Consider the following 47988-nt stretch of genomic DNA (forward strand, 5'->3'; position numbering starts at 1 on the left):
CACTCGATCGGCGTGTCGATGATGCCGAGCTGCATCAGGGATGCGTTGAGCAGGCCGGAGCGTCCGTTGAGGGCCCACCGCCAGACGACGGCGGTCATCGTCAGGGAAATCGCCCACGGCAGCATGATGATTACCCGGGCAAGGCCGCGGCCGTAAAAATCGTCGTTGAGGATGATGGCGACCGGAACCGAGATGAGGAGCGTTCCGCCGACCACGACTACGGTCCAGATCAGGGTGCGCCACAGAGAGGAATAGAACAACGGGTCGGCGAAGACCTCGGCGAAGTTGGCTATTCCGTTGAAGCCGCGCAGCTGGCCGAAGCGGCTGACTTCCTGCGTCGATGTCCAGGCGAGATCGAGGATCGGATACCCGATGATCGTCACGGCCAGAAGCAACCCCGGAAGGATCATGTAGAGAGGGGCTGATCGCAGGAAGGCTTTCATGGGTGGGTCCGAACGCAGAAGGTCATTTCACTTTCAAAAGACTACAGGAGAGCGGCCGTGGCCGCTCTCCGATTGTTTTATTCCACGCCGCGGATCTTGTTGATCGATGCGGCCGCCGAACCGAGGGCTTCTTCGGGAGTTGCCTGATCCAGGTAGATCTGCTGCATCGCACGCACCGTCGTGTCGGCGATTTCTTCCCAGTTCGCGATGGTCGGCGCGAACTTGGCGTAAGGCAGGCCGGCGGCAAAACCGGAGATGTCCGGATCGGTGGTGTAGTACTCTTCCTTGGCCACGTTCTTGGTGACCGGCAGGAAGCCTTCGCCGCGGTCGAACTTGGAGCGCCATTCATCGGCATATGCGAATTCGATGAACTTCCAGGCCGCGTCCTTCACGTCGGAATCGGCGAACATCATCAGCGTGTCGGTCACGCCATAGGTCGCATTCGCGCGTTTTTCCGGGAACGGCATGATCTTGTAGTTCAGGTCAGGCGCTTCCGCCTTGATCTGCGGGATCAGCATCGGGAAGGTGAAGATGGTGCCGACCTTGCCCTGTTTGAACAGGTTGAACACGTCTTCGCGGCTGTAGTTGGTCGGAGACGGCTGGGTCAGGCCCTCGTCGATCATCTGCTTGTAGAAGGTCGCCGCTTCGATCGCCTCCGGGGAGTCGATGCCGCTGGAGCCGTCGGCATTCAGGATGTTGCCGCCGAAGGTCCACAGCGCATAGTAGAAATAGGCGTCGGTCTCGATTTCCTTGCCCTGAAGGCCAAAGGCATAGGTATCCGGCAATGCCGCGATCTTCTGGGAAGACGCATAGAGCTCGTCCCAGTTCGTCGGCGGTGCCACACCAGCCTTTTCATAAAGGTCCATGTTCACCATCATGGCGCGCGCCGAGGCGGCGACCGGAAGACCCATGATCTGACCGTCGATCACCGACGGGGCCATGAAGGTGTCGATGAAGGTGCCCTTGAATTCGGGAGTGAGGTAACCGTCGATCGGCTCGGCGATGCCCTGCGAAGCAAAGTCGAGCAGCCAGCGTGTGCCGATGATCGAGATGTCCGGGGCGCTGCCACCGGCGATATCCGTCGTCAGGCGCTGCAACAGCGTATCCCAGGGCACGACCTCGATGTTGATCGTGATATCCGGATTCTGCTTCTGGAAGGCATCGGCGACTTCCTGGAAGAAGGGGCCGGTCTTCGAGCTGTATTCGGCGACCGTGAAGTCCACGACCGTTTCCGCGGAGGCCGCCGGCGCGAAAGCACCGATCGCGAGTGCCGCCAGAGATGTTGCCATCAAGCTTGGGCGTTTCATCAAGCATACTCCTATAGGCATTACGTCATTTGTGTCAGGTGTGACGCGATCTCTAAGTCTCGGCGTCGGCGAGGTGACGTCCTCTGGAGATGATGTTGCGCATAGATGTCGTTTCCTAGAAATCAATAATTCGCATGGTGGTATGAGTGCGCGGCATAGCGGTCATGCCGTTGTTCAGGCTCAGGTTTTTGGTGCGCTTTCAATGCGCGCCCTCATCTAGGGCAATTAAAAAAAACGCGGCAGGCCTGGTTGGCGTGCCGCGTCAAGTTAACCAGAAAGATCAGTGACTAATCTTTCTCGGGCTTCCAGTCATGCTGTGGCTCGTAGCCCAGAACCCGGCGTGCCTTTTCGATCGACAGCAAAGTCTGCCGGCCTTCAAGCGAACCGCGGATCGGCACTCCTGGAAACACTTCACGCATCAGGTCCGCGCTTCGCGTTTCCATGACGGTATCCGAGTTGGCGATGATGAAATGGTCGGCCCCGACGAGATCGGCATGAAGGGCCTTTTCGACGGCCTGCGCGCAATCCCGCGCGTCGATATAACCCCACAGGTTCCATTCACGGAAGTGCGGGGTGTCCTGCCACGTCGCGAAGCGGTCGTAGTCCGCGGGCTCCATCACGTTCGACAGGCGAAGGCCGATGAAAGTGCTGTCCGGGTTCCATCGCTGCATCTGCCGCGCCATCTCTTCGCCGAGGTCCTTCGACAGCGAATAGGCGCTTTCCGGACGCATCGGGTGATCTTCGTCGATGGGGGCGTACGCGGGAGGATTGTCGGGACTGAACGGCAGGCCGAGCGTGGTTTCGCTCGAGGCCCAGACGATGCGCCTGACGCCGACCCTTAGGGCGGCATCGAACACGTTATAGGTCGACATCATGTTGTTGCGGAAGGTCGCGTCCTCGGGCATGAGGTCGGGTGCGGGCACGGCCGCAAGATGCACGACCGCGTCCGGGGTGCTGAACTTGCGGAAGGGATGGTCTTTCCCGCCGGTCCACTGGAGAGCGTCCATTACCTGCCCGCGATCGTTCAGGTCGACGCGATAAAAGGGGCAGATCGGATCGGACGAAGGCTGCATGTCGAGGTTCAGCACCTCGTATCCGTTTTCGACGAGATAGCGGCAGACCGCCCTGCCAGCCTTCCCGCTCCCTCCGGTAACAACGATATTCTTCATGTCTGGCCCTTGTATTCCGAACGCTCGCACCCGGTCCGGGGCCTTTTTGGGCCGCGTTGCCGGGAGCCGTTGAATTCAAGCTACACTCGCTCACATACGCGTGCGAATACAGAATACGAATGCCGTCATAACCGTTTGGCATTGGCCAAGCTTCAGAGGAAGCGGCGACAGTGTCCGCAGACAAGACAATGGCCCGTACCGTAGCACCATGCGCGGTCATGAAAACAACCCGGCAGACGGAGAGACCGCCCGATGTCCCGCGGGATGTACCTTTATCCATGGGATCTGCATGAGGAGGGCGTGGAGACCGTCACGGACCGGTTGCGTGCAGCCGCGATCGATACCGTCTTTCTGGCCACGGCCTATCATGCGGGCAAGTTCCTCAGGCCGCACGCGCCCTCGGGGAAAGTCTATTTTCCACACGACGGGACGGTCTATTTCCGCCCGCGCGATGGAATGTACGGCCGTCTGAAACCACAGGCCGCGCCGCTTGTCGACACTTTCGACGCCATCGGCTCCCTTGCTCAAAAGGCGCCGGACCTCAAGCTTACAAGCTGGACGGTCGGGCTTCACAACACCCGTCTCGGACTGCTGCACGACGATCTCGTTTGCCGGACGGCTTATGGCGACCCGCTCTTCAACGCGCTCTGCCCGTCTCATCCGGAAGTGCGGGACTTTCTCGTTTCACTGTGTGTCGACATCGGCAAGGAGCGCGGCGTGTCGGAAATCGCGCTCGAAACGCCCGGGTTCCAGGCCTATCGTCACGGCCATCATCACGAATTCGAGCTGGTCGAGCTCTCGCCAACCGCCGAGTCGCTGCTCGGGCTCTGCTTCTGCAACGCCTGTTGCGGCCGCGCCAGGGAAAGCGGGATTGATGTTGCGGGGCTTGCCCGGTCTGCCAGGACGGCCCTCGACCGGTTCTTTGAAACCGGGGAAACGCTTGCCGGCGAGCTGCAGGACGATCCGGACTGGGCCGCTTTCATCGACTGGCGCGCCGAAGTGGTGACGAGCCTCGTTCGCCGTATCCGCCAATCCCTCGACGCTTCCGCGTCGCTGGCCGTTATTCCGACAGTACAGTCGCCGAATGATCTGTGCTGGCGCGAAGGCAGCGATCTCGCCAGCCTGGCCAGGGCCGCGGACCGGCTCGAAGTGCCTGCCTACCAGGTCGGACCCGACGATATTGCCGCCGACATGGCGAAAGTCCGGCAGGCCGCGGGGTCATCGGCTCAGATCGGTTTCATTCTGCGGCCGAGCTGGCCCCACCTGCGGAACGTCCGGGACCTGCGGGTGTGCGTTGGCGCGGCGCATCGCCACGAGGCGGAATCCATCTCCTTTTACAACTACGGGCACATGCGGCTTCAGTCCCTGGACTGGATTGCCGCCGCCAACGGTGTCCACGACTGAAACAGGTAAAAAAAGACAATGGCAAGATACAGCGACACCACTGCAATCGTCACCGGTGCTGCACATGGAATAGGACGCGCTATCGCTGCGAGGCTGGCTGCGGAAGGCGCTGCGGTCGCGGTTCTGGACATCGACGGTGCCGGCGTCGAAGAGACCGCCGGACTTTTGCGGGACGCGGGGCACGACGCACGGGCCTATCGGGCCGACATCACGGATTTCCCGTCGCTCGACGCAGTTGTTTCGCAGATCGAACAGGAGATGGGGCCGGTCGGGCTCCTGGTAAACAATGCTGCTTACACCGATGCGGGCGATCTTGAGGGAATGGCGCTCGACGCCTGGCACCGGGAAGTGGAGATCAACCTGCATGGCACATACCACTGCTTGCGGTCCGTTCTGCCGCGGATGACGGAAAGGCGTGCGGGTGCGATCGTGAACATCGCGTCTGTCAACGGTGTCCGGTATTTCGGCAACCCGAGTTACAGCGCCGCCAAGGCGGGCATCATCAACCTGACGCAGTCGGTTGCCAGCGAATACGGCAAGCACAACATACGCTGCAACGCCATCCTGCCGGGCTCGGTCCGCACCGATAACGCAAGCTGGAAGATCCGCCAGCAGAAAGATCCCGGGATCTTTCAGAAACTGGGCCGGTGGTATCCGCTCGGCCGGGTCGGCGAGCCTGAGGACATCGCAAAGGCGGTCGCGTTTCTCGGGTCGCAGGATGCCGACTACATCACCGGTGTCGCCCTGCCCGTCGATGGTGGTCTGCTTTCCGGCATGAACGTGATGATCGGCGAATTCGTTTTCGAGTCCGACAAAGAAACTGCGGAGGCCTGATCCATGCTGGTGATTTCGGAAAACCTGGCCCAGGAACTGGTGAGCGTGGAAGATGCCATTGCCGCGGTTGAAACCTGCTTTGCGGCCATGGCGCGCGGCGACGCACGCAACTACCCGGTGGTGCGCGAGCTCGTCGGCTATGCGGACGCGGTCTACGGCGTGAAAGCGGGCGGGGACACTTCCGTTCCCTTCCTGGGGCTCAAAGCCGGTGGGTACTGGCCGAACAACCTCCCCAAGGGCCTGACCAACCACCAGTCTTCAACGCTGCTGTTCGATCCGGAAACCGGCCGCGCCTCTGCGCTGGTGAGCGCGAACTATCTGACCGGCGTGCGGACCGGCGCCTCCAGTGCAATCGCAACCAAATGGCTATCCCGGCGGGATGCGTCTGTGCTCGGGATCCTCGGTACGGGTGGCCAGTCCGCCTATCAGCTTCTGGCAACAGCGGCGGTGCGCGAGCTTCGCCGGGTCCATGCCTGGGATCCGTCGGCCGACAACCTGGAGCGGTTCCGTGCGGTTGTCGAAAGCCTTGGCCTGGAGTTCGTGGCGGAGACCGAGCGGCGTGCCGTCGCGGCGTCGGCGGACATTCTGATCACGGTTACGCCGTCGCAATCCCCCCTTCTTGAGAAGGATTGGATCAGGCCCGGAACCCATATCAGCGCCATGGGCGCGGATACGAAGGGCAAACAGGAACTCGATCCGGCCCTGGTGGCCTCGTCGGCTCTGTTTTATGACGAAGCGGCCCAGGCGCTCACCATCGGCGAATGCCAGCATGCTTTTGCCGAGGGGATGATCGCCGAGGCGGACCTGCGCGCATCGATCGGATCGGTCATCGATGGATCCGGCGAAGGCCGCCGGTCCGATCAGGAGATCACGCTCTTTGACGGCACCGGAGTGGCGCTTCAGGATCTGGTGGTAGCCCACCTTGCGGTGCAGCGTGCCCGGGAGCGAGGCCTCGGGCAGACCGTTGACTACTGAGGTGCTTCTTTCTAGCGCAGCAGCTCGGGAAGAAACGACGACAGGCCCGGGAACAGGATCAACAGGACGACCACACCGATCTCCGCAATGAGAAACGGCAGGACAGCCCGCACGATCGGAGTAACCGGGCTGTCCGCGATCCGGCAGGCGACGAAGAGGCAGACGCCGACCGGCGGCGTGATCAATCCGAGTGTCAGCGTCAGGATGACGATCATCGCAAGCTGAAGCGGATCGATTGCCATCCCGGAGGTTACCGGCATGAGCATGGGAACCAGCAGCACGATCGCCGCCCCCGGTTCCAGGAAGGTGCCCACGACGAGCAGGATCGCCATCAGCGCCAGCAGGAACAGGGTCGGGTCGCCCTGGAAGACCTGGGCGAAGGCATTGACCCAGCTTGCGATGCCGCCGACCGTCAGCACATAGGACATGACCGTCGCCGCGGCGATGATGAGGTAGATCGAGGCCGTGATCCGGGCACTGCGCTTCAGGGCGTCCCAGAAACTAGCCAGATCGATGCTTCTGAATACGAAGACGGAAATCAGAAGCGCATAAAGAACTGCGACCCCGCCGGCTTCGGTTGCGGTGAAGACGCCCAGAAGCGTTCCCAGCACAATCAGGACCGGCAGCCCCAGCACCAGCAATCCGTCGCGGACCAGGGTTCCGAGTTCACCAGGCTCGATCCGCGATTCCGACTTCGGGAGCCGTCCGCCGCGGGCCTGAAACCGGATCACGGTCCACATCGAGCCGGCCATCAAGAGGCCCGGCACGATACCGGCGACGAAGAGATCGATCACGGATTGGCGTGTCACTGCCGCGTAGATGATCATGATGACCGAAGGTGGAATGATTGGCCCGATGATCGAAGAGGCGATGGTGACGGCGGCCGCGTAATGCTTGCTGTAGCCCTCTTCCGGCATGCCCTTGATGAAGATCTGCCCGAGGGCCGCGGTGTCGGCCACGGCGGCCCCCGAGATTCCGGCAAACAGCACCGAGGAGGAGACGTTGGCATAGGCCGTTGCTCCGGGCACGCCGCGTGTCAGCAGACCGGCCAGCCGGATGAGGCGCGTCGTGATTCCGCCCCGGTTCATGATCTCGCCTGCAAGTATGTAGAACGGCGCGGCCAGCAGAACGAAGTTGTCCATGCCGGTGAAAAGCCGGGTCGGCACGGTCACAAGGTTGAGGTCGAGCGCCCACAGGCCGAACGCACCGGATATGCCGAGGGCAAAAACGATGGGAACGCCGGCAAGCAGCAGCAGAACGAAGGCGATGGACATGACGATCATGCGAGGGGATCCCTGGTCTCGATTTCGTCGGTCAGGTTCTCAGGCAAGAGCATCAGGATGATCGACTTGATGAACATCAGTGCCGCTCCCACCGGAATGGCGAGATAGGGAAAGGTCATGGGGATGCGCACTGATGGAGAGACTTGCCGGAAGTTCTTGATTGCGGCGGGAATTCCTTCCCACATCAACAGAAAGCAGAAGGCCGCTATACAACCCAGGACGAGCAGCCGCCGAAACCGTTTGAGCTTGGCGGGCGCACGCTCGCCGAGCAGGTCGATAGCCATGTGTTCGTTGCGCAGAAGTGCGGCGCTGCCTGCCAGCATGACCATCCACGTCGTGGCGTAGCGCATCGTTTCCTCGGTCCAGGACAGCGGATCAACGAGGACATAGCGGAAGAATACCTGTGCCAGGTTCATTGCGATCACGGCCAGCAGCAGCAAGGCGGAGACAACCTCCACGCCATGCATCAGGCCCAGGCCGAAGCGGAACAGTTTTGGTTTCAAGGTTTCATCCTGCCGATGCCGACCGTCCGGCGGTCATTTGATTTGGGAGGGCCGCCCCGAACCGTGTTCGGGGCGGCCGTTGGCGCAGGATTGGCGGCTGTTGTGCCAAGGGGCAGCACATACGCCAATTACGGGGATGGGTGACCCGCCTGTGCCGATCAGAGGCCGTAAAGAGACGCTTCGTGCTCTTTTGCGGTATCGAGAAGTCCCTGAACCAGCTCGGCGCCGACCTGTTCACGCAGGTATTCCAGAACGGGTTCCTGCGAAACGGCGGCAAAGCCTTCCTTCTCGGCCATCGTCGTCATGTGCACTTCGACGCCCTTCTCGCGGATGAGGTCGATGTACTTCTTCGCACCCGCAAGCTTCTGGGTATTCTCGATCCGGGCCGCCAGCGTGGCGGCTTCCAGAACGATGGCTTTCTGGTCGTCGGTCAGACCTTCAAAGAAGGCATCGCTGATGATGTAGGCATGCACTCCGAGGATATGCTCGTCGGTGGACATGTATTTCTGCACGTCCATCAGGTTGTAGTCGTAGTTGACCTGCGCCGGGTTTTCCTGCCCGTCGATGACACCCTGCTTCGCGGCCATGATGATTTCGGACCCCGGCATCGGCGTTGCCGCCGCACCGAAGGATTCTACAAAGCGAATGAAGACCGGGCTTTCCATGACCCGCATCTTGAGACCCTTGAGGTCCTCCGGAGTCCGGATTGGACGAACGTTGTTGGTGAAGTCGCGGAAGCCGTTTTCGCCCCATGACATCACGCGGATCCCGGTATCCTTGCGCATGTTCTCGGCAAGGTCGCCAAAGAACGGGCTGTCGAAGACCGACCAGGCATGCGCCGACGACTTGAACAGGTAGGGGATCGATAGAACCTGGATATTCTTGTAGAAGCCGGCTAGCGCGCCCGTGTCGACGAGGCAGACCTCCACGGTGCCTTGCTGGACCTGTTCCGCGCAGGCGCGCTCGGCCCCGAGCTGGGCACTCGGAAACAGGTCGACGGTGATTTCACCTTCGGTCTTGTATTCGACATGGTTCTTGAACGCGACGAGGGCGTTCCACTCCGGGTTATCCCCCTGCGGAGCGTTCATGCCAAACTTGATTTTCTCGGCGGCAACCGCGCTTCCGGCGGCCAGCGTGGCCGCGAACGCGAGAGCTGATATCGCGCCTTTCAACATCCGTTTCATGGTTTTTCCCTTCTCTGGTGCTCACTCTGGATCAGTGATTTTGGTTTGTTGAGGGTGGGCCCACCGGTCATCGTCCATGGCGGTGAAATCGGTGAACCCCACCCTTTTGGGGCCACGTGCGCGTGTCTTTGCACGCGTCACAGGGTTTCCGGCACATGCCAATTCACCTCTGCATCCAGAGGAAAGATCGGCCGTGGGAAATTCTTGAAATCGAACCGGTTGAGGATCGGAGAAGTCAGGCCGGGCACATCCACTTCGATGACCTGGTCGGGACCGAAGAACTCGTCGAAACCGGCCCGGAAATGGCCACGGGACTTGACGACAGCGGCACGAGCCGCGCCGATGTCCACGCCCATCATTTCGAAGAAGATCGGATCGGCGCATTGGGTCCGGATCGAGATCACGACGACCTGTAAACCCTCCAGGTCCAGCAGGACCGACCTTCCGAGGTTCATGCGGCGGCCGGCGTAGAAGCCCCTGCGGCCGACGCAATCGCCGTCGCGAATGCAGAGCACGCGCGCGTCGGCTTCGAACCGTCTTGAGAAAGAATCCGGCTCGACCCGGTTGAAGACCGCCTTGAAACGCGCGCCCTCTCCGAGGTCTGCCGCTTCTTCGGCCAGGGCCGGATCGTTGATCACGCCGACGATGACCCCCGTCGCCCTGGCGGTATGCAGCGCTTCCAGGATCCACATGGTGTTGCCGTTGCCGCCACCGCCGGGATTGTCTGCAACATCGGCAAGGGCAACAGCGGGAAGACCTGGATCGCGGGCCACTTCCAGCACGCGGTCTACCGCGTCTTCAAGCGGTGTCAGCACCGGCACGAAGCGTTTGTGCTGCTCCCAGGCCATCGCCGCGATTTCCCGGGCAACGCCCTGAGCTCTGCCGTTGGCCCTTCGGGCCGTCACGATGATTGCCAATCCGTTCTTTGCGGTATCGGAATAGGCGAACCCGCCCAGGATCGAGACATTGAAGATGTCGTCGTCGAGGAAACTCTGTCCATAATTAATGATGTCGGCATAGGGGCCGCGGTCCGTCAGAAGCGTGACGGTCGGCGGCGTTACTGGAAGACGGATGAAAGCGACATCCGGCTTCATTCCGCGAAGCAGTTCCTGAAGGATCTCAGCGGCGTCCTTGCCGCGCGCCAGCATGTCGACATGCGGGTTGGTCTGGTAGGATACGATCGCATCAACCGAGCGGACCATCTTTTCCGAAACGTTTCCATGAAGGTCGAGCGTGGCGACGACCGGCACGTCAGGGCCGACGATGGAGCGGACCATCGCGAAAATTTCACCATCGGGGTCATTCGATTCCGTGGTGATCATCGCGCCATGGTTCGAGATGTAGACCCCGTCCAGCGGTCCCGCGGCCTCCAGACGGTCCCGCATTTCCTTGATGGTGGTTTCGAAGAACGCATGGTCCATCGGCCCACCGGCTTCGACGAGTCCCACCAGGATCGGAACCGGCGTCCACCCGCCCCTTATGTCCATCTGCGAAGCGAAGCCGCGGATTTCGGTCGGAATTTCCGGGTCGTTGCTGTGCAGGTCTTCGATGATTTCGTCACCAGCCAGAAAGACCCGGTTGAGGAAATCCTCCTCCGTGGTCACGGGGGCGAACCGGTTGCTTTCCAGCATCAGGCCCAGGATCGCAATTCGCAGCTGGGATGGGTCTTGCATGTCTTATATTCCTGTGCACTCCGTTCTCTCCAGTTAGCCCCGACGAGGCACGCCCGGCTAATGCAAGGTCCTACTAGTGCGATGCACAGGAAGCATCGGCTGCAAATCACGGCCCCGAAGACATGCAAATGCGGCATGGGCCGATTGGTAAAAAACATTCGTCACGTGACGCGCGCGCCTGATACCCCGATGGAAACTCTCCGGAGCAGAGACATCCCGGAGGCATCAAGGCGAGGCAGCTATGACACGGGAAATCCGCCCCTACTGGCAGAACTTCATTGATGGGACCTGGGTGGACGGCGCCGACGGCAGCCGCATCACGGTGACCGATCCGGCGACCGGTGAGCCGGTGAGCGAAGTTGCCAGGGCGATGCCCGCGGATGTGGACAGGGCCGTTGCGGCGGCACGCAAGCGTTTTGAAAGCCGGACCCTTCAGGACATGCGCCCGAACCTTCGCGGCGATCTGATGCTGGAAGTGGCGGATCAGCTCGAACACCTCGCCGACGAAATCGCCACTCTCGAGTGCTTCGACAACGGCAAGACCCTGGCAGCAGGCCGGGCCGAAGTGGCACTGACCCAGCGGTATCTGAGGTACTACGGCGGCATGGCCGACAAGCTAGAGGGCCGCCAGATTCCGTTGGGCGACGGGCTTCTCGATTATACGATGCATGTGCCCTACGGCGTTTCGGCCCAGATCGTGCCCTGGAACGGACCACTGCCTGTCGGCGCGCGGTCGGTGGCCTGCGCCCTCGTGACGGGCAACACCGTTGTCCTGAAATCGCCCGAGGATTCACCGCTCAGCCTGTTTCTGTTCGCCGAGGCCTGCGAGCGGGCCGGAGTGCCGAGCGGTGCCGTGAACATCATCTGCGGCTACGGCCATGATGCCGGCGCGGCGCTGGCGGCCCACCGGGACATCGACCACATCGTTTTCACCGGATCGGTCGAAACCGGAAAAAGCGTCCTTCGTTCCGCAGCCGAACGTGTCATTCCCTGCGTCATGGAGCTTGGCGGCAAATCCGGCGGCATCGTCTATTCCGACGCCGATCTCGACCGGACGGCGGCGAGTGCCGTGCGTGGCATTTTCCATCACTCCGGCCAGATCTGCTCTGCCGGCTCCCGGCTGATCGTTCACCGCTCGATCCATGACGAACTGATGGAGCGGATTGCCGCTCTCGCCACCAAACGTACCGTCGGTCCGGGGGTCGACGGCTGCGACATGGGCCCGCTCATCTCCGCCCGGCAACTGGAAAAGGTCGAGGACCTGTGCCTCGCGGGTGTCGCCGAAGGCGCCACGCTTCTGATGGGCGGAAGCCGCGTTCCCGGACTGGCGGGCCACTTCATGAGCCCGACGATCTTCACCGGAGTGCGGCCCGGCATGCGGATCGCCCGGGAAGAATTCTTCGGCCCCGTTCTCGTGGTCTTGCCGTTCGACACGCCGGAAGAAGCGATTGCCATCGCCAACGGTACCGACTACGGGCTGGCCGCCGGGGTCTACACACGGGATCTCAGGCTGGCGCACTGGACCGCGGATCGTCTCATCGCCGGACAGGTTTACGTCAACGAATGGTGGGCCGGCGGCGTCGAGACGCCCTTCGGCGGGATGAAACGTTCGGGCTACGGGCGCGAGAAGGGCCAGGAAGCCCTGTTGGGATACGTCCAGACCAAGAACGTCGGCATTCGTCTCTGACCGTGCCGCGCATCGTCGACTATCTTGTCATCGGAGCGGGAACCGCAGGATCGGTCGTGGCGGGCCGGCTTTCCGAGCAGAACCCCGGAACGATTTGTGTCCTGGAGGCGGGCCCGCGCGACCGGCACCCGTCGATCCATGTTCCGGCAGCGGTCGTCCATGCCCTCGGCAACCCGAAGATCAACTGGATGTATCCGACCTTGCCGCACTGGGGAACGGCGGGGCGGGAGTTGATCCAGTCTCGCGGGAAAACGCTCGGCGGTTCGGGGTCCATCAACGGTCACATTTATACCCGCGGGCACCGGAGCGACTTCGACAATTGGGCCGCCAAGGGAAATCCGGGCTGGAGCTATGCCGAGGTCCTGCCCTATTTCCGCAGAAGCGAGACCTGCTTAGGGATCGGAAGCGATCTCTATCGCGGCCGGAAAGGACCATTCACCATTACCGCGATGGACGAGCCGGACCCGCTGGCCGAGGCCTTCATGGATGCGGCGGAAACGCTCGGTATCCCGCGCAACCCCGACTACAACGGCGAAAAACAGGACGGAATTTCCTACGTCCAGCGTTCGATCCACCGTGGGCGCCGTGTCAGTCCGGCACGCGCGTTTCTCTATCCGGCCATGCGGCGCGGCAATACCGAAGTCTTGACCGACGCGCTGGTGACGCGCTTGCTGTTCGAAGGACGCCGGGCAGTCGGGGCCGTCTTCGTCCGCCATGGGGTCGAGCATGAGGTCCGTGCGCGCAAGGAAGTCATCCTCTGTGCCGGCACGATTGCTACCCCGCAACTTCTTCAGGTCTCAGGTGTCGGGTCTCCGGATCTCCTCTCGAAGATCGGAGTTCACGCCGTTCATGCGCTCGCCGGCGTCGGCGAGAACCTCAGCGATCACTACGCCGCGCGGATCGTCCTGAAAATACGAGGTGCGCGCACCATCAACGAGCGCACGAGGGGCTTGCCCCTTGTCGCGGAGTTGTTGCGTTATGCGGCGGTCCGGCGCGGAGCGCTGACGCTATCCCCGACGCTGGTTTACTGCTTCTGGAAATCGCAACCCTGGCAGCCCTTCGGCGACATCCAGGTGTCGTTTACGCCGGCGAGCTATCCCTCAGGTATCTGGTCCGGGCTGGACCGGTTTCCCGGCGCAACAATGGCGTGCTGGCAGCAACGCCCGAAAAGCCGTGGACATGTGCGGGCGCTGTCTGCGGACGTCGGCGTCAAACCGGAGTTTTGTCCGAATTATCTTGGCGAAGAGGAGGACAGGAGGGCCATCGTCAGCGCGATGCGTCTCGCCCGCCGGATCGCAAGGCAACCGGCCTTCGAACGTTTCGTCGAGGAAGAACACTGGCCGGGGCCAAATGTGGAGGATGATGTCGCGCTGCTCGCCCATGCGCGGGAGACGGGAAACACCACCTATCACCCCATCGGAACATGCCGGATGGGTCCGGCGGATCATCCGGCCAGCGTCGTCGACGCTGAGCTCAGGGTCCACGGGATCGAGGCTCTGCGGGTGGCCGACTGCTCGGTAATCCCCGAGATGCTTGCGGCCAACACGAATGCCGCAGCGCTTCTGATTGGCGAAAAGGCGGCCGATCTCGTTCTCGGCCGGCCCGCCCTTCCGGCTGCGGAACTGCTGCCCGCCGACTGATCCGGAGCGTGTTCGAAGGTTCGGACAGGATTGCGCACGCGGGTCAGCGGCGCTGCATCACCAGCAAGTGTACCCGCCATCGATGACGAGCGCGGAACCGGTCATATAGCGTGCGGCATCGCTTGCAAGGTAGACGGCAAGGGGTCCCAGATCCTCGGGCTCGCCCAGTTTGCCCATGGGGATGTTGCGCTCGTATGCCTCGATTATTTCCGGATGCTTCTCGGCCCAGGCCTTGTTCGGATCGGTCGCGAATATGCCGGGACAGATTGCGTTCACCGTAATGCCGTGCGGAGCCCAGTCCGTTGCAAGGCTGCGCGTCAGCATCAGCACGCCCGCTTTCGCCGTCTCGTAGTGACGGCCTGTAATTCCCCGGCCGGCGACGAGCGCATTGATGGAAGCAAGGTTTATGACCCTTCCGCCCTGCCCGCGCCGGATCATGGCACCGCCGATCACCTTGCTGCAGACGAAGGCGGATGTGAGGTTCAGGTCCACCAGTTCCTTCCACTGATCAATAGGCATGTCCTCCACCGGAACATTCGCCCGCCGGCCGCCGACGTTGTTGACGAGAATGTCGAAATCACCGGTTTCTTCGAGCGCCTGCTGGCAGACAGCCTCGCAAGCGGCAGGGTTGCCGACATCGGCGACATAAGTCCGCGCGTCCCGGCCGCGCGTCCGGATCTCCTGCGCCGTCGCTTCGAGCGATGTCCTGTCACGTGCAACGAGCACGACATCCGCCCCGGCATCGGCGATGGCGAGCGCGATTTCCTTTCCAAGACCCCGGCTGCCGCCGGTAATGAAAAGACGTTTTCCTTCAAGAGACAGCCTGTCGAATATACCCATGTGCGACGTTTCTTTCTTTCTCATGCGGGACGGGATCATGGGAACGCACGATCCTTTTGAAGACCTTAAGGACCTGTGGCCAGGCCCCGATTCAAGGGCACAGCCTCGGTCACGGGACGCCGTTTGGGGAATGCCTTGTCCTGATGGTCCGATGCAGGAAACGCATTGCCCTCATTCTTCCGCGTGGCTCAGCCACCAGCGCCCGCCGATAACAATGCCGCGGTGTTCAAGACGGGAGTTCGATGTGATCTCCTCTCCCCTGACGTCAGTGTGGACAAAGGTGCCGCTCGCTTCGGTCAGAAGGGTCGCGTCTCCGGCGGCCCCCACCCGCAACGTTCCGATATCGTCGCGGCGCAGCGCGCGCGCCGGATTGGCCGTCGTTGCTTCGATCACATCCGTCAGGCTCATTCCCAGGGCCATGAATTTCGACATGACCGCGAGCACATCATAGGCTGGCCCGTCCACGCACAACACGTGTACGTCGCTGCTCAGCACGTCCGGTTTGATGCCTTCGCGCAGCATGGCGCGGCCGGAGCGGAAGCTGAAGCCGCCATAGCCGTGGCCGATGTCGAAAATGATGCCGCGCTCGCGCGCTTCCAGGATTTCCCTTCGAATGGTGTCGTCTCCATGGATCGGTGCGTTCGGGAAGGGTCTGTAGCAGTGGGTCAGGATATCGCCGGGACGCAGCACATTCAGCACCTCGTCTCGCGAAGGCGGCGGGTTGTCGATGTGCGCCATGACAGGTAGGCCCAGTTCGTCGGCGACCTCTATCGCGAGGGACAACGGTGCCAGGCCGGAAGAACCGCCGGCACGGAAACCGACCCGGGCCTTCATGCCGACGATGATGTCGAGGTTTTCCTTGGCCACGTTGTAGCATTCCTGGGCGTCCAGCAGGCGCAGATCTTCACATTCGCCCACCATGACGGTCTTGGAAAAGGCGAAGATCCCGGGGAAGGAAATGTTCAGATAGGCGAGAATGCGCTGGTCGCAGGGCTCGATCACATGCTTGCGAAAGCCCGCAAGGTTTCCTGCTCCCGCGCTGCCGGCGTCGACAAAGGTGGTGGTGCCGCTTCGCCGGGCAATCGTATCGGCATCGACGCCGAGAGATGTCCCGCCCCAATAGACATGGGTGTGCAGGTCTATCAGGCCCGGGCTGACGATCAGGCCGGTGACATCGCGAACGTCGCGGGCGGACGATGGATCCAGTCCCGCCTCCATCGCCGCGACCTTGCCTCCCGCGAAGGCAATATCGTAGCTGCCGTCGATGCCCTGGGACGGGTCTATCACTCGGCCACCTTTCAGCAAGAGGTCATACATTCTTTTGTTCCCGTGTTGGTGGACCCTGGCTCTCCCGCGGGGGCCCTGAGCCGGCAAGCATCTGCCGGGCCGTGGTGCATCTGAAGTCAGCCAAGGTCCTCGCTCAGCCAAGGGCAAATGCTTTGATGTGATATTCCGATACGAAATCCTCATAACGCCCCAGATGAATAGGCTCTACAAGGTGACATCGGACATGATATCGCTGGCCGGAACGACGGAAGACGTTGCTCGCGCGGCTGCCGGTCATATACGCTTGACCGAACGGGGTGCCCGGTTGCTTGCAGGGCTTTCCGCCGGAGTGGTGTTGTCTGGAGATTTGTGATGAAAATTGCCGCTGAAATCGAAGCGATGAAGCCCCGCCTCGTGGAATGGCGCCACGATCTTCATGCGCATCCCGAGACGGCGTTCGAGGAACATCGCACGGCGGCGTTTCTGGCCCGGGAATTGCGCGCGGCCGGACTGGAAGTGCACGAGGGCATCGGCCGGACCGGTGTCGTCGCGGTCCTGCGTAATGGCGACGGACCCTCGGTCGGCCTGCGCGCAGACATCGATGCGCTCGATATCATGGAAGCTACCGGTCTGCCCTATGCCTCCGGAACGCCAGGCAAGATGCATGCCTGCGGACACGACGGCCATACGACGATGCTGCTTGGCGCTGCCCTTCACATGGTGGCCAACCCGCCTCGCGGCACGGTCGTTTTCATCTTTCAGCCGGCCGAGGAGAACGAGGGCGGCGCGCGGGTGATGATCGAGGACGGTCTGTTCGAGCGGTTCCCGGTCGACACTGTGTTCGGCATGCACAACTGGCCGGGCCTGCCGGTTGGCGAATTCGCCGTCCACAGCGGCCCGATGATGGCAGCCTTCGATACCTTCGAACTCAAGATCACCGGCAAGGGCGCCCACGCCGCGATGCCCCATCAGGGAATCGATCCGATCCTGGTCGCCGGGCAGATACAGACAGCCTGGCAGGCGATCGTCAGCCGGACCGTCAGTCCCAATGATGCCGCCGTGATCAGCATCACCCAGATTCGGGCGGGAGATACCTGGAACATCATCCCGGACACGGTTCTGATCCGGGGCACCGCGCGCTCGCTCACCCCCGAGGTGCGCGACCTCCTGGAGCGTGAAATGACACATCGCGCCGCCCTGGTTGCCGAGACCTTCGGAGCCCGTGCGGAATTTGAATACCAGCGCCGTTATCCGGCAACCATCAACACCGCACCGGAAACCGATATCGCCCGCACCGCGGCCGAGGCCGTCGCCGGTGCGGATACCGTCCGGCAGGACATGACGGCGAGCATGGGCGGGGAGGATTTCGCCTTCATGCTGGAGAAAAAACCGGGGTCCTATATCTGGATCGGCAACGGCAGCGTCGAGAACGGCAAGAACCTTCACAGCCCGAACTACGATTTCAATGACGACGTGCTCACGCTCGGTGTCCAGTATTGGGTCGAGGTGGCCCGCCGGGCCCTCACCAGGAACAGCGTGAGGTCCGCGGCGTAAAGAGAACGAATTTGTGCATGTGAAGGAAACCGTCCGGCAAATTGCCGTGAAGGCCTTTTCAACCGTCACGAAGTTTCGGACAGTCCATCGGGACGAGATTCGCCCTGCGTGACGGATTGCGGGAAACAAACATTTTGAGAGCGGTTCAAAGGGCTCTCATTCGCAATATCAAGGGAGACAAGATGCAGTATCACAGTCCAACCTCGTTCGAGGATGCGGCGCGGACCGCTGCTTCGGCGAGTGGCGTAACCCGGTTTCTGGCGGGCGGGACGGATGTCCTGGTGCAGATGCGCTCGGGGCTGGTCTTGCCCGACGATCTCATCGACCTGAAGAAGATCCCGGGCGTAAATGACATCACGCGCACCCAGGACGGCGGCTGGCGGATCGGGATTGCGGTCTCCGGCGCGGTTCTCGGCGCCCATGAGCAATTCGGCAAGGACTGGCCCGGCATTGTCGAGGGCATGGAACTGGTCGGCTCCACCCAGGTTCAGGGCCGGGCAACGCTGACAGGGAACCTGTGCAACGGATCTCCGGCAGCCGACGGTGTGCCCGCTCTTGTGGCCGCAGGTGTCCGCGTGGAAGTCACCGGTCTCGACGGCACATACGAACTTGCCGTGGAAGAAGTGCCGGCCGGACCCGGGAAGACCCGCCTCAAGCCCGGTGAAGTGATCTCGGCGATCATCGTTCCGCCGCGCGGCGACAACGGCGGCGACGCCTACCAGCGCTTCATTCCCCGCACGGAGATGGACATTGCCGTGGTCGGCTGCGCGGTGAGCCTTCGCCTTGATGGCGACACGGTCAGCGAGGCCCGCGTGGCACTGGGAGCCGTGGCCCCCACGGTCATTCTGGTGCCCGAAGCGGCGGATGCGATCATCGGTACAAACCTTGACGACGCAGCGCTTGCAGCGCTCGCGAAGGCAGCCAGCGCCGCCTGCAGACCGATTTCGGACAAGCGCGGGACGGTGGAATTCAGGACGGAAGTGGCCGGCGTGTTGGCGAAGCGCGTGGCGCTCGTTGCGTACCAGCGGGCGAAAGGAACCGAGTAAATGAGCAAGGTACATGTGACAACAACGGTCAACGGCGAAAGGGTCGAATTCCTGGCCGATCCGCGCGAGACGCTGCTCGACTGCCTGCGCGACCACCTCGGCCTGACCGGTTCCAAGGAAGGCTGCGGCACGGGCGATTGCGGTGCCTGTTCGGTGACGCTCGACGGCACGCTGGTCAGCTCCTGCCTGGTGCTCGGCGTCGAAGCGGAAGGCAAATCGATCGGGACCATCGAAGGCATGGCGGACGGCGGTAAGCTTCATCCGCTGCAGAGAAAGTTCATCGAACATGCCGCCCTCCAGTGCGGCTTCTGCACGCCGGGCTTTCTAGTCGCGGCCAAGGCCTTGCTGGAACAGAACGACAATCCGACGGAGAGCGAAGTGCGCTACTGGCTGGCCGGAAATCTCTGCCGGTGCACGGGATATGACAAGATCGTGCGCGCGGTCATGGATGCCGCAGCAGAGATGAGAGGAGCGGCCTGATGAACAAGATGGACAACATCAGCGAATTCAAGCTCGTCGGCACGCGCCCGGACCGTCCGGACGGTCTCGACAAGGTCACTGGCCGGGCGCGCTACGGCGCGGATATCTCAGCCCCCAACATGCTGCATGCCGCAGTGGTGCGCTCGCCCCACGCCCATGCGCGGATCAGGAAGATCGATACCTCGAAGGCCGAGGCACTGGAGGGCGTCAAGGCGATCGTGACCCGCGCCGACTTCCCCACCGGGCTGACCGGCGAGGACTGGGACCTCCAGGAAAACACCATCGCCGGAGACGTCGCCCTCTATGACGGCCATGCGGTGGCGGCGGTCGCGGCGACCTCGGCGCTTGTCGCGCAGGATGCGGCAAGGCTGATCGAGGTGGACTACGAGATACTTCCCCACGTCATCGACGTGGACGAGGCGATCAAGCCGGACGCGGTGGCGATCCGCCCGGGTGCCGCGGACTATTCGGTGCCCGAAGGCTCGCCGCCCAACGTGGTCCGCTACTTCGAATTCGGCCACGGCGATACGGAGGCCGGATTTGGCGAAGCCGATCTCGTCATGGAGAAGACCTACAAGACCGAGGCCACCCACCAGGGCTATATCGAACCGCATGCCTGCCTTGGCCAGCTTGGAGAGGACGGCAAGGGCGAGATGTGGGTCTGCACCCAGGGTCACTGGTACATCCGCCGCATGTGCACGGCCGTGCTCGGTCTCGAAACCGCGCAATTGCGCGTAACGCCGTCCGAGATCGGCGGCGGCTTCGGCGGCAAGACGACGATCTTCATGGAACCGCTGGCGCTGGCGCTCTCCCGCAAGGCGGGCGGGCGCCCGGTCAAGCTGGTAATGAGCCGCGCCGAGGTGCTGCGGGCCACGGGCCCCACGGCCTCCGCCTCCATGGACGTCAAGATCGGCATGAAGAAGGACGGCACGATCACCGCCGCCGAGATGGACTTCCGCATGCAGGGTGGCGCATTCCCCGGCGCGCCGGTCGACATGGCGCTCTATTGCGCCTTCGCCGCCTACAAGCTGCCGGCCCTCAAGGCGGTCGGATATGACGTGCTGGCCAACCGGCCGAAATGCGCGGCCTACCGGGCGCCGGGTTCGCCGAATGGGGCATTTGCGGCCGAAAGTCTCGTCGACGAGATGTGCCGGGACCTGGGTCTCGATCCGCTGGATGTTCGCCTGAAGAACGCCGTGCGGGAAGGCGACACGTCGAGCTATGGTCCGAAGTTCGGCAGCATCGGGCTGGTGGAAGTTCTGGAGGCGACCAAGGCGCATCCGAACCTTGCCGCACCCCTTGGCCCCAATCAGGGCCGTGGCATTGCGACCGGCTACTGGTTCAACCATGGCGGCGAGACCTCCGTTTCCATGGCCATCTCCGAGGACGGAACCGCGCAGGTTTCCATCGGAACGCCTGATATTGGCGGCCTGCGGGCTTCGATTGCGCTGATGACGGCGGAGACGCTCGGCATCGCTTATGAGGATGTCCGCGTCAACGTCGTGGAAACCGGTGCGCTTGGCGTCAACGAACCGACCCATGGCAGCCGCGCCACCTTCGCCAGCGGCAAGGCGGCCGTGGAAGCGGCCGGCCAGGCCATCAAGGAGATGTGCAAGCGGGCGGCCAACAAATGGGGCATCGAGCCCGACGCGGTTGAATGGATCGACGGGGCGGCCTGTCCCGCCGGACCGAATGCCGGCGAGTTCGAGCCGATGTCGATCAAGGAGATCGCCGCGAACATGGGGTCGACGGGCGGGCCGATCTCGGGCCACCACGAGTCGGTGCCCGGCGGCGTCGGCGCCAGCTTCGGCACCCATGCGGTGGATGTCGAGGTCGATCCGGAAACCGGCCGCGTCACCATCCTGCGCTATCTCGTGGTGCAGGATGCCGGCCGGGCGATCCATCCGTCCTACGTGGAGGGGCAGTATCAGGGCGGTGCCGTTCAGGGCATCGGCTGGGCGCTCAACGAGGAATACGTCTATGGAGAGGACGGACGGTTGCAGAACCCGATCTTCCTTGATTACCGCATTCCCGTGGCATCCGACCTGCCCATGATCGACACGGTCATCGTGGAAGTTCCTAACCCGGGGCACCCCTATGGTGTGCGCGGCGTCGGCGAGACGGGGATCACACCGCCGCTTCCGGCGATTGCGAACGCGATCCATGCAGCAACCGGCGCGCGACTGCGCCATCTGCCGATGTCGCCGCCCAAGGTACTGGCCGCGATGAAAACGGTCGGCAACTCTTAAGCGGGGAACCGCTGAAAGGAACGGCAATGGTCAAGGTCAATCTGTGGTCCGGACTTACGCGTTTCGCGGGCGGTGAGACGGTGATTTCCGTCGAAGCCGCGACCATCGGCCAAATGCTGGATGCGCTTGTTAAAGCGCATCCGGGTCTTGAGCCCGCGATTGAGGCCGGAGTCTCCATCGCAATCGACGGTGAAATCGTCACCGGCGGCCACCACCTGAAAATCGCACCGGACAGCGAAGTTCATCTGCTGCAGCAGATGAAAGGTGGGTAGGCTCTGAATACGGACACATCCGAAGGCGCTCTTTCGGGCGCCTTCGGATGTTGACCTTCAAGGGTTCAAATCATCTTGTTCCTGAATCGCTCGGCAGCGTTCGATTCAAAATCGTCATTGGACGGGGCCTGCTGTGCACAGGCAAACTGCGGGCATGGACACGGCACCGGACTTCATTCTCCTCACGCGCCTCGACCCGAGCCGGAACATGGCCCGCTTCTATTCCCTGTCGATCGAGCCGACCCTGTTCGGCGACTATGCAGTTCGCCGCGCCTGGGGTCGCCTTGGAACCTTCGGCCAGTCGCGCCTGGATGTTTTCGCGGAGGTGAATGCCGCGAATGAACACAAGCGGAAGCTGACAACCCGGAAACTCAGGCGCGGCTACGCCTTGAGCTAGCTCGGTTTCACGCGGTTTGCTGCCAACGGATCATGACGCGCCGGAAGCGCGGTGCGACGAAGGCCGCGTCGGTCAGGCTGGCATTGCCCGCCGGGTTGGCTCCTGTGACGTGAAAATCGGAGAAAGCCGCCGACTGGTTGACGTAAATATTGCCGGTCAGATTGACCGACAGATTGACGCCTGCCCGGGCAAAGGCCTTGCCTGCCTGGGCGATGAGGGCCGGATCTGTCGCGTAGAGCGCTGCGGTGATGGCACCCTTCTCTTTGGCGATGCCGGAAGCCTGCGCAATCGCGTCTTCGGCCGATGCTGAGGGTATGGCAAAGACAACCGGGCCGAAGCATTCCTGCCTGTGGGTCTGATCGTCTTCCGTCACCGCAACGATCAAAGGTGTCGCGGACCGCCCGGTCCCTGTTTGCGTGCTGTCGCGCAGGACGCGGCCAGCAGCTCTAGCCTCCTCCAGCCGCGCGAGGCTCGCCGGGTTGACGATGGTGCCGCACACGCCGGACGCCTGTTTCGGGTCGGCAAGCAATTCGTCGATGGCCGCAGACAGCCCTTCGATCACCTCATCGAAGGACTTGTGGCCCTCATCCGTGCCGATGCCGTCCTTCGGCACATAGATGTTCTGCGGCGAGGTGCACATCTGGCCCGAATAGAGAGACACCGAAAAGGCCAGGTTGGCGCACATGGCCCTGAAGCTGTCCGTGCCGGTGACGACGACCGAATTCACGCCTGTTTCCTCGGCAAAGACGAACGCCTCCCCGGCATTAGCCCGGATCCAGCTGCCGAAGGCTGAGGAGCCGGTGTAGTCGATGATCCGGACTTCGGGCGCTGTTACCAGTTCCTTGGTGACCGGAATATCCGGTTCGTCTGCCGCCAGAAGAATGGTATCGGCGGGCAGGTTCTCTTCCGCGAGCACTTCGCGCAGCACCTTGACCGTGATCGCCAGGGGCAGGATGGCCATCGGGTGCGGCTTTACGATGACCGTGTTTCCGGTTGCAAGACTGGCAAACAGGCCCGGATACCCGTTCCAGGTCGGAAAGGTGTTGCATCCGATGGTGAGCGCGATACCGCGCGGAACGATCTGCCAGTGTTTTTCCAGAACAAGCGGCGCCTGTTTGCCCTGCGGTTTTGTCCAGATGGCGTCGCGGGCCGTGGCGGTCATTTCGCCATAGGCGGCAGCCACGGCTTCCAGACCCCGGTCCTGCGCATGCGGCCCGCCTGCCTGAAAGGCCATGGGAAAGGCCTGCCCGGTCGTGTGGACGGTCGCATACCCGATCAGGAAGCTCATCCTGTTCAGCCGGACGAGTGTTTCCAGCAAAACACCGACGCGGGTCTCGACAGAAGTTTCCGACCAGGCCACGAATGCCTTTTCGGAGGCTTCGATCAGGGTCTTTGGCGTGGCCGCCGGATAGGTCAGATCCAAAGGCAGCCCCCAGGGAGAGTCCTCCTTGCCAACGCTGGTTTCCTGCGGATGATCTGCAATTTCGAACGGTTTTCCGATGAGGGCCTTGAACGCTGCTTCGCCGTCCTGGCGCGCGGTTTCGCCGTAGAACCGGCCGGAGGGAACCTCCGGAAACGGCGTCCAGAATTCGCGGGTTTTCATCGCGCCCAGTGCCTCGGAGAGCAACGCGTGATGGCGGTCAAAAAGCTGCGACATAAGTCCTCCTGCCTCACATATACTTCGGGTCCGGCTTGTTTCTTATAATTGACCGACCGGACGGTTTATGCAACAATTTGTTTTGGGAGCACTTTGGCGAACAGGTGCCAGGAGGATGGAAATGACGAAAGATCAAACCGTACTATCGGGTTTGGACAATGGCGTCCTGAAATTGACGCTCAATCGGCCGGACAAACTCAATTCCTTCAACGAAGACATGCACCTGGCTCTACGCGCCGAATTCGAGCGGGCCCATGCGGACAAGGCGGTGCGGGCGGTCCTGTTGACCGGGGCGGGCCGCGGCTTCTGCGCCGGGCAGGATCTCGGCGACAGGGACCCGCGAAAAGGTGGCCCGAAGCCGGACCTCGGCCACACGCTGGAGACGTTCTACAATCCGACCCTGCGCCTTATTCGCAGCCTCGAGAAGCCGGTCGTCTGCGCGGTGAACGGCGTGGCGGCGGGCGCGGGTGCCAACATTGCCTTTGCCTGCGACATTGTTCTGGCGGCCCGCTCGGCAAAGTTCATTCAGGCCTTTTCCAAAATCGGTCTCATCCCGGATGCCGGCGGCAGCTGGTCCCTGACCCGCATTCTGGGAGAACCGCGGGCGAAAGCCCTGACACTTCTGGCCGAACCGCTGATGGCCGGGCAGGCAGCCGACTGGGGGCTGATCTGGAAGGCGGTTGATGACGAGGCTCTTCTCGCTGAAGCAACCTCCATTGCCGAAAGGCTGGCGGGCGGGCCGACGGTCGGCCTCGGCCTGACCAAACGCCTCATTCAGGCCGCGGCGACACAGGATCTCGACGCCCAGCTCGACATGGAGCGGGATTGTCAGCGCACGGCGGGCAGAACCGACGACTATGCGGAAGGCGTCACGGCGTTCCTGGAAAAACGTCCGGCCGTCTTCCGGGGGGAATGACATGACGCAGATCTCTGAAATGACGCCGCAAATGCTGGCGGAAACCTGCGCCGAACTGATGTGGGCTGACGACAGGGCTTCCCGGGACCTGGGCATGAAACTGCTCGAGGTGCGGCCCGGCAACGCGGTGCTGTCGATGACGGTCACGGAAAGCATGACCAATGGTCACGGCAATCTTCACGGCGGCTATATGTTCGCCCTGGCGGACAGCGCCTTCGCCTTCGCCTGCAACACCTACAATCAGGTGACCGTCGCCCAGCATTGCTCGATCACCTATATCGCGCCCGGAAGCCTCGGGGACGTGTTGACGGCCGAAGCCCGTGAGGTGTCCCGCAAGGGCCGGTCCGGCATCTACGATGTTCGGGTGACACGGGAGGACGGAACCGTGCTTGCGGAGTTTCGCGGCCATTCCCGCACCATCAACCGCACTTTTCTTCCAACAGATACCGAAACGGCGTGAACCACGCCCAGGGAGGACCTGAAATGATCGACCTGACCCCAGAGCGTGACAGTCTCGACCCCATCGAAATCGCAAGCCGCGACGAGATTTCCGCTCTGCAGCAGCAGCGCCTGACCTGGACGCTCGCGCACGCCTATGAGAACTCGCCGTTCTTCAGGAAGCGTTTCGACGAGCATGGTGCGCATCCGGGCGACTTCAAGTCGCTTGCCGACATTGCGAAGTTTCCCTTCACCGTGAAGCAGGATCTGCGCGACACCTACCCGTTTGGAATGTTCGCCACGCCCAGGGAAAACCTCGTCCGCATTCACGGGTCTTCCGGCACCACCGGCAAGCCGACTGTGGTCGGCTATACGGCAAAAGACATCGACAACTGGTCTGATCTGATCGCCCGTTCCATCCGCGCCGCCGGCGGCCGCAAGGGCAATATTCTACACAATGCCTATGGCTACGGCCTCTTCACCGGGGGGCTCGGCGCCCACTATGGCGCGGAACGGCTCGGCTGCACGGTCGTGCCGATTTCCGGCGGTATGACGGAACGCCAGGTAACCCTGATCGAGGATTTCCGCCCGGACGTGATCATGGTGACGCCGTCCTACATGCTGTCGATCCTGGATGAATACCGCCGCCGGGGTCTCGATGCGCGGCAAAGCTCGCTGAAGGTCGGTATCTTCGGTGCCGAGCCCTGGACCAATGCGATGCGTGAGGAAATCGAAGAGGCCTTCGACATGCATGCGGTCGACATTTACGGCCTGTCCGAAGTCATGGGCCCCGGCGTGGCGCAGGAATGCGTGGAAACGAAGGACGGCCTCCACGTCTGGGAGGATCACTTCTATCCGGAGATCATCGATCCGGTGACGGAAGAAGTTCTTCCCGACGGCGAAATGGGAGAGCTGGTCTTTACCACGCTGACCAAGGAAGGCCTGCCGATGGTCCGCTACCGGACCCGCGACCTGACCCGGATCCTGCCGGGCACGGCGCGCAGCATGCGCCGGATCGAGAAGATCACCGGACGCAGCGACGACATGATCATCCTGCGCGGCGTCAACGTCTTTCCGACTCAGATCGAGGAACAGATCTTCAAATGCGCCGGCCTGACGGCCCATTTCCAGATCGAGCTGGTCCGCAGCGGCCGCATGGATGCGATGATCGTTCACACCGAAGCCACACCGGACCGCAGCAGCGGTGAAGCCCGCGCCGCTTCGATGAAGGAACTGGTGCATCACATCAAGTCGACGATCGGAATCTCCACAAAGGTCGAGGTGCATGAGCCGGACAGCCTTGCGCGCTCGGAAGGCAAGGCGAAGCGCGTTGTCGACAACCGTCCGAAGGAATAAGGGCAAAGGAACGCCGCTCTGAACCGCAGGGTTTTTTGCAGCACCGCCGGTCGGTCATTTATTGACTGACCGGCTAGTCAATTACCCCGGATCGGGCTAAGAGTGGCGCAACTTGCGTTTCCTGGCCAAAACAAGGAGTTCAAGCGCATGGCGAGAACCCGCGCCAGTGATTTTGAAGAAAAACAGCACGGACTGCTGCTGACGGCAGCCAATGTCTTTGCCACGCAAGGCATGGAAAAGGCTTCCATGGCCCAGATCGCCCAGGAAGCGGGCGTCTCCAAATCCCTGCTCTACCATTATTATCCCTCCAAGGGCGCCCTGATCTTCGCAATCATTCACTCGCATCTGGCGATCCTGGACGAAGCGCTGGAGAAGGCGGACGATCCCGCGCTGCCTGCCAAGGAACGTCTGCAGAAGCTGGTCATGACGGTGCTGGACGCCTATCGGGGTGCGGACGACCAGCACAAGGTCCAGCTGAACGCGGGCCCCGCGCTTTCCGACGAGCAGAAGAAAGAGATCGTTGCCATAGAGCGCCGGATCGTTAGTCACTTTTCCAACGCGCTGAAGGATCTGCATCCGGAACTGACAAATCCCGACAGGCCGCTGCTGATGCCCGTCACCATGTCGCTCTTCGGCATGATGAATTGGGTCTACATGTGGTTCAAGGACGGCGGCCCGATCACGCGTGAGGACTATGCCAACGTGGCAACAACGCTGATCCTGGAAGGCGTCAAGGCCGTTCGATAAGGCAATCGCCGGTCACCTGCTTGGCAGACAACCGGCAATCCTTCATTTGAATTGACGGCCCCTGCGTCAAGCCTCCGGCGGCCAGGTCTTGGCCACCATGGTCAGGACGTCGTATTGCGCGACGACCTCGCCCTTCTGGTTGGTCACCTGACAATCCCAGCGCACTTCGCCGTGCCCGGCGTTTTCGCGCGGGTTGATCTCCTTGCAGGTCAGCCGGACCTGCAAGGTGTCGCCGAAATAAACCGGCGTCAGGAAACGCAGATTGTCGACGCCGTAGTTGGCCAGAACGGGCCCCGGCTCCGGATCGACGAACAGACCCGCCGCGAAGGAGGCGATCAGGTAGCCGTGCGCCACGCGGTCGTCGAAGAACGGATTGGCCTTGGCAGCCGCACTGTCCATATGGGCATAGAAAGTATCGCCGGTGAATTCGGCGAAATGTTCGACGTCTTCCTGTGTCACTTCGCGGGCGCTTGTGACGATCTGGTCACCGATCTTCAGCTCGGCCAGCGACTTTCGGAATGGGTGAATATCTGATCGTACCGGAGCGCCTTCGATCCACTGTCCGGTGACCGCCGACAGAAGTTCCGGCGTTCCCTGAATGGCGGTGCGCTGCATGAAGTGTTTCACACCCCGCATGCCGCCCATTTCCTCACCGCCGCCGGCGCGGCCGGGACCGCCGTGAACCAGTGGTGCCAGCGGCGAGCCGTGGCCGGTCGAGCTTTTCGCCGAACCGCGGTTGCCGATCAGAACACGCCCATGGAAGGCTGCAAGGCCGGTCACGACCTCCTGCGCAACCTTGCTGTCGTTGGTGAAGAGCGAAGAGACCAGGGAGCCGCGGCCCTTGCGCGCCAACGCCACTGCTTCCCCGGCGTCCTCATAGGCCATGACGGTTGCCACAGGGCCGAAGGCCTCGACGGAATGCACGGCTTCGGCCGCGAAAGGCTTGTCGCAGCGCAGGAGAACCGGTGCCATGAAAGCGCCCTTGCCGGCATCGCCCGACACCAGGGAAACATCGTCGACGGAACCGGAGACGATTTCCGCTTCGCCGGCCAGTTGGGCCACCTTCGCCTTGACGTCCTCGCGGTCCTTCAGCGAGACCAGCGTTCCCATTCGGGCCGCGTCGTCGTCCGGCAGGCCGATGGGGGTTGCCCTGAGGCGCGCGGAAAGCGCCTCGACCACAGCTTCTTCATGTGTCTTCGGGACGATCACGCGGCGGATCGCGGTGCATTTCTGCCCCGCCTTGACCGTCATCTCGCGGGCGGCTTCCTTCACGAAAAGATCGAATTCCTCCGTCCCCGGCGCCGCATCGCTGCCCAGGATGGACGCATTGAGGCTGTCGGCTTCCATCGTGAAGCGGACCGAATTCTTCAGGATCGCCGGGCTGGATTTCAGCATCTGGCCTGTGGAGGCGGAGCCCGTGAAGGTCACCACGTCCTGTTCGTTGACATGGTCCAGAAGATCACCGGCAGAACCGGTCACGATCTGCAGGGCGCCCTCCGGCAGGAGGCCGGTTTCCAGAATCCGCCGGACGACCAGTTCGGTCAGGTAAGCGGTCTGGGAGGCCGGCTTGACGATGCAGGGCATGCCCGCGATCAGCGTCGGCGCGATCTTTTCCAGCATGCCCCAGACCGGGAAATTGAAGGCGTTGATGTGAACCGCGACGCCCTGAAGCGGGGTCAGAATGTGCTGGCCGACGAAGGAACCGTCGCGGGAAAGGGATTCGACCGGCCCTTCGGTCAGGACGCGGGTGTTGGGCAGCTCGCGGCGGGCCTTGGACGCGAAGGTCAGCAGCGTGCCGATGCCGCCATCGATATCGGCCCAGCCGTCGCGGCGTGTCGCACCGGTCGCGAAGTTTTCCAGATAGAACTCTTCCTTCAGCTCCATCAGCTTCAGGCCGACGGCCTTCAGCATCAGGGCGCGCTCATGAATGGTCATGGCGCGCAGGGCCGGGCCGCCGGTTGCCCGCCCCCATTCAAGAGCTGCCCGGAAATCCAGCCCCTCGGTTCCGATCAGGGCGTGGATTTCACCGGTCGCGGCGTTCAGAACCGGCCTGCCCTCTCCTTCGCCGGAGCGCCAGGCGCCCTCCAGATAACTTTCCAGACGGCGAGCGGTCGTCCCTGTGGCCATTACGGACTGTCCTTTTTCTTGGGTCTCAAGCGAGCTTCAGTTCGGCAAGCCGTGCGTCGGCATCGGCTTTCCAGGCAGCACGCAGTGTCTCGTTGTCGGTGTGGCGCAGCCCCATCTGGCGCAGTCTTTCGAAACGGGGAGACTGCGCGGGTCCGAAGGTCTCCGCCACACGCGGCATCCAGTATTCCACGGACGCCTGCGCGTCGGCCCTGGTTGCCTCGTCGCCCGCAAGGCGTTCCAGACCCTCAAGGCCCAGCTCCATGTGGCGCTGTTCACGCGGCAGGATCTTGCGGAAGGCTTCGCCGAGCGGCTGATAGGAGGTCAGAACCTGTTCCTGAAGCTGGTGCACGGTTGCCAGCCCCATCAGCGTGTTCATGACCACTGCATCGGTCCAGCTCTCCAGCGGGTAATGAAAAACGGAGAGGCGCATGTCGCCGCCCTGCCTCTTCATGTCGACATGGGTGTCGCGCGGCTGGCGCGCCGACCAGGCATGGGCCTGATTGTAGAGCGCCTTGTCTGTGCCGAAGTCGCTCATCAGGTCGAGGACGCGTTCGGCGTGATCCACCTTTTCCAGCGTGATCCGGCTGGCCGCTATGCGTTCCTTCAGACCGGGGGCCCAGTTGATCGCGTCGGCAAAGCCCGCCGATCCGGCCAGTTCGCTGTCCACGAAGGAGGACATCAGCCGCAGGAGTTCGCCCCGGTAGCGCGCCGGAACATTGTCCGGCGAAGTCAGTTTGCCGCCCTTGGCCAGATAGTCGGACAGGGACATCGTGTCATCTTCCGGAAGGATTGCTTCATTCGTCATAGCTGATCACCACCTTGTCCGAGACGGGGAGGCATTGGCAGGAGAGAACGTATCCGGCACGGACTTCGTAATCCTCCAGCGCATGGTTCACTTCCATTTCCACTTCGCCCTCGATCACCTTCGCGCGGCAGGTGGAACAGACCCCCGCCTTGCAGGAATAGGGAGCGTCCATCGCGTTGGCGACCGCTGCGTCCAGAACGGAGGTACCGTCCTTTTCCATCCGGAAGCTCCGGGTGGTGCCGTCCAGGGTCACCGAAATTTCGCAGGTACCCGCGCCCCTGGCAGCTTCCCGGGATACGGTGCGGGCCTTGACCCGGCCGGGCTGCGAGGAGGCAAAAAGCTCGAAGCGGATCTGGTCGTCGGAAAGGCCATGTTTGCGCAGGCTCTCGGCGATGGTCAGCATCATCGGTTCCGGACCGCAGATGAAGGCTGTGTCGACCTCATCGGCATCGATCCACAGACGGAACAGCGTTTCCATCTTTTCCGCATCGATCCGGCCGGTGAAGAGCTCGATGTCCTGGGATTCGGTTTCCAGGATATGGATCAGCGAGAACCGGCCGAGATACTGGTTCTTCAGATCTTCCAGCTCCTCACGGAACATGATCGAGTTGGTCTGCCGGTTGGCATAGATGAGCGTGAATGTGCTCTCCGGTTCGCGCGCAAGCACCGTCTTGATGATGGAAAGCACGGGCGTGATGCCGGAGCCGCCGGCGAAGCCGAGGTAGGTCTTGGGCCTGCCAGGCTCCAGTTCGGTGTAGAACCGGCCCATCGGCGCCATGGCTTCCAGGCGATCTCCGACCTTCAGGTTTTCGTTCGCCCAGGTCGAAAAGGCTCCGCCTTCGACCCGCTTGATGCCGACCTTGAGGCAGCCCTCGTCCCGTCCCGCGCAGATCGAATAGGATCGGCGCAGCTCCTCGCCGTCGAAGTCGCGGCGGAACGTCAGATACTGACCTTGAATGAAGTCGAAGGCGTCCGCGTCAGCTGCGTCAGGCTTCAGTGTGACCACGACCGCATCGCGCGTATCACGGCGGATGTCGGTCACTTCAAGCGTATGGAATCGTGCCATGGGCGAAACCCTCCTCCCGGGTGTCAGATGCACTTGAAATAATCAAAGGGTTCAAGACAGTCCTTGCAGCGCCAGGCGGCCTTGCAGGGCGTCGAGCCGTATTGGCTGATCCGCTCGGTGTTTGCGGACCCGCAGCGCGGACATGCGACCGTCAGGTTGGTCTGCCCGGAAAGCCGCGCGGCCTTGGCGGACATGCCGTCGGACGCGGTGCCGTCGATCGGCGGGGCGATGCCGAAGTCCTTGAGCTTCGCGCGCGCCGCCTCGCTGACCCAGTCGGTGGTCCAGGGCGGAGACAGACGGCGTTCAAGGCGAAGGTCTTCGATCCCCTTTTCGCGCAGCTTGTCCTCGATCATCAGATCGATCATGGCGGTCGCCGGGCATCCCGAATAGGTCGGTGTGACGGCAACAACGAGTGTGTCGCCGTCGTAGCGGACCTCCCGCACGATCCCGAGTTCCGTGACCGAGACCACCGGGATCTCGGGATCGGGAACTTCCTGGAGCCAGTCCCAGACCTGCTGGATGGCCGGATGAACGGTTGTGGACATGGTTCTGCCCCCTACCAGCTCGCACCCGGATAGGCGCGCTGCAGAAACTGCATTTCCGCGAGGATGTAGCCAAGGTGTTCCGTGTGCCGGCCCTGCTTGCCGCCAAGATGGGCAAAGGCGCCGGGATCCGGCATCTTCAGCGTGGCTTCCTTGAGGATCTCGCCCACCGAGCTTTCCCATTCCGCACGCAGGTCGTCCAGCTGCGGAGCAATGCCTGCTGCCGCGACAGTCTCGTCGACCGCGTCGCCTGCGAACATCTCACCGGTATAGGACCACAGCAGGTCGAGCGCCTCCTGGGTTCGGCGGTGGCTTTCCTCGGTTCCGTCACCCAGCCGGACGACCAGGTCGGAGGCCCGGTCCAGATGGTAGCTGACTTCCTTGAGCGCCTTGGCTGCGATTTCCGCCACACGCGGGCTGGTGGAGTTTTCCGCCAGCCAGGACAGCAGCAGGTGATGATAGGCATCGAACAGGAACTCGCGCATGATCGTCACGGCCATGTCGCCCTTCGGCAGTTCGACCAGCAGCAGGTTGCGGAACTTCATCGCATCCCGGAGATAGGCGAGCTTGTCGGCATCGCGCCCTTCGCCCTCGACCTCGCCGGCAAGACCCAGCCACATCTGGGTATGGCCGATCAGGTCGAGAGCCGTGTTGGCGAGCGCGATATCCTCTTCCAGGATCGGGCTGTGCCCGCACCATTCGGACGTACGATGTCCGAGGATGAGCGCGTTATCCCCCATGCGGCAGAGCCACTCGAAGAAAGCCGGGCGCAGGGCGGGATCCGAAACGTGCGGGTCCTGCGGGGCGGCCGCTGCTGTCGTCTCCACGCCGGTCATCACATTTTCCCCACTTCATCGGGAATGTCGAAAAAGGTCGGGTGACGGTAGGTCTTGCTCTCTGCCGGATCGAACAGCGGCCCTTTATCGGACGGGCTCGAAGCGGTGATGGCGTTGGACGGCACAACCCAGATCGACACGCCTTCCTTGCGGCGCGTGTAGACGTCGCGGGCATGGTTGATGGCCATTTCCGCGTCGGGTGCGTGCAGGCTGCCCACATGGCGATGGTTCAGCCCGTGCTGGCCACGAATGAAAACTTCCCAGAGCGGCCATTCTTTCTTGGACATGACTGGTCCTCCCTCAAAACCTGATGAATGTCTTATTCCGCGGCCACGGAGGCGGCCTTCCGGCGCGCTGCCGCCTTTTCCGCATAGGCCGTCAGGCCGTCCCGGAACCACTCGCCGTCTTCCCAGGCCTTCACCCGGGCGCCCAGGCGCTCGCGGTTGCAGGGGCCGTTGCCCTTGATCACTTCGAAGAACTCGGACCAGTCCGGTTCGGAGAAGTCGTAGCCCTGCTTTTCCTCGTTCCAGGCGAGCTTGTCGTCGGGAATGGTCAGGCCGAGATATTCGGCCTGCGGCACCGTCTCGTTGACGAATTTCTGGCGCAGCTCGTCGTTGGTGTTGATCTTGATCTTCCAGGCCATCGACTGCGCGGAATGGACAGAGTCCTTGTCGGACGGGCCGAACATCATCAGCGCCGGGTACCAGAAACGGTTCATCGCATCCTGCGCCATTTCCTTCTGCTCCGGCGTGCCGAAGGCCATCTTCATCATGATGGAATAGCCTTGGCGCTGGTGGAAGCTCTCTTCCTTGCAGATCCGGATCATCGCGCGGCTGTAGGGCCCGTAGGAGGTGCGTTGCAGCGGCACCTGGTTCATGATCGCCGCCCCGTCGACCAGCCAGCCGACAGCGCCCATGTCCGCCCAGTTGAGGGTCGGGTAGTTGAAGATGGAAGAGTATTTCATCGCACCGGAATGAAGCTTTTCCAGAAGCTCGTCCCGGGAAACGCCAAGGGTCTCGGCGGCGGAATAAAGATACAGCCCGTGGCCGGCTTCGTCCTGGACCTTTGCCAGCAGGATTGCCTTGCGTTCGAGCGTGGGCGCCCGCGTGATCCAGTTGCCTTCCGGCAGCTGGCCGACGATTTCGGAGTGGGCATGCTGACCGATCTGGCGGATCAGGGTCTTACGGTAGCCTTCCGGCATCCAGTCCTTCGGCTCGATCTTCTCGCCGTTGTCGACCCGGTCCTGAAAGGCCTGTTCCTCTGGGCTCATTTCCTCCCGGGACTTCAGGCCTTCCGATTTAACGAGCTGCGCATACATGGCATATCCTCCCAAACCACCGGATCGGATCCAGATCCTCCGGTGCAAATGTCTCAGGCTTCCGTGTCACCCGTCAGACCCTGGGATTGATGTCGAGACCGTCCCGGGGTCACTTCCTTCCTACAAACTATACCCGCTCGAGAACGAGTGCGATGCCTTGTCCGACACCGACGCACATGGTGCAGAGCGCATAGCGCCCCCTGGTACGCTGCAACTGGTTGGCCGCATGCAGAACCAGGCGCGCGCCGGACATGCCGAGCGGATGGCCCATCGCGATGGCGCCGCCGTTGGCGTTCACATGCGCAGCGTCGTCTGGAAGGCCGAGTTCCCGCAAGACCGCCAGCGACTGCGAGGCAAAAGCTTCGTTCAGTTCGATCACGTCCATCTGGTCGAGACCAAGGCCCGCCAGAGCCAGGACCTTGCGTGTTGCAGGCGCCGGCCCGATACCCATGACCCTCGGCGGCACGCCCGCCGCCGCCATCGCGACAATGCGGGCTTTCGGCGACAGTCCGTTGGCATCGGCGAAGGCGTCGGACGCGATGATCGCTCCGGCGGCACCGTCATTGACACCGGAGGCGTTTCCGGCAGTAACCGTCAGATCGGGTCCGTTGACGCCGCGCAGCCTTGCCAAAGCCTCCGCGTCCGTGCCCGGACGGGGGTGTTCATCCCGGTCGACGACAACCGGCTCGCCCTTGCGCTGCGGGATGGTGACCGGAACGATTTCCTCCTTGAAGATACCTGCTTTTTGGGCGGCATCCCAGCGGCGCTGGCTTTCGGCGGCGAAACGGTCCTGGTCTTCCCGGGAGATGTTGTAGTCGGCCGCCACGTTGTCGGCGGTTTCCGGCATCGAATGCGTGCCGAAATCCCGCTCCAGCTTCGGGTTCTTGAACCGCCAGCCAATGGTCGTGTCGTAGATTTCCGCGTTGCGGGAAAAGGCCGAAGTGGCCTTTGCGAGAACGAAGGGCGCGCGGCTCATGCTTTCCACGCCGCCGGCGAGCATCAGCTGCGCGTCTCCGGCGCGGATGCTCCGGGCGGCGAGACCAATGGCATCCATGCCGGATCCGCAAAGCCTGTTGACCGTCGTGCCGGGCACCGAAACCGGCAGGCCGGACAGAAGGACCGCCATGCGCGCAACGTTGCGATTGTCTTCCCCTGCCTGGTTGGCGCAGCCGAGGATGACGTCGTCGACGGCTTCCCAGTCGACGTTTTGATTGCGCTCTTTCAATGCCTGAAGGGGGATGGCCGCCAGATCATCCGCGCGCACTTGCGACAGGGCACCTCCATATCGTCCGATGGGTGTGCGTACAGCGTCGCAGATAAGCGCTTCCGGCATGGTTTCCTCCCGGTTTTCGGGTCGATGCAATATAATTTACCGACCGATCGGTCAGTTATGTAGCACAGAAACATCACATGAGAAATAGTTTTTTGAAAATTTTTGTGATGCTTTGATGGCGGTCGCGTGCGAAGGCTTCAGGCTCTGGTTACAGGGCGCTGTTCCGCGGGTTGCCGGGGCTGCCTGCCACCGGTTCGGTTTCGCTCAGGCTTTGTGAAATTCCAGATTGTCGAGAATAAGCTGCCGGAGCGGGTCTTCGGGCAGGCTGTCGCTCACCATGATGTCCATGGAGGTGATGTTGCCGAGCGATACCAGGCCGCCCTTCTTGTATTTGGAGGAATCGACGGCAAGCAGTGTCTTGCGGGACCGTTTCATGGCGCATTCGACGTTCGAGACTTCCCAGTGGTCGTCGTCGCTCATCTCGCCATCCGGTTCGATGCTGCTCACGGAGAAGATCGAAATGTCGAAACGGAACCGGCTGATGAAGCTGGTCGGCGGCTCGCCAATGACCGATCCGTCGACCTGGCGGACGAAGCCGCCCGGGATGGCGACCGTGAAATCCCGCCGATCCTTCAAAAGCATGGCGGCCGCGAGGGAGTAGGTCACGATCTTCAGGTCGCGCCTCTGGTTGAGGGCGCCGGCAACGGCTTCGCAGGTCGTGCCCGCATCAATGAAGACGGAGGAACCGTCCTCGACGAGGGACGCAACCTTGAAGGCGATGCGCTGCTTGACGTCGGCGGATTCGTGGCGGCGCATCAGGTAGTCCTGGCTGTTCAGCGGGCCGGCATAGGCTGCGCCGCCATGTGTCCGCCGCAAGCGCCCTTCGCTGTCCAGAAGATTGATGTCCCGCCGGATGGTTTGTTCGGAAACTGACAGTTTCTGGGAAAGGTCTTCAATCCGTTCATAACCGGATGACTTGAGAAGTTCCAGAATTCTGGCTTGCCGTCGTTGTTTTCTTGTCACTGCCATTACGGTTCTTCCCTTTAATGACAACAATTTAGTGTAACCAATTGACCTCGTCCAGTTTGGTGGTTTGGTAATTAATTTACTAAAAATGCGTGAGATGAACATTTTTTGGTAGAAAGTCATCCTTCAAAATGTAAGAAAGATTACAAAGAGTGTAATAATTCACGCAAAAAAGTACCAGAGCAGCAATTGGGAGGAACACATGTCTGACAAGTTTCTGAAATACGCCCGGAAGATGACCGAAGGTACGCTTAGCCGCCGGAGTGTCCTGGCGCGTGCCAGCGCTATCGCGATGTTTGCTGCCGTGGCCGGCCTTGCCGCCCCCGACGCAGGTTTCGCATCCGAACCCCGGAAGGGCGGTAACTTCGTGATGGGCCTGAAAGGGGGCGAAAGCACCAATTCGCTCGATCCGGCGCTTTCTACCAGTCACGTGACCGCGAAGGCCCTGCGGATCTTCGGTGAATCGCTGACAGAAGTCGGTGCCGATGGCGAGGTGGAGGCGCGCCTCGCCGAAAGCTTTGCGCCGCGAGACGGTGGCAAGACTTGGGAATTCAAGATCCGAAAGGGCGTGAAGTTCCACAACGGCCAGGAACTGACTGCCGAGGACGTGCTCAAGACGCTGCAGAGACATTCGGACGATAACACGAAGTCCGGCGCGCTCGGCATCATGCGCGGCATTGAATCCATGGAGGTCGAAGGCGATACGCTGGTGGTTCATCTGACCACGCCGAATGCCGACCTTCCCTACCTGATGTCGGACTACCACCTCATCATTCAGCCGAACGGCGGTCAGGACAATCCCGGTGCGGGCATTGGCACCGGACCCTACAAGGTGGTCGCCGATGAACCCGGCCAGCGTTACAAGTTCGAGAAATTTGATGGCTACTGGGATGAGACGCGCGGTCACTACGACAGTGTCGAGATCATCGTCATCAACGACGACACGGCCCGTGCGAATGCCCTGCAGTCCGGTATCGTCCAGGCCGTCAATCTGGTGTCACCGAAGACCGCCAAGCTTCTGGGCCGCAGCCCGGATGTCAAGATCGAGACCACATCGGGCAAGGGGCACTACATCTTCGTCATGCATGTCGACACGCCGCCGTTCGACAACAAGGACCTGAGAATGGCCCTGAAGCACGCGGTGAACCGGCAGGAACTGGTCGACAAGGTTCTGGTCGGCTTCGGCAAGGTGGGCAACGACACGCCGATCAACGATGCCTACCCGCTGTTCGACAATACGATCCCGCAGCGTCAGTTCGATCTCGAAAAGGCGAAGGACTACTACAAGAAATCCGGTCATGACGGCTCGCCGATCGTCCTGCATGTCTCCGATGCCGCCTTCGCGGGCGCTCTCGATGCGGCGCAGCTGTTCCAGCAAAGCGCCAAGGCCGCGGGCATTCCGCTGGAGCTGAAGCCGGAACCGGCGGACGGCTACTGGTCGGAAGTGTGGAACAAGAAACCTTTCGTCGCGTCTTACTGGGGCGGGCGTCCGGTTCAGGACCAGATGTGGTCGGTCGGCTATCTGTCCACCGCGGACTGGAATGACACTCACTTCAAAAACGCCGAGTTCGACGCGCTGCTGCTGGAAGCCCGCGCGGAACTGGATCCTGAAAAACGTGTCGAAATCTACGGCAAGATGGCGCGGCTGGTGCGCGACGAAGGCGGTCTGATCAACCCGATGTTCAACCAGTACATCGATGGCATGGCGACCAATATCGGCGGATGGGCCACCAACCCTGAAGGCGACATGATGAACGGCCTGATGGCGGTCAAGACCTGGTTCGAGTAAGGCGGCTGCCGTGTCATCGCACCTGATCCTGTTGGTCACCCAGCGCCTTGCGCTGGGTGCCCTGCTCCTTCTTGCATCGTCGATCCTCATTTTCGTGGGGGCCCAGATCCTGCCGGGTGACGTGGCACAGGCCGTGCTCGGACAATCGGCGACGCCGGAAGCCATCGCGAACCTGCGGGCGGAAATGGGCCTGGACCAGCCGGCCGTCTACCGCTACCTGCAATGGCTCTCCGGCGTCCTTCAAGGCGACTTCGGATCCGCGCTGACCAACGGGGCGGATATCGGCACCTCGATCTCAAAACGGCTCGGGAACACGCTGTTCCTGGCTTTCTGGGCGGCGCTCATCTCCGTACCGCTGGCCGTGCTCCTCGGGCTGATCGCGGTCCGTTTCCGCAATCGCTGGCCGGACAGGCTGATTTCCGCCCTGTCGCTCGCCACAATTTCGGTTCCGGAATTCGTCATCGGCTATCTGTTCATTTTCGTTGTCGCGGTGAAACTCAGGTGGGTTCCGTCCGTCTCCATGATCAACGATTCCATGAGCCTGATGCAGAAACTGCAATCGATCGCCCTGCCGGTCGTCGTCCTGACCTTCGTCGTGCTGGCGCACATGATGCGGATGACACGGGCCGCGATCCTGAACGTCATGGAATCTCCCTACATCGAAACAGCCGAACTGAAAGGCCTGTCGAAATTCGCCGTGGTCACCCGTCATGCCCTGCCCAATTCAATCGCGCCCATCATCAACGTCGTGATGCTGAACCTGGCCTATCTCGTTGTCGGTGTCGTGGTGGTCGAGGTGATTTTTGTCTATCCGGGCATGGGGCAATATCTGGTCGACCACGTCTCCAAGCGCGACATTCCGGTGGTGCAGGCCGCGGGTCTGATCTTTGCCAGTGTTTATATCCTGCTCAACATGGCGGCCGACATCATCGGCATCATCGCCAATCCCCGACTGAGACACCCCAAATAAGGCCTTCGTGATGATGCGTATTCCCATGAGCGCCCTGATCGGGCTGATCCTCACAACGCTGTTTTTCGCGCTCGCGGTGCTGGCCCCCGTGGTCGCGCCCTACGGCATCTCCGAAGTGGTGGGAGACGTCTGGGAGCCGATGTCCTCCAAGTTCTGGCTCGGCACCGACAACATCGGCCGGGATCTGCTGACCCGGTTGATCTACGGCGCGCGGACGACCATCTTCATCGCCTCCGCGGCAACGGCCCTTTCCTTTTCGCTCGGCACCCTTTTGGCGCTCAGCGCGGTCGTGCTCGGCGGCTGGGTCGACATGGTGCTCTCCCGTTTCGTCGATCTGATCATGTCGATCCCCACACTGATCTTCGCACTCGTGGTCCTGTCTCTGGTGCCAAGCACGATCCCGATGCTGATCGTTCTCATGGGACTGCTCGATTCAACCCGCGTTTACCGGCTGGCACGGGCGGTTGCCGTTGACATCAACGTCATGGATTACGTCGAGGCCGCCCGCCTTCGCGGCGAGGGGACACGATGGATCGTCTTGCGTGAGATCCTGCCCAACGCACTCTCCCCGCTGGTCTCGGAACTCGGCCTGCGATTCATCTTCATGGTGCTGTTCATTTCGACCCTGTCGTTTCTCGGTCTCGGCGTCATTCCTCCGGAAACCGATTGGGGAACCATCGTCAAGGAGAACAGGGAAGGCCTGGTCTACGGCATTCCGGCGGCCTTCACGCCTGCGGTCGCCATCGCGGCGCTGGCAATTTCCGTGAACCTTGTCGCTGACTGGGTTCTCAACCGGACCGCCAGCCTGAAGGGAGGCCGCAATGCTTGACACCACAGCACACAGCCTCGTCGACATTCGCGGCCTCAGGATCGGAGCAACCGTTTTCTCACCCGGAGAAGCGCCGAGGGACGTCGAGATCGTCCACGGTGTCGATCTAAAGGTGGAAAAGGGCAAGGTTCTCGGATTGATCGGCGAGTCCGGTGCGGGAAAATCCACCATCGGCCTGTCCACCCTGGCCTACGGCCGCGGCGGTATTTCGATTACCGGCGGCGAAATATTCGTCAACGGCGTCGACATTCTCAAGAAAGACCCCGCCAGCTTGCGAAATCTGCGCGGCCGCCAGGTCACTTACGTATCGCAATCGGCGGCCGCCGGCTTCAATCCTTCCAAGCGGCTGATGGACCAGGTCGTCGAATCCTGCCTTTCCCACCGGCTGTGTTCGAGAAAGGAAGCCGAACAGCGGGCGATCCGGCTGTTCGCAAAGCTCGGTTTGCCGGACCCTGAGAATTTCGGGAAGCGCTACCCCCACCAGGTCTCCGGCGGCCAGTTACAGCGCGCCATGACGGCGATGGCACTGTGCCCGGAACCGGATCTGGTGATCTTCGACGAGCCGACGACCGCCCTGGATGTGACGACGCAGATCGATGTGCTGGCCTCCATCAAGGAAGCCATCCGGGACACGGGCGTCGGAGCGCTTTACATCACGCACGATCTGGCGGTGGTCGCCCAGGTGTCCGACCACATCATGGTGCTTCAGAACGGGTATATGGTCGAATACGGGACAACCGACCAGATCATCAATTCTCCACGGGAGGACTACACCAGGGCGCTGGTATCGATCCGCTCGGCGATCCACGACGAAGTTCCGGGCGAAGGCGATCCGGTGCTGAAACTGGAAAGTGTTTCGGCGCGCTACCGGAGCCTGAACTTCGATGTCGTCAAGGATGTTTCCCTGGAGATCTATCCGTCTCAAACCCTTGCCGTCGTCGGCGAGTCCGGTTCGGGCAAGTCCACGCTCGCCCGCGTCATCACCGGCCTGCTGCCGTCCCGCAAGGGAAAGGTGACTTTCGGCGGCGACACGTTGCCTGCCTCCTTGAACGAGCGCAGCAAGGAACAGCTGCGCGAATTGCAGATGATCTACCAGATGGCGGATGTTGCGATGAACCCGCGCCAGACCATCGAAACGATCATCGGCCGGCCGCTGGAGTTCTATTTCGGCATGCGCGGTGGCGAAAAGCGGGCCCGGGTGGTCGAGCTGCTGGACGAGATTGAACTCGGTGAAGGTTTTCTCAAGCGCTATCCGGCAGAGTTGTCCGGGGGACAGAAACAGCGTGTCTGCATCGCGCGGGCGCTGGCGGCCAAACCCAGGCTGATCATCTGCGATGAAGTGACGAGTGCTCTCGATCCGCTTGTGGCCGACGGCATCCTGAAGCTTCTGATGAACCTGCAGAAGATCGAGCAGGTCAGCTATCTTTTCATCACTCACGATCTTGCGACCGTGAAGTCGATTGCCGACTCCATCGCCGTCATGTATCGCGGAAACGTCGTTCGCTACGGACCGAGGTCAAAGGTCCTGTCACCGCCATTCGACGATTACACCGACCTCCTCCTTTCTTCGGTCCCCGACATGAGACTGGGCTGGCTTGAAGACGTATTTGCAACCCGAAAAATGGAAAGTGCAGGCAACTGATGGACACCCGGCTCCTACTGATCATTCTCGATGGTGTTCCCCTGCGCAACTGGAGAGCCCTGTTTGGAAATCTTGAGGGATGGGTCGACAGCGGCGACGCGCAGGTCTGGAGAATGCGCTCCGTCCTGCCTTCCATTTCCGCATCCTGCTATGCCTCCATCCACACCGGCGTAACACCGGCGGTCCACGGGTCGACCGGGAACGCCGACGTCTTCAGGCTGCCGGTGCCGGATGTCTTTTCGCAGGTGCGGCTTGCCGGCGGCGTGACCGGCGCGGTGACGCATTCCTTCTGGTCCGAGTTCTTCAACCGGGCCCCGTTCGATCCGGTCCGCGATATCGAATACGACGAACCGGACAGTGCAGCGATCAATCACGGACGTTTCCACACGATGTCCGGCTACGGTCATGCCAACCAGATGACCCCCTCCGATGCCGATCTTTTCGCAACGCTCACCATGCTCACCGAGCGCTTTGGCCTCGACTACGGCATCTTGCACACCTGCACGCTTGACAGCATGGGGCACCGGTTCAAGCATGCTTGCGAGGAAATGGATCATGCCTGCGGGGTTCTTGATGCAACTCTGGCCCCCTATATCAAGCGTTGGCGTGCCGCGAATTATGAAGTGATCGTGACGGCCGATCACGGTCAGAGCGATCGGGGTCACCACGGTGGACGGAGCGAGGAGCAGCAGGATTTCGCGCTTTACTATTTTGGCGATGCAAAGGGCCCGGCACCGGACACCTTGTTGCGCCAGACACAGCTTGCGCCGACGATACTCAAACGGCTCGGCGCCCCGGTGCCGGAGACCATGACCGACGAACCGTTCCTATGACCGGCACACGAAGCCGTGTAGCGGAAGATTTGGACTGATAATGACGACACCGCGTGAAACAGGTGCACTGAAAGCCGTTCTTTTCGACAAGGACGGCACGCTTTTCAATTTCACCGATACCTGGGCCTATTATTGCGACCGGATGGTCGACAGGCTGGCCCGGAACGACGACCTCCTGAAGGACAGGCTCGCGGCAGCCGTGGGGTTCGACAGGAAACGCCGGGTCTTCGTAACCGGCTCGCTGATCGTCAACGCCAGCGCCGATGAAGTGAACGAGGCCTGGCTGGATTTGCTCCCCGGCAAGAGCTCTGAGGAGATCGTCAGCCTCAATCTCGAGATCTATGCCGACCTGCCGGTATTTCCGACATGCGACCTGACGGACGTCATGACCAGCCTGCGGACGCAGGGCCTCAAGCTGGGGGTCGCGACGAACGATTATGAGGCCGGGGCCGTGGCGCAGCTTCAGCGTGCGGCCGCCTCCTCGCTGTTCGACTTTGTCTGCGGTTCCGACAGCGGATATGGACGCAAGCCCGAAGCGGGCATGGTGCATGGCTTTTGTGAACTCATGGACATCGCACCGCATGAAGTCGTGTTCGTCGGCGACAGCACCCATGACATGGATTGCGCCCGCAACGCGAACGTCGGTCTCAGCGTGGCCGTCCTGACCGGGCCGGCCACGGAGGACCAACTCACCGGGCATGCCGACGTCATCCTGCCGTCCATCGAGAGCCTTCCGGACTATCTCGGCAGGATGCAGGCATAAGTTCATGCCGCGGCCGGGAAGCGGGAGTGCTCTGACAGGCTTCAGGTACCCGCCGGTATTGGTCCAGCCGGCGACCGTAATGAGCCGGGAGACTTATCTATTCGTTACAGGAACCTTGTTCTCCACCACACCGGTTGCGCATTTCGGAATGCGGTTTCGGTCATAGACTGGCAACAAGCTGACGCAGGGATGTCACGTTCATGCGCTTGTAGGCCTTCTTGCGATGAGTAATCACCGTGGTTTCCGCAAGACCCAGGATGTCAGCGGTCTCGGCAGCGGTTCTTCCCTTGATCGCCATGGCGGCCACTTCCCGTTCGCGCGCCGTCAGATCGGGATATGTGAGCGCCAGCCGGGTCTGGATGTCGTCCCGCCGCCAAACCGAGCCCTTGAGGGAAAAAGCGACATGCCGTTCCGTCGCGACCAGCAGCAGGCCCAGGACAGCCTGCACATCGCGGTGCTTCTGCTCGGGGAAGAGGCCGGCTTCCGCGCTGGTATAAAGGCTGATGGCCAACCCGTATGCGGGCGAGCGCCTGATCAGTGACATCCGCGCGCTGATGCCGGGCAGATCATAGCAGTCCCGCCGATAGGTGAACGACGAAATGCTGTCGGCGTCCTGAAACGTCAGAAAGTCACCGGGACCGTGGGTGCCCTGCAAAAGCTGCGTGTTCCGGTCCTCGCTGACATGATGGTCATATCCCCTGGCCGCGCGTTCGGCGCGGTGCTGGCCGAGCCGGCATGCCGTTCCCATCAACAGCGGTTTGTCCCGATCGCCAAGGCAGAAAACCGATACGAAATCGGCCCCCACAAGGTCATGTGCGACCTCCAGGGCAACTTGCACAAATGCATTGGTTCCAATGCTTTGTGTCAACCTGACAGCGCAGGTCACCGGAACCGGCATATCAGGCAGAGGCCTTTCGATTTTTTGTTGCAGGATCATGGTTGCCGCACTGGAGGTGTGTTCTACCCGGTAAATGCCTTTTCAATCACGAACTGTCCAGGCATCGAGTTCGACCCTTCCTTGAACCCCAGCGTCTCGCAACAGTCCTTGAGCGTTTCAAGCATCGCCATGGAGCCGCAGATCATCACACGGTCGGTTTCAGGCGTCAAAGCCCCGCCCGCGAAGTCAGCGAGTCGGCCATCTTCGATCCAGGTGTTGATCCGCCCCATATGCTCGGATGTTTCACGTGTGGTAGCCGGGAGATAATGCAGTTGTCCGGCCGCAAGGTCGCCCAACAACGCGTGGTTCAAAACCGAATGTACCAGTTCGCGCCCGTAGGTCAGTTCAGCCGTTTCGCGGCAGGTGTGCAACAGGTGAACGTGATCGAATTTCTCATAGACTTCAGGATCACGGATAATACTGGCGAACGGGGCCACGCCCGTGCCCGTAGACAGCAAAAACAGCCGCTTGCCCGGCAGCAGGGCATCAAAAACCAGTGTGCCGACCGGTTTGGGCCGGATCAGGATTTGCGTTCCCGCTTCGATATGTTGCAGGCGCGACGTCAGAGGACCGTCGGGCACCTTGATTGAATAGAATTCCAGATGATCGTCCCAGTTGGGCGAGGCGATGGAATAGGCCCGCAAAAGAGGCTTGCCGTCGACATTCAGACCGATCATGGCAAATTCACCGGAGCGGAAACGGAATCCGGCGGGGCGTTCGGTCCTGAAAGAAAAAAGCCGGTCGGTATAGTGTTTGACCTGGCTGACACGCAAAGCAGCAAAGCCATTGGGGACGGTGAATTCTGCGGTCATCTGGTTCATGCCAATTATCCTGCTGTTGTCGCGGCCTCCCCAGAAAAAGACGTCAGCTGTACATCAACAATCCTCATTGATGAGGAATGCGCTGTGTCCCGGCTGCGTCCTATGGTTTTCCGAACCGAGGAGGAAAGCCATGTCAGAACCATTGTTTCAGGACGTTATTCGCAGTCGGCGCAGTGTCCGGAAGTTCGAGCCGGGACGGTCCGTTGACCGGGCTGTGCTGGAACGGATCGTTGATTGCGGACGATGGGCCCCGTCAGGTGCCAACGTGCAGTGTTTTGACTTCATCGTTGTTGATGAACCTGCGCTACGCGACAAGGTGACGGAAGTTTTCCTGCGCCAGGCGCAGCGGCTGGTCGATCACGCCAAGGGCTTCCCGGCAGTGAAAAAAACCTATCTCGCCAACACGGTCGCGATCATTGTCGTTTTGGGAGATCCGCGCTGGAAGGTTTGTTTCCCGCAACCCACGACCAAGGGCTGGGAAAAGGAATATCTGGAAAACAACGAGGTTATCTTCCTGAATTCGATCGGCGCGGCGATCCAGAACATCCAGCTGGGCGTTGCTGCGGAAGGGCTGACCAGCGCCTGGTTGTCCGGCGGCGGCGAGGATATTACCAACAGGGAATTGTCGGACTTGCTGGGCTATCCGGAATGGATGAAGGCCTATGGCACGATCCCCATCGGATACCCGGCCGCGACGCAGAACCGCCGCTATCGCCGGCCGCTGGAGCAGGCCCTGCACTGGAACGGCTATCAAGCCACCCAGTACCGCACCCATGCGCAGGTGGATTTCTACGAGAGCACATTGCGTCCGTTTGCGATGTATCGCGACGATGAAACGCTGGAAAACTGGGAAGACCGCGAGACAAAACTGGGAGACTGGGACGCCGCCTTTACATCCGCCACCTCCAACCCGGAAGGCCGGCTGGAACCTGAGGCCGACTTTTCGGCACCACGCACTTCCGGTCAGGCAACCAAGCGGCGCCAGAAAGACCAGGACTGACAGGAAAACGGAGGCATCGCCGTGTTTGCGCGAGACCACATAAAATACGAAGCCCTGGACCTGCCGGACCGCATGCAGCTGAGCGACGAGCAAATGCTGATCGAGGCCAGATCATTCTACGACAGGATGAAACGTCGCCATACGGTGCGCGACTATTCAGACCGCCCCGTGGCGCGCGAGGTGATCGAGGAATGTATCCGCACGGCAGGCACGGCGCCATCGGGCGCAAACCATCAGCCCTGGCACTTCGTGGCCATCTCGGACCCTGCCTTCAAAAAACGGGTACGCGAGGCCGCCGAGCAGGAAGAGCGCAGGTTCTATGAGGGCGGGGCAGGCCATGAATGGCTCAAGGCTCTGGAGCCGATTGGTACCAATGACAAGAAGCCGCATCTGGAAGAGGCGCCGTGGCTGATCGTGATCTTCGCGCAGCGGTGGGGCCACTTCGACGACGGGGACAGGTTCAAGAACTATTATGTGCCCGAGAGCACGGGCATTGCCGCGGGCTTTCTTCTGACGGCGTTGCATCACGCCGGCCTGGTGTCGCTGACGCATACACCTAACCCGATGAAGTTTCTCAACGAGATGCTGGGACGACCGGATCACGAAAAACCGATCATGATCGTCGCAGTCGGTCATCCGGGTGAAGGTGCCAAAGTTCCGAAAGTGGCCAAGATGAAAAAGCCGCTCGATGACATCCTGACCATCGCCGAATAGGTCTCTTCAACATCAATTCTGCACAAACACGGCGGGCTTTGTGCCCGCCGTTGCCGGGAGCGTGTGCCATGACTTATGTCGTCACCGAGAACTGCATTGCCTGCAAATACACGGATTGCGTCGAGGTTTGTCCGGTTGACTGTTTCCATGAAGGGGAAACAACGCTGGTGATCCATCCTGACGAGTGCATTGACTGTGGTGTCTGTGAACCTGAATGCCCGGCCGGTGCGATCCGCCCGGATACGGAAGCAGGCAGTGAAATATGGGTCGCGTTCAATCGAAAATACGCGAGTGTTTGGCCTGTTGTCACGGAACGCAAAGACCCTTTGCCCGAGGCAGCTATTCGCGACGGGGCCACCGGAAAGCTGGGTGAGTTCTTTCCAGAAGATGTTGCGTCACTCCTGGGTAAAGGGTGACAGAGCGTGGGGGCGTGTGGCAGCGCAAGTCAAAGAATGACAGGTCCGGCATCGACTCTGATCTGAGAAGTTGGTACCGGCAACCCCCGAGAAATCAGAGGATCCCCCAGGCCCGGTAGCGGCTGCAGCCGGTCAGTTCGCGCGGCATGGTCGGACCGAGTTGGCGGATCATGTTGTCTACCGCGGCAGCGGTGACGCCAAGTTCCTGGCGGGCCATGGGAGTGGTGACGAGCGGGCCAACCGCACCCTTCAGGACCGGTTGGTCAAAGCGTTGAGGCTCGCCAAAATCAGCACGATCGAAGCCGCAAACGCGTTCGTGCCGGAGTTCATGGAGCGCTACAACGCCCAGTTTTCCAAGGTTCCGGCGCGGTCTTACAACCTGCATCGGGCGCTGAATGTGGAACCGGACCGGCTCCATGAGATCCTGTGCTGGAAGGAGAAGCGTTATGTGACGGCACAGCTTGCGGTTTCCTTTGAGCGCAAACGGCTGATCCTGGATGAGAACGAGGTGACCAGCGCCCTTACCCGCACGGCTTCCCTGCCCTTCGATATGTGTGGTGTCTCCGGGCGGTCAGCTTTGCTCCGCCCTGCTCTACAGAAGCTGGCTTGTGACCGATCTACCTAGCAGAAGTTGTGACCATTCTCGCTTGTGACAACATTGATAAGATATTGGGCACATTCAATCCCGAACTGCAACAAAGGCGCTAAGCTGCCTGCTTTTCGGGAGCGACGTTTTGAGCCGGACTTTTCGCATTTGACTTTTGAAGAACGCAAAACGATTTGCCGCATGGGGGACCAAAAATTCAGCCAGTCGGAGATCGCCAGACGCCTCGACTGTGCAACGATCTCCCGGGAGATCAGGCCTCCCGAGGGCAAACTGGCGCGCTGCCTTTTTGTGGATACGCACAAGTCACCCTTCAGGTTGGTCTATTTCGAAGGAGGGCGGTCTCGCAAAACTACC

Annotated in this window: 46 protein-coding genes and 2 pseudogenes; 26 read left to right on the forward strand and 22 right to left on the reverse strand. The window is 61.6% G+C overall.

Annotated elements, in window-relative coordinates; translation table 11 throughout:
• The 3 genes from ACQY7U_RS25620 to ACQY7U_RS25630 form a co-directional block, all read right to left on the reverse strand.
• On the reverse strand, positions 1-443 hold a 443-nt coding region (locus ACQY7U_RS25620), incomplete at its 3' end, for a carbohydrate ABC transporter permease (RefSeq protein ID WP_428651257.1).
• 77 nt (positions 444-520) lie between these two features.
• A complete protein-coding gene (locus tag ACQY7U_RS25625) occupies positions 521-1750 on the reverse strand; it encodes an ABC transporter substrate-binding protein (protein WP_428651260.1) in 1230 nt (409 codons plus the stop codon).
• Between the two features lie 287 nt (positions 1751-2037).
• Positions 2038-2919 (reverse strand): NAD-dependent epimerase/dehydratase family protein, encoded by an 882-nt coding sequence (locus ACQY7U_RS25630; RefSeq protein WP_428651263.1) that lies wholly within the window; start codon positions 2917-2919, stop codon positions 2038-2040.
• A gap of 252 nt (positions 2920-3171) precedes the next feature.
• On the opposite strand from ACQY7U_RS25630, the gene ACQY7U_RS25635 reads away from it, so the two are divergent.
• From ACQY7U_RS25635 to ACQY7U_RS25645, 3 genes are read left to right on the forward strand one after another with little or no spacing between them, the layout of a single operon-like run.
• Positions 3172-4323 carry a hypothetical protein gene (locus ACQY7U_RS25635; RefSeq protein ID WP_428651266.1) on the forward strand — a complete coding sequence of 384 codons (1152 nt, stop codon included), beginning with the start codon at positions 3172-3174 and terminating at the stop codon, positions 4321-4323.
• Between the two features lie 18 nt (positions 4324-4341).
• Positions 4342-5157: an SDR family NAD(P)-dependent oxidoreductase gene (locus ACQY7U_RS25640; protein WP_428651269.1), complete on the forward strand. Its 816-nt coding sequence runs from the start codon at positions 4342-4344 to the stop codon at positions 5155-5157.
• Positions 5158-5160: 3 nt separating this feature from the next.
• Positions 5161-6132 (forward strand): ornithine cyclodeaminase family protein, encoded by a 972-nt coding sequence (locus ACQY7U_RS25645; protein ID WP_428651272.1) that lies wholly within the window; start codon positions 5161-5163, stop codon positions 6130-6132.
• An 11-nt stretch (positions 6133-6143) separates the two neighbouring features.
• Here the strand turns inward: ACQY7U_RS25645 and ACQY7U_RS25650 are convergent, their stop codons facing one another.
• The 4 genes from ACQY7U_RS25650 to ACQY7U_RS25665 form a co-directional block, all read right to left on the reverse strand.
• A complete protein-coding gene (locus ACQY7U_RS25650) occupies positions 6144-7415 on the reverse strand; it encodes a TRAP transporter large permease (protein WP_428651275.1) in 1272 nt (423 codons plus the stop codon).
• The gene (locus tag ACQY7U_RS25655; protein ID WP_428651277.1) at positions 7412-7918 is read right to left on the reverse strand and encodes a TRAP transporter small permease; all 507 of its coding nucleotides are present in this window, start codon (positions 7916-7918) and stop codon (positions 7412-7414) included. Before ACQY7U_RS25655 ends, ACQY7U_RS25650 begins: the two co-directional genes overlap by 4 nt.
• 158 nt (positions 7919-8076) lie before the next feature.
• On the reverse strand, positions 8077-9102 hold the full coding sequence (locus ACQY7U_RS25660) for a DctP family TRAP transporter solute-binding subunit (RefSeq protein ID WP_428651280.1): 1026 nt from the start codon (positions 9100-9102) through the stop codon (positions 8077-8079).
• Positions 9103-9239: 137 nt separating this feature from the next.
• Positions 9240-10775: a M81 family metallopeptidase gene (locus tag ACQY7U_RS25665; RefSeq protein ID WP_428651282.1), complete on the reverse strand. Its 1536-nt coding sequence runs from the start codon at positions 10773-10775 to the stop codon at positions 9240-9242.
• Between the two features lie 241 nt (positions 10776-11016).
• On the opposite strand from ACQY7U_RS25665, the gene ACQY7U_RS25670 reads away from it, so the two are divergent.
• Together ACQY7U_RS25670 and ACQY7U_RS25675 are read left to right on the forward strand one after the other, a co-directional pair.
• Positions 11017-12462 (forward strand): aldehyde dehydrogenase family protein, encoded by a 1446-nt coding sequence (locus ACQY7U_RS25670; protein WP_428651284.1) that lies wholly within the window; start codon positions 11017-11019, stop codon positions 12460-12462.
• Positions 12463-12464: 2 nt separating this feature from the next.
• Complete coding sequence (locus ACQY7U_RS25675; protein WP_428651286.1) at positions 12465-14102, forward strand: GMC family oxidoreductase; 1638 nt, start codon at positions 12465-12467, stop codon at positions 14100-14102.
• 57 nt (positions 14103-14159) lie between these two features.
• Here the strand turns inward: ACQY7U_RS25675 and ACQY7U_RS25680 are convergent, their stop codons facing one another.
• Positions 14160-14942 carry an SDR family NAD(P)-dependent oxidoreductase gene (locus tag ACQY7U_RS25680; RefSeq protein WP_428651289.1) on the reverse strand — a complete coding sequence of 261 codons (783 nt, stop codon included), beginning with the start codon at positions 14940-14942 and terminating at the stop codon, positions 14160-14162.
• A gap of 171 nt (positions 14943-15113) precedes the next feature.
• A complete protein-coding gene (locus tag ACQY7U_RS25685) occupies positions 15114-16259 on the reverse strand; it encodes an amidohydrolase/deacetylase family metallohydrolase (RefSeq protein WP_428651292.1) in 1146 nt (381 codons plus the stop codon).
• A gap of 321 nt (positions 16260-16580) precedes the next feature.
• Between ACQY7U_RS25685 and ACQY7U_RS25690 the strand changes: the two genes are divergently transcribed.
• The 6 genes from ACQY7U_RS25690 to ACQY7U_RS25715 all read left to right on the forward strand — a co-directional run bounded on the left by ACQY7U_RS25690 (position 16581) and on the right by ACQY7U_RS25715 (position 22206).
• Positions 16581-17762 (forward strand): M20 aminoacylase family protein, encoded by a 1182-nt coding sequence (locus tag ACQY7U_RS25690; protein WP_428651295.1) that lies wholly within the window; start codon positions 16581-16583, stop codon positions 17760-17762.
• A 182-nt stretch (positions 17763-17944) separates the two neighbouring features.
• Positions 17945-18808 (forward strand): FAD binding domain-containing protein, encoded by an 864-nt coding sequence (locus ACQY7U_RS25695; protein ID WP_428651297.1) that lies wholly within the window; start codon positions 17945-17947, stop codon positions 18806-18808.
• Entirely contained in the window at positions 18809-19288 is a 480-nt protein-coding gene (locus tag ACQY7U_RS25700) for a (2Fe-2S)-binding protein (protein ID WP_428651300.1), read from the forward strand. It abuts the gene before it with no gap.
• Positions 19288-21537 (forward strand): xanthine dehydrogenase family protein molybdopterin-binding subunit, encoded by a 2250-nt coding sequence (locus ACQY7U_RS25705; protein WP_428651303.1) that lies wholly within the window; start codon positions 19288-19290, stop codon positions 21535-21537. The genes ACQY7U_RS25700 and ACQY7U_RS25705 overlap by 1 nt, the downstream gene beginning before the upstream one ends.
• 26 nt (positions 21538-21563) lie before the next feature.
• Positions 21564-21809 carry a MoaD/ThiS family protein gene (locus tag ACQY7U_RS25710; RefSeq protein WP_428651305.1) on the forward strand — a complete coding sequence of 82 codons (246 nt, stop codon included), beginning with the start codon at positions 21564-21566 and terminating at the stop codon, positions 21807-21809.
• Between the two features lie 154 nt (positions 21810-21963).
• A complete protein-coding gene (locus ACQY7U_RS25715) occupies positions 21964-22206 on the forward strand; it encodes a WGR domain-containing protein (protein WP_428651307.1) in 243 nt (80 codons plus the stop codon).
• 7 nt (positions 22207-22213) lie between these two features.
• On the opposite strand, the gene paaN is transcribed toward ACQY7U_RS25715, so the two are convergent.
• Positions 22214-23863 (reverse strand): phenylacetic acid degradation protein PaaN, encoded by a 1650-nt coding sequence (paaN, locus tag ACQY7U_RS25720; RefSeq protein ID WP_428651309.1) that lies wholly within the window; start codon positions 23861-23863, stop codon positions 22214-22216.
• 121 nt (positions 23864-23984) lie between these two features.
• Between paaN and paaG the strand changes: the two genes are divergently transcribed.
• The 4 genes from paaG to ACQY7U_RS25740 all read left to right on the forward strand — a co-directional run bounded on the left by paaG (position 23985) and on the right by ACQY7U_RS25740 (position 27320).
• The gene (gene paaG / locus ACQY7U_RS25725; protein WP_428651312.1) at positions 23985-24779 is read left to right on the forward strand and encodes a 2-(1,2-epoxy-1,2-dihydrophenyl)acetyl-CoA isomerase PaaG; all 795 of its coding nucleotides are present in this window, start codon (positions 23985-23987) and stop codon (positions 24777-24779) included.
• A gap of 1 nt (position 24780) precedes the next feature.
• Positions 24781-25239, forward strand: coding sequence for a hydroxyphenylacetyl-CoA thioesterase PaaI (gene paaI / locus ACQY7U_RS25730; RefSeq protein ID WP_428651314.1), 459 nt, complete (start codon positions 24781-24783; stop codon positions 25237-25239).
• A 23-nt stretch (positions 25240-25262) separates the two neighbouring features.
• Positions 25263-26573: a phenylacetate--CoA ligase PaaK gene (gene paaK, locus ACQY7U_RS25735; RefSeq protein ID WP_428651317.1), complete on the forward strand. Its 1311-nt coding sequence runs from the start codon at positions 25263-25265 to the stop codon at positions 26571-26573.
• Between the two features lie 147 nt (positions 26574-26720).
• Positions 26721-27320: a TetR/AcrR family transcriptional regulator gene (locus tag ACQY7U_RS25740; protein WP_428651320.1), complete on the forward strand. Its 600-nt coding sequence runs from the start codon at positions 26721-26723 to the stop codon at positions 27318-27320.
• A gap of 66 nt (positions 27321-27386) precedes the next feature.
• On the opposite strand, the gene paaZ is transcribed toward ACQY7U_RS25740, so the two are convergent.
• From paaZ to ACQY7U_RS25785, 9 genes are all read right to left on the reverse strand, one after another.
• Positions 27387-29447 (reverse strand): phenylacetic acid degradation bifunctional protein PaaZ, encoded by a 2061-nt coding sequence (gene paaZ / locus ACQY7U_RS25745; protein WP_428651323.1) that lies wholly within the window; start codon positions 29445-29447, stop codon positions 27387-27389.
• A gap of 25 nt (positions 29448-29472) precedes the next feature.
• Positions 29473-30252: a Phenylacetic acid catabolic protein gene (locus ACQY7U_RS25750; RefSeq protein ID WP_428651326.1), complete on the reverse strand. Its 780-nt coding sequence runs from the start codon at positions 30250-30252 to the stop codon at positions 29473-29475.
• Positions 30242-31318, reverse strand: a complete 1077-nt coding sequence (gene paaE / locus ACQY7U_RS25755; protein ID WP_428651329.1) for a 1,2-phenylacetyl-CoA epoxidase subunit PaaE — start codon at positions 31316-31318, stop codon at positions 30242-30244. The genes ACQY7U_RS25750 and paaE overlap by 11 nt, the downstream gene beginning before the upstream one ends.
• Before the next feature lie 23 nt (positions 31319-31341).
• Positions 31342-31863, reverse strand: coding sequence for a 1,2-phenylacetyl-CoA epoxidase subunit PaaD (paaD, locus tag ACQY7U_RS25760; RefSeq protein WP_428651331.1), 522 nt, complete (start codon positions 31861-31863; stop codon positions 31342-31344).
• Between the two features lie 11 nt (positions 31864-31874).
• The gene (gene paaC, locus ACQY7U_RS25765; protein WP_428651334.1) at positions 31875-32696 is read right to left on the reverse strand and encodes a 1,2-phenylacetyl-CoA epoxidase subunit PaaC; all 822 of its coding nucleotides are present in this window, start codon (positions 32694-32696) and stop codon (positions 31875-31877) included.
• Positions 32696-32983: a 1,2-phenylacetyl-CoA epoxidase subunit PaaB gene (gene paaB, locus ACQY7U_RS25770; protein ID WP_428651336.1), complete on the reverse strand. Its 288-nt coding sequence runs from the start codon at positions 32981-32983 to the stop codon at positions 32696-32698. Before paaB ends, paaC begins: the two co-directional genes overlap by 1 nt.
• 32 nt (positions 32984-33015) lie before the next feature.
• A complete protein-coding gene (paaA, locus tag ACQY7U_RS25775) occupies positions 33016-34014 on the reverse strand; it encodes a 1,2-phenylacetyl-CoA epoxidase subunit PaaA (RefSeq protein ID WP_428651339.1) in 999 nt (332 codons plus the stop codon).
• Between the two features lie 127 nt (positions 34015-34141).
• Positions 34142-35347 (reverse strand): 3-oxoadipyl-CoA thiolase, encoded by a 1206-nt coding sequence (gene pcaF / locus ACQY7U_RS25780; protein ID WP_428651342.1) that lies wholly within the window; start codon positions 35345-35347, stop codon positions 34142-34144.
• Positions 35348-35551: 204 nt separating this feature from the next.
• Positions 35552-36316, reverse strand: coding sequence for a DeoR/GlpR family DNA-binding transcription regulator (locus ACQY7U_RS25785; protein ID WP_428651345.1), 765 nt, complete (start codon positions 36314-36316; stop codon positions 35552-35554).
• A gap of 199 nt (positions 36317-36515) precedes the next feature.
• On the opposite strand from ACQY7U_RS25785, the gene ACQY7U_RS25790 reads away from it, so the two are divergent.
• The 6 genes from ACQY7U_RS25790 to ACQY7U_RS25815 are packed head-to-tail and all read left to right on the forward strand — an operon-like array spanning position 36516 to position 43139.
• The gene (locus ACQY7U_RS25790; RefSeq protein WP_428651348.1) at positions 36516-38102 is read left to right on the forward strand and encodes an ABC transporter substrate-binding protein; all 1587 of its coding nucleotides are present in this window, start codon (positions 36516-36518) and stop codon (positions 38100-38102) included.
• A gap of 10 nt (positions 38103-38112) precedes the next feature.
• Positions 38113-39072 (forward strand): ABC transporter permease, encoded by a 960-nt coding sequence (locus tag ACQY7U_RS25795; RefSeq protein WP_428651351.1) that lies wholly within the window; start codon positions 38113-38115, stop codon positions 39070-39072.
• Positions 39073-39082: 10 nt separating this feature from the next.
• Positions 39083-39901 carry an ABC transporter permease gene (locus ACQY7U_RS25800; protein ID WP_428651353.1) on the forward strand — a complete coding sequence of 273 codons (819 nt, stop codon included), beginning with the start codon at positions 39083-39085 and terminating at the stop codon, positions 39899-39901.
• Positions 39894-41543, forward strand: coding sequence for an ABC transporter ATP-binding protein (locus tag ACQY7U_RS25805; protein ID WP_428651356.1), 1650 nt, complete (start codon positions 39894-39896; stop codon positions 41541-41543). Before ACQY7U_RS25800 ends, ACQY7U_RS25805 begins: the two co-directional genes overlap by 8 nt.
• Positions 41543-42376, forward strand: a complete 834-nt coding sequence (locus ACQY7U_RS25810; protein WP_428651359.1) for an alkaline phosphatase family protein — start codon at positions 41543-41545, stop codon at positions 42374-42376. Before ACQY7U_RS25805 ends, ACQY7U_RS25810 begins: the two co-directional genes overlap by 1 nt.
• A 40-nt stretch (positions 42377-42416) precedes the next feature.
• Positions 42417-43139: an HAD family hydrolase gene (locus ACQY7U_RS25815; protein WP_428651361.1), complete on the forward strand. Its 723-nt coding sequence runs from the start codon at positions 42417-42419 to the stop codon at positions 43137-43139.
• 160 nt (positions 43140-43299) lie between these two features.
• Here ACQY7U_RS25815 and ACQY7U_RS25820 read toward each other — a convergent pair whose 3' ends face one another.
• Together ACQY7U_RS25820 and ACQY7U_RS25825 are read right to left on the reverse strand one after the other, a co-directional pair.
• A complete protein-coding gene (locus ACQY7U_RS25820) occupies positions 43300-43977 on the reverse strand; it encodes a helix-turn-helix transcriptional regulator (protein ID WP_428651364.1) in 678 nt (225 codons plus the stop codon).
• 122 nt (positions 43978-44099) lie between these two features.
• Positions 44100-44897, reverse strand: a complete 798-nt coding sequence (locus ACQY7U_RS25825; protein ID WP_428651367.1) for a ferredoxin--NADP reductase — start codon at positions 44895-44897, stop codon at positions 44100-44102.
• Positions 44898-45027: 130 nt separating this feature from the next.
• Here ACQY7U_RS25825 and ACQY7U_RS25830 point away from each other — a divergent pair, with 130 nt between their 5' ends.
• The 3 genes from ACQY7U_RS25830 to fdxA all read left to right on the forward strand — a co-directional run bounded on the left by ACQY7U_RS25830 (position 45028) and on the right by fdxA (position 47027).
• Positions 45028-45897, forward strand: a complete 870-nt coding sequence (locus tag ACQY7U_RS25830) for a nitroreductase family protein (RefSeq protein ID WP_428651370.1) — start codon at positions 45028-45030, stop codon at positions 45895-45897.
• Positions 45898-45918: 21 nt separating this feature from the next.
• Positions 45919-46611: a nitroreductase family protein gene (locus ACQY7U_RS25835; protein ID WP_428651373.1), complete on the forward strand. Its 693-nt coding sequence runs from the start codon at positions 45919-45921 to the stop codon at positions 46609-46611.
• 68 nt (positions 46612-46679) lie between these two features.
• On the forward strand, positions 46680-47027 hold the full coding sequence (fdxA, locus tag ACQY7U_RS25840; protein WP_428651376.1) for a ferredoxin FdxA: 348 nt from the start codon (positions 46680-46682) through the stop codon (positions 47025-47027).
• 94 nt (positions 47028-47121) lie between these two features.
• Here the strand turns inward: fdxA and ACQY7U_RS25845 are convergent, their stop codons facing one another.
• On the reverse strand, positions 47122-47244 hold the full coding sequence (locus tag ACQY7U_RS25845) for a helix-turn-helix domain-containing protein (protein ID WP_428651379.1): 123 nt from the start codon (positions 47242-47244) through the stop codon (positions 47122-47124).
• A 12-nt stretch (positions 47245-47256) separates the two neighbouring features.
• Between ACQY7U_RS25845 and ACQY7U_RS25850 the strand changes: the two are divergent.
• Together ACQY7U_RS25850 and ACQY7U_RS25855 are read left to right on the forward strand one after the other, a co-directional pair.
• A pseudogene (locus ACQY7U_RS25850) lies at positions 47257-47550 on the forward strand (ISNCY family transposase); the annotation flags it as partial.
• 186 nt (positions 47551-47736) lie between these two features.
• Positions 47737-47889, forward strand: a pseudogene (locus ACQY7U_RS25855) (helix-turn-helix domain-containing protein); the annotation flags it as partial.
• Between the last annotated feature and the right edge of the window lie 99 nt (positions 47890-47988).

Origin of the sequence: Roseibium sp. (genome assembly GCF_050301095.1) — a bacterium.
Lineage (GTDB): Bacteria > Pseudomonadota > Alphaproteobacteria > Rhizobiales > Stappiaceae > Roseibium.

Excerpts from the sequence above, each read along its gene's own strand:
- ACQY7U_RS25625 (WP_428651260.1), bottom strand. The coding sequence starts at position 1,750 with ATGAAACGCCCAAGCTTGATGGCAACATCTCTGGCGGCACTCGCGATC.
- ACQY7U_RS25630 (WP_428651263.1), bottom strand. The coding sequence starts at position 2,919 with ATGAAGAATATCGTTGTTACCGGAGGGAGCGGGAAGGCTGGCAGGGCG.
- ACQY7U_RS25635 (WP_428651266.1), top strand. The coding sequence starts at position 3,172 with ATGTCCCGCGGGATGTACCTTTATCCATGGGATCTGCATGAGGAGGGC.
- ACQY7U_RS25640 (WP_428651269.1), top strand. The coding sequence starts at position 4,342 with ATGGCAAGATACAGCGACACCACTGCAATCGTCACCGGTGCTGCACAT.
- ACQY7U_RS25645 (WP_428651272.1), top strand. The coding sequence starts at position 5,161 with ATGCTGGTGATTTCGGAAAACCTGGCCCAGGAACTGGTGAGCGTGGAA.
- ACQY7U_RS25650 (WP_428651275.1), bottom strand. The coding sequence starts at position 7,415 with ATGATCGTCATGTCCATCGCCTTCGTTCTGCTGCTGCTTGCCGGCGTT.
- ACQY7U_RS25660 (WP_428651280.1), bottom strand. The coding sequence starts at position 9,102 with ATGAAACGGATGTTGAAAGGCGCGATATCAGCTCTCGCGTTCGCGGCC.
- ACQY7U_RS25665 (WP_428651282.1), bottom strand. The coding sequence starts at position 10,775 with ATGCAAGACCCATCCCAGCTGCGAATTGCGATCCTGGGCCTGATGCTG.
- ACQY7U_RS25670 (WP_428651284.1), top strand. The coding sequence starts at position 11,017 with ATGACACGGGAAATCCGCCCCTACTGGCAGAACTTCATTGATGGGACC.
- ACQY7U_RS25680 (WP_428651289.1), bottom strand. The coding sequence starts at position 14,942 with ATGGGTATATTCGACAGGCTGTCTCTTGAAGGAAAACGTCTTTTCATT.
- ACQY7U_RS25685 (WP_428651292.1), bottom strand. The coding sequence starts at position 16,259 with ATGTATGACCTCTTGCTGAAAGGTGGCCGAGTGATAGACCCGTCCCAG.
- ACQY7U_RS25690 (WP_428651295.1), top strand. The coding sequence starts at position 16,581 with ATGAAAATTGCCGCTGAAATCGAAGCGATGAAGCCCCGCCTCGTGGAA.
- ACQY7U_RS25695 (WP_428651297.1), top strand. The coding sequence starts at position 17,945 with ATGCAGTATCACAGTCCAACCTCGTTCGAGGATGCGGCGCGGACCGCT.
- ACQY7U_RS25700 (WP_428651300.1), top strand. The coding sequence starts at position 18,809 with ATGAGCAAGGTACATGTGACAACAACGGTCAACGGCGAAAGGGTCGAA.
- ACQY7U_RS25705 (WP_428651303.1), top strand. The coding sequence starts at position 19,288 with ATGAACAAGATGGACAACATCAGCGAATTCAAGCTCGTCGGCACGCGC.
- ACQY7U_RS25710 (WP_428651305.1), top strand. The coding sequence starts at position 21,564 with ATGGTCAAGGTCAATCTGTGGTCCGGACTTACGCGTTTCGCGGGCGGT.
- ACQY7U_RS25715 (WP_428651307.1), top strand. The coding sequence starts at position 21,964 with ATGGACACGGCACCGGACTTCATTCTCCTCACGCGCCTCGACCCGAGC.
- paaN (WP_428651309.1), bottom strand. The coding sequence starts at position 23,863 with ATGTCGCAGCTTTTTGACCGCCATCACGCGTTGCTCTCCGAGGCACTG.
- paaG (WP_428651312.1), top strand. The coding sequence starts at position 23,985 with ATGACGAAAGATCAAACCGTACTATCGGGTTTGGACAATGGCGTCCTG.
- paaI (WP_428651314.1), top strand. The coding sequence starts at position 24,781 with ATGACGCAGATCTCTGAAATGACGCCGCAAATGCTGGCGGAAACCTGC.
- paaK (WP_428651317.1), top strand. The coding sequence starts at position 25,263 with ATGATCGACCTGACCCCAGAGCGTGACAGTCTCGACCCCATCGAAATC.
- ACQY7U_RS25740 (WP_428651320.1), top strand. The coding sequence starts at position 26,721 with ATGGCGAGAACCCGCGCCAGTGATTTTGAAGAAAAACAGCACGGACTG.
- paaZ (WP_428651323.1), bottom strand. The coding sequence starts at position 29,447 with ATGGCCACAGGGACGACCGCTCGCCGTCTGGAAAGTTATCTGGAGGGC.
- ACQY7U_RS25750 (WP_428651326.1), bottom strand. The coding sequence starts at position 30,252 with ATGACGAATGAAGCAATCCTTCCGGAAGATGACACGATGTCCCTGTCC.
- paaE (WP_428651329.1), bottom strand. The coding sequence starts at position 31,318 with ATGGCACGATTCCATACGCTTGAAGTGACCGACATCCGCCGTGATACG.
- paaD (WP_428651331.1), bottom strand. The coding sequence starts at position 31,863 with ATGTCCACAACCGTTCATCCGGCCATCCAGCAGGTCTGGGACTGGCTC.
- paaC (WP_428651334.1), bottom strand. The coding sequence starts at position 32,696 with ATGACCGGCGTGGAGACGACAGCAGCGGCCGCCCCGCAGGACCCGCAC.
- paaB (WP_428651336.1), bottom strand. The coding sequence starts at position 32,983 with ATGTCCAAGAAAGAATGGCCGCTCTGGGAAGTTTTCATTCGTGGCCAG.
- paaA (WP_428651339.1), bottom strand. The coding sequence starts at position 34,014 with ATGTATGCGCAGCTCGTTAAATCGGAAGGCCTGAAGTCCCGGGAGGAA.
- pcaF (WP_428651342.1), bottom strand. The coding sequence starts at position 35,347 with ATGCCGGAAGCGCTTATCTGCGACGCTGTACGCACACCCATCGGACGA.
- ACQY7U_RS25785 (WP_428651345.1), bottom strand. The coding sequence starts at position 36,316 with ATGGCAGTGACAAGAAAACAACGACGGCAAGCCAGAATTCTGGAACTT.
- ACQY7U_RS25790 (WP_428651348.1), top strand. The coding sequence starts at position 36,516 with ATGTCTGACAAGTTTCTGAAATACGCCCGGAAGATGACCGAAGGTACG.
- ACQY7U_RS25800 (WP_428651353.1), top strand. The coding sequence starts at position 39,083 with ATGATGCGTATTCCCATGAGCGCCCTGATCGGGCTGATCCTCACAACG.
- ACQY7U_RS25805 (WP_428651356.1), top strand. The coding sequence starts at position 39,894 with ATGCTTGACACCACAGCACACAGCCTCGTCGACATTCGCGGCCTCAGG.
- ACQY7U_RS25810 (WP_428651359.1), top strand. The coding sequence starts at position 41,543 with ATGGACACCCGGCTCCTACTGATCATTCTCGATGGTGTTCCCCTGCGC.
- ACQY7U_RS25815 (WP_428651361.1), top strand. The coding sequence starts at position 42,417 with ATGACGACACCGCGTGAAACAGGTGCACTGAAAGCCGTTCTTTTCGAC.
- ACQY7U_RS25825 (WP_428651367.1), bottom strand. The coding sequence starts at position 44,897 with ATGAACCAGATGACCGCAGAATTCACCGTCCCCAATGGCTTTGCTGCT.
- ACQY7U_RS25830 (WP_428651370.1), top strand. The coding sequence starts at position 45,028 with ATGTCAGAACCATTGTTTCAGGACGTTATTCGCAGTCGGCGCAGTGTC.
- fdxA (WP_428651376.1), top strand. The coding sequence starts at position 46,680 with ATGACTTATGTCGTCACCGAGAACTGCATTGCCTGCAAATACACGGAT.
- ACQY7U_RS25845 (WP_428651379.1), bottom strand. The coding sequence starts at position 47,244 with ATGGCCCGCCAGGAACTTGGCGTCACCGCTGCCGCGGTAGACAACATG.